Annotated in this window: 54 protein-coding genes (2 of these 54 running past the window's edge); 31 read left to right on the top strand and 23 right to left on the bottom strand. The window is 55.7% G+C overall.

Going from position 1 to position 57,671, the window contains the following annotated elements:
- From QHG98_00505 to QHG98_00530, 6 genes are all read right to left on the bottom strand, one after another.
- Positions 1-579, bottom strand: partial view of a CDP-alcohol phosphatidyltransferase family protein gene (locus QHG98_00505; GenBank protein ID MDH7596214.1) — the 5' portion only. 45 nt of this gene lie to the left of the window's left edge; 579 of the gene's 624 nt are visible here — the first part of the coding sequence; it begins with the start codon at positions 577-579; the stop codon falls past the left edge of the window.
- A gap of 11 nt (positions 580-590) precedes the next feature.
- On the bottom strand, positions 591-1,781 hold the full coding sequence (locus QHG98_00510; GenBank protein MDH7596215.1) for an aminotransferase class I/II-fold pyridoxal phosphate-dependent enzyme: 1,191 nt from the start codon (positions 1,779-1,781) through the stop codon (positions 591-593).
- A complete protein-coding gene (locus tag QHG98_00515; GenBank protein MDH7596216.1) occupies positions 1,778-2,257 on the bottom strand; it encodes an Lrp/AsnC family transcriptional regulator in 480 nt (159 codons plus the stop codon). The genes QHG98_00510 and QHG98_00515 overlap by 4 nt, the downstream gene beginning before the upstream one ends.
- 187 nt (positions 2,258-2,444) lie before the next feature.
- Positions 2,445-3,110: a segregation/condensation protein A gene (locus tag QHG98_00520; protein ID MDH7596217.1), complete on the bottom strand. Its 666-nt coding sequence runs from the start codon at positions 3,108-3,110 to the stop codon at positions 2,445-2,447.
- Entirely contained in the window at positions 3,098-6,613 is a 3,516-nt protein-coding gene (gene smc, locus QHG98_00525) for a chromosome segregation protein SMC (GenBank protein MDH7596218.1), read from the bottom strand. The genes QHG98_00520 and smc overlap by 13 nt, the downstream gene beginning before the upstream one ends.
- A 112-nt stretch (positions 6,614-6,725) precedes the next feature.
- Positions 6,726-7,199 carry a hypothetical protein gene (locus tag QHG98_00530; GenBank protein MDH7596219.1) on the bottom strand — a complete coding sequence of 158 codons (474 nt, stop codon included), beginning with the start codon at positions 7,197-7,199 and terminating at the stop codon, positions 6,726-6,728.
- A 379-nt stretch (positions 7,200-7,578) separates the two neighbouring features.
- Between QHG98_00530 and thsB the strand changes: the two genes are divergently transcribed.
- The 5 genes from thsB (at position 7,579) to QHG98_00555 (ending at position 16,191) form a co-directional block, all read left to right on the top strand.
- A complete protein-coding gene (thsB, locus tag QHG98_00535; protein MDH7596220.1) occupies positions 7,579-9,273 on the top strand; it encodes a thermosome subunit beta in 1,695 nt (564 codons plus the stop codon).
- Between the two features lie 239 nt (positions 9,274-9,512).
- Positions 9,513-12,278, top strand: coding sequence for a formate dehydrogenase subunit alpha (fdhF, locus tag QHG98_00540; protein MDH7596221.1), 2,766 nt, complete (start codon positions 9,513-9,515; stop codon positions 12,276-12,278).
- Positions 12,262-13,146 (top strand): sulfide/dihydroorotate dehydrogenase-like FAD/NAD-binding protein, encoded by an 885-nt coding sequence (locus QHG98_00545; GenBank protein MDH7596222.1) that lies wholly within the window; start codon positions 12,262-12,264, stop codon positions 13,144-13,146. Before fdhF (QHG98_00540) ends, QHG98_00545 begins: the two co-directional genes overlap by 17 nt.
- Before the next feature lie 55 nt (positions 13,147-13,201).
- Positions 13,202-15,214 carry a formate dehydrogenase subunit alpha gene (fdhF, locus tag QHG98_00550; protein MDH7596223.1) on the top strand — a complete coding sequence of 671 codons (2,013 nt, stop codon included), beginning with the start codon at positions 13,202-13,204 and terminating at the stop codon, positions 15,212-15,214.
- On the top strand, positions 15,214-16,191 hold the full coding sequence (locus QHG98_00555) for a 4Fe-4S dicluster domain-containing protein (protein ID MDH7596224.1): 978 nt from the start codon (positions 15,214-15,216) through the stop codon (positions 16,189-16,191). Before fdhF (QHG98_00550) ends, QHG98_00555 begins: the two co-directional genes overlap by 1 nt.
- 695 nt (positions 16,192-16,886) lie before the next feature.
- On the opposite strand, the gene QHG98_00560 is transcribed toward QHG98_00555, so the two are convergent.
- From QHG98_00560 to QHG98_00570, 3 genes are all read right to left on the bottom strand, one after another.
- Positions 16,887-17,090 (bottom strand): hypothetical protein, encoded by a 204-nt coding sequence (locus QHG98_00560; protein MDH7596225.1) that lies wholly within the window; start codon positions 17,088-17,090, stop codon positions 16,887-16,889.
- 356 nt (positions 17,091-17,446) lie between these two features.
- Positions 17,447-18,616 carry a tRNA uracil 4-sulfurtransferase ThiI gene (thiI, locus tag QHG98_00565; protein MDH7596226.1) on the bottom strand — a complete coding sequence of 390 codons (1,170 nt, stop codon included), beginning with the start codon at positions 18,614-18,616 and terminating at the stop codon, positions 17,447-17,449.
- Positions 18,600-18,794: a DUF5350 domain-containing protein gene (locus QHG98_00570; protein MDH7596227.1), complete on the bottom strand. Its 195-nt coding sequence runs from the start codon at positions 18,792-18,794 to the stop codon at positions 18,600-18,602. Before QHG98_00570 ends, thiI begins: the two co-directional genes overlap by 17 nt.
- 126 nt (positions 18,795-18,920) lie before the next feature.
- On the opposite strand from QHG98_00570, the gene QHG98_00575 reads away from it, so the two are divergent.
- Positions 18,921-19,355: a DUF1232 domain-containing protein gene (locus QHG98_00575; protein ID MDH7596228.1), complete on the top strand. Its 435-nt coding sequence runs from the start codon at positions 18,921-18,923 to the stop codon at positions 19,353-19,355.
- Positions 19,356-19,979: 624 nt separating this feature from the next.
- Here the strand turns inward: QHG98_00575 and QHG98_00580 are convergent.
- The gene (locus QHG98_00580; GenBank protein MDH7596229.1) at positions 19,980-20,528 is read right to left on the bottom strand and encodes a DJ-1/PfpI family protein; all 549 of its coding nucleotides are present in this window, start codon (positions 20,526-20,528) and stop codon (positions 19,980-19,982) included.
- A 587-nt stretch (positions 20,529-21,115) separates the two neighbouring features.
- Here QHG98_00580 and QHG98_00585 point away from each other — a divergent pair.
- The gene (locus tag QHG98_00585) at positions 21,116-21,703 is read left to right on the top strand and encodes an Hsp20/alpha crystallin family protein (protein MDH7596230.1); all 588 of its coding nucleotides are present in this window, start codon (positions 21,116-21,118) and stop codon (positions 21,701-21,703) included.
- Between the two features lie 334 nt (positions 21,704-22,037).
- Here QHG98_00585 and QHG98_00590 read toward each other — a convergent pair whose 3' ends face one another.
- Entirely contained in the window at positions 22,038-22,526 is a 489-nt protein-coding gene (locus QHG98_00590; protein MDH7596231.1) for a DUF367 family protein, read from the bottom strand.
- 88 nt (positions 22,527-22,614) lie between these two features.
- Between QHG98_00590 and QHG98_00595 the strand changes: the two genes are divergently transcribed.
- The 4 genes from QHG98_00595 to QHG98_00610 all read left to right on the top strand — a co-directional run bounded on the left by QHG98_00595 (position 22,615) and on the right by QHG98_00610 (position 27,523).
- Complete coding sequence (locus QHG98_00595; GenBank protein MDH7596232.1) at positions 22,615-25,182, top strand: valine--tRNA ligase; 2,568 nt, start codon at positions 22,615-22,617, stop codon at positions 25,180-25,182.
- A complete protein-coding gene (cyaB, locus tag QHG98_00600) occupies positions 25,179-25,751 on the top strand; it encodes a class IV adenylate cyclase (GenBank protein ID MDH7596233.1) in 573 nt (190 codons plus the stop codon). The genes QHG98_00595 and cyaB overlap by 4 nt, the downstream gene beginning before the upstream one ends.
- 152 nt (positions 25,752-25,903) lie before the next feature.
- A complete protein-coding gene (locus tag QHG98_00605; GenBank protein MDH7596234.1) occupies positions 25,904-26,731 on the top strand; it encodes a F420-dependent methylenetetrahydromethanopterin dehydrogenase in 828 nt (275 codons plus the stop codon).
- A gap of 144 nt (positions 26,732-26,875) precedes the next feature.
- A complete protein-coding gene (locus QHG98_00610; protein MDH7596235.1) occupies positions 26,876-27,523 on the top strand; it encodes a YkgJ family cysteine cluster protein in 648 nt (215 codons plus the stop codon).
- An 87-nt stretch (positions 27,524-27,610) separates the two neighbouring features.
- On the opposite strand, the gene QHG98_00615 is transcribed toward QHG98_00610, so the two are convergent.
- The 5 genes from QHG98_00615 to metG are packed head-to-tail and all read right to left on the bottom strand — an operon-like array spanning position 27,611 to position 34,152.
- Complete coding sequence (locus QHG98_00615) at positions 27,611-28,279, bottom strand: phosphoglycolate phosphatase (protein MDH7596236.1); 669 nt, start codon at positions 28,277-28,279, stop codon at positions 27,611-27,613.
- Positions 28,276-29,244 carry a DNA repair and recombination protein RadA gene (radA, locus tag QHG98_00620; protein ID MDH7596237.1) on the bottom strand — a complete coding sequence of 323 codons (969 nt, stop codon included), beginning with the start codon at positions 29,242-29,244 and terminating at the stop codon, positions 28,276-28,278. Before radA ends, QHG98_00615 begins: the two co-directional genes overlap by 4 nt.
- A gap of 33 nt (positions 29,245-29,277) precedes the next feature.
- On the bottom strand, positions 29,278-30,393 hold the full coding sequence (locus QHG98_00625; protein ID MDH7596238.1) for an OB-fold nucleic acid binding domain-containing protein: 1,116 nt from the start codon (positions 30,391-30,393) through the stop codon (positions 29,278-29,280).
- Positions 30,394-30,418: 25 nt separating this feature from the next.
- Positions 30,419-32,122 (bottom strand): ATP-binding cassette domain-containing protein, encoded by a 1,704-nt coding sequence (locus QHG98_00630; GenBank protein ID MDH7596239.1) that lies wholly within the window; start codon positions 32,120-32,122, stop codon positions 30,419-30,421.
- Between the two features lie 20 nt (positions 32,123-32,142).
- Positions 32,143-34,152, bottom strand: a complete 2,010-nt coding sequence (gene metG, locus QHG98_00635; GenBank protein ID MDH7596240.1) for a methionine--tRNA ligase — start codon at positions 34,150-34,152, stop codon at positions 32,143-32,145.
- A gap of 151 nt (positions 34,153-34,303) precedes the next feature.
- Between metG and QHG98_00640 the strand changes: the two genes are divergently transcribed.
- From QHG98_00640 to QHG98_00650, 3 genes are all read left to right on the top strand, one after another.
- The gene (locus QHG98_00640; GenBank protein MDH7596241.1) at positions 34,304-34,696 is read left to right on the top strand and encodes an ArsR family transcriptional regulator; all 393 of its coding nucleotides are present in this window, start codon (positions 34,304-34,306) and stop codon (positions 34,694-34,696) included.
- A gap of 256 nt (positions 34,697-34,952) precedes the next feature.
- On the top strand, positions 34,953-36,059 hold the full coding sequence (ftsZ, locus tag QHG98_00645; protein ID MDH7596242.1) for a cell division protein FtsZ: 1,107 nt from the start codon (positions 34,953-34,955) through the stop codon (positions 36,057-36,059).
- 20 nt (positions 36,060-36,079) lie between these two features.
- A complete protein-coding gene (locus tag QHG98_00650) occupies positions 36,080-36,394 on the top strand; it encodes a winged helix-turn-helix transcriptional regulator (protein MDH7596243.1) in 315 nt (104 codons plus the stop codon).
- A gap of 54 nt (positions 36,395-36,448) precedes the next feature.
- On the opposite strand, the gene QHG98_00655 is transcribed toward QHG98_00650, so the two are convergent.
- The gene (locus QHG98_00655) at positions 36,449-36,586 is read right to left on the bottom strand and encodes a hypothetical protein (GenBank protein ID MDH7596244.1); all 138 of its coding nucleotides are present in this window, start codon (positions 36,584-36,586) and stop codon (positions 36,449-36,451) included.
- 165 nt (positions 36,587-36,751) lie between these two features.
- Positions 36,752-37,537 carry a hypothetical protein gene (locus QHG98_00660; protein ID MDH7596245.1) on the bottom strand — a complete coding sequence of 262 codons (786 nt, stop codon included), beginning with the start codon at positions 37,535-37,537 and terminating at the stop codon, positions 36,752-36,754.
- A 494-nt stretch (positions 37,538-38,031) separates the two neighbouring features.
- Between QHG98_00660 and QHG98_00665 the strand changes: the two genes are divergently transcribed.
- From QHG98_00665 to QHG98_00730, 14 genes are all read left to right on the top strand, one after another.
- On the top strand, positions 38,032-38,907 hold the full coding sequence (locus tag QHG98_00665) for a sulfurtransferase (protein MDH7596246.1): 876 nt from the start codon (positions 38,032-38,034) through the stop codon (positions 38,905-38,907).
- A 4-nt stretch (positions 38,908-38,911) separates the two neighbouring features.
- Complete coding sequence (locus QHG98_00670; GenBank protein MDH7596247.1) at positions 38,912-40,264, top strand: rhodanese-like domain-containing protein; 1,353 nt, start codon at positions 38,912-38,914, stop codon at positions 40,262-40,264.
- A gap of 3 nt (positions 40,265-40,267) precedes the next feature.
- Positions 40,268-40,684, top strand: a complete 417-nt coding sequence (locus QHG98_00675) for a CoA-binding protein (GenBank protein ID MDH7596248.1) — start codon at positions 40,268-40,270, stop codon at positions 40,682-40,684.
- 553 nt (positions 40,685-41,237) lie between these two features.
- On the top strand, positions 41,238-41,990 hold the full coding sequence (locus tag QHG98_00680; protein MDH7596249.1) for an anaerobic ribonucleoside-triphosphate reductase activating protein: 753 nt from the start codon (positions 41,238-41,240) through the stop codon (positions 41,988-41,990).
- Positions 41,987-42,535: an AAA family ATPase gene (locus tag QHG98_00685; GenBank protein ID MDH7596250.1), complete on the top strand. Its 549-nt coding sequence runs from the start codon at positions 41,987-41,989 to the stop codon at positions 42,533-42,535. Before QHG98_00680 ends, QHG98_00685 begins: the two co-directional genes overlap by 4 nt.
- Before the next feature lie 160 nt (positions 42,536-42,695).
- Positions 42,696-42,854 (top strand): hypothetical protein, encoded by a 159-nt coding sequence (locus tag QHG98_00690; protein MDH7596251.1) that lies wholly within the window; start codon positions 42,696-42,698, stop codon positions 42,852-42,854.
- Positions 42,851-43,303 carry a hypothetical protein gene (locus tag QHG98_00695; protein ID MDH7596252.1) on the top strand — a complete coding sequence of 151 codons (453 nt, stop codon included), beginning with the start codon at positions 42,851-42,853 and terminating at the stop codon, positions 43,301-43,303. Before QHG98_00690 ends, QHG98_00695 begins: the two co-directional genes overlap by 4 nt.
- Positions 43,300-43,821, top strand: coding sequence for an imidazoleglycerol-phosphate dehydratase (locus QHG98_00700; protein ID MDH7596253.1), 522 nt, complete (start codon positions 43,300-43,302; stop codon positions 43,819-43,821). The genes QHG98_00695 and QHG98_00700 overlap by 4 nt, the downstream gene beginning before the upstream one ends.
- A 270-nt stretch (positions 43,822-44,091) precedes the next feature.
- Complete coding sequence (gene cobZ, locus QHG98_00705; GenBank protein ID MDH7596254.1) at positions 44,092-44,625, top strand: alpha-ribazole phosphatase CobZ; 534 nt, start codon at positions 44,092-44,094, stop codon at positions 44,623-44,625.
- 5 nt (positions 44,626-44,630) lie between these two features.
- Positions 44,631-45,383 (top strand): adenosylcobinamide-GDP ribazoletransferase, encoded by a 753-nt coding sequence (gene cobS, locus QHG98_00710; protein MDH7596255.1) that lies wholly within the window; start codon positions 44,631-44,633, stop codon positions 45,381-45,383.
- Positions 45,383-45,985 (top strand): NTP transferase domain-containing protein, encoded by a 603-nt coding sequence (locus QHG98_00715; GenBank protein MDH7596256.1) that lies wholly within the window; start codon positions 45,383-45,385, stop codon positions 45,983-45,985. Before cobS ends, QHG98_00715 begins: the two co-directional genes overlap by 1 nt.
- Positions 45,982-46,347, top strand: a complete 366-nt coding sequence (locus QHG98_00720; GenBank protein MDH7596257.1) for a hypothetical protein — start codon at positions 45,982-45,984, stop codon at positions 46,345-46,347. The genes QHG98_00715 and QHG98_00720 overlap by 4 nt, the downstream gene beginning before the upstream one ends.
- Before the next feature lie 435 nt (positions 46,348-46,782).
- Positions 46,783-47,544 (top strand): hypothetical protein, encoded by a 762-nt coding sequence (locus QHG98_00725; GenBank protein ID MDH7596258.1) that lies wholly within the window; start codon positions 46,783-46,785, stop codon positions 47,542-47,544.
- A gap of 53 nt (positions 47,545-47,597) precedes the next feature.
- The gene (locus QHG98_00730; protein MDH7596259.1) at positions 47,598-48,329 is read left to right on the top strand and encodes a metallophosphoesterase; all 732 of its coding nucleotides are present in this window, start codon (positions 47,598-47,600) and stop codon (positions 48,327-48,329) included.
- A gap of 20 nt (positions 48,330-48,349) precedes the next feature.
- Here the strand turns inward: QHG98_00730 and QHG98_00735 are convergent, their stop codons facing one another.
- From QHG98_00735 to QHG98_00745, 3 genes are all read right to left on the bottom strand, one after another.
- Entirely contained in the window at positions 48,350-49,678 is a 1,329-nt protein-coding gene (locus QHG98_00735) for a NosD domain-containing protein (protein MDH7596260.1), read from the bottom strand.
- A 4-nt stretch (positions 49,679-49,682) separates the two neighbouring features.
- Positions 49,683-50,759, bottom strand: coding sequence for a pentapeptide repeat-containing protein (locus QHG98_00740; protein ID MDH7596261.1), 1,077 nt, complete (start codon positions 50,757-50,759; stop codon positions 49,683-49,685).
- A 101-nt stretch (positions 50,760-50,860) separates the two neighbouring features.
- Positions 50,861-51,541 carry a hypothetical protein gene (locus QHG98_00745; GenBank protein MDH7596262.1) on the bottom strand — a complete coding sequence of 227 codons (681 nt, stop codon included), beginning with the start codon at positions 51,539-51,541 and terminating at the stop codon, positions 50,861-50,863.
- A gap of 431 nt (positions 51,542-51,972) precedes the next feature.
- Between QHG98_00745 and QHG98_00750 the strand changes: the two genes are divergently transcribed.
- The 3 genes from QHG98_00750 (at position 51,973) to priL (ending at position 54,423) form a co-directional block, all read left to right on the top strand.
- The gene (locus tag QHG98_00750; GenBank protein ID MDH7596263.1) at positions 51,973-52,281 is read left to right on the top strand and encodes a transcription factor S; all 309 of its coding nucleotides are present in this window, start codon (positions 51,973-51,975) and stop codon (positions 52,279-52,281) included.
- Positions 52,282-52,687: 406 nt separating this feature from the next.
- A complete protein-coding gene (locus QHG98_00755) occupies positions 52,688-53,419 on the top strand; it encodes a DNA polymerase sliding clamp (GenBank protein ID MDH7596264.1) in 732 nt (243 codons plus the stop codon).
- Positions 53,416-54,423, top strand: coding sequence for a DNA primase regulatory subunit PriL (priL, locus tag QHG98_00760; protein MDH7596265.1), 1,008 nt, complete (start codon positions 53,416-53,418; stop codon positions 54,421-54,423). The genes QHG98_00755 and priL overlap by 4 nt, the downstream gene beginning before the upstream one ends.
- Positions 54,424-54,900: 477 nt before the next feature.
- Here priL and aroA read toward each other — a convergent pair whose 3' ends face one another.
- Together aroA and QHG98_00770 are read right to left on the bottom strand one after the other, a co-directional pair.
- The gene (aroA, locus tag QHG98_00765) at positions 54,901-56,184 is read right to left on the bottom strand and encodes a 3-phosphoshikimate 1-carboxyvinyltransferase (GenBank protein MDH7596266.1); all 1,284 of its coding nucleotides are present in this window, start codon (positions 56,182-56,184) and stop codon (positions 54,901-54,903) included.
- A gap of 437 nt (positions 56,185-56,621) precedes the next feature.
- A protein-coding gene (locus QHG98_00770) for a hypothetical protein (protein MDH7596267.1) crosses the window boundary here: on the bottom strand, positions 56,622-57,671 show its 3' portion. 432 nt of this gene lie beyond the right edge of the window; 1,050 of the gene's 1,482 nt are visible here — the last part of the coding sequence; its start codon lies off the right edge, out of view — the gene reads right to left on this strand; the stop codon is at positions 56,622-56,624.

Below are 57,671 nucleotides of genomic sequence, written 5' to 3' on the forward strand. Positions count from 1 at the left end.
GACCCTCTGGATCACGGTCAGGTTTGCGAGCAGTGCTGTGATAGTTAACATGAGCACCACAAGATCCATGCTGTACAGCCCTGCGATTATGCATGCGTAGAGCAGCATCAGACGCTCCGCCCTCTCCAGAAGCCCGCCCATCCTCCTGAGCGCCTCCTGATCTCTGACCAGACCTCTGTGATCTGCATAGGCCCTGACGAAGCTTGTCATGAGGGATCCGAAGATGAGGAGAGAAAAAAGCAAAGAGAGTCTCAGGTCGATGCGACCGCCGAGGTAGAGCATTAGCCCGACGATGAGCATTATCTCCACATACCTGTCTATCACCCCATCTATGTATGCGCCGAGAAACGTGACCGTGCCGGTCGCCCTCGCAACAGCTCCATCGATGACATCCATGGCACCGGCTGCCAGAAACATCAGCAGTCCTGCGATCGGATCACCTCTCCCCAGGAGCAGCATGCCAGCGAATGCAAACGGCAGGGAGAACACAGACCACGCTATGGGGTGGAGGCCAAGCCTTGCGAAGGGCCTGAGCAATCCATCCGTTCTCTCCCTCCTGAGAAACCGGGATCTGAGCATCAGCCCACCTGCTACAGCCCGCTCAGAAATGTCTCGATCCTGTCCAGCGCCTCTATCAGCTCCTCCCTGGATGTGGCATAGGAGCACCTCAAAAATCCCTCGCCGCTCTGTCCAAAGACATTCCCGGGAACGACCGCGACCTTCTGCTCCCTGAGCAGGCGCTCTGCAAAGGCTTCTGAGGACAACCCTGTATCCATGATTGAGGGGAACGCGTAGAAGGCACCCTGCGGCTCTATGCACGGCATCCCTATCCTGTTCAGTCCGGAGACGAATAGCCGCCTTCGGAGGTTGTACTCGTGCTTCATCTTGAGCATCTCCTCCTCTCCATGCAGGAGGGCCTCGATGGCTGCCATCTGCGACATTATCGGGGCACAGAGCATCGTGTACTGGTGGATCTTTGTCATGGCGCCTATGATCCTCGGATCGCCGAGCGCATAGCCTATCCGCCAGCCGGTCATGGCATGCGACTTCGACAGGCCGTTGAGTATGATCGTCCTCTCGCCCATCCCATCGAGCTGTGCGAAGCTTGCATGCGTCCCTGAGTATGTGAGGATGCTGTAGACCTCATCAGATATGACGAGAAGGTCGTGCTCAATAACCAGATCTGCTATATCCTCAAGATTGCTGCGTGTCATTATCGCGCCCGTCGGGTTGTTCGGATAGCTCAGTACCAGAGCTTTGGTTTTCTCGGTGATCGCCGGCAGGATCGATTCTGGAGTGACCCTGAACCCATCATCTATCCTTGTGGATACCTGCCGGGGCACGCCGCCTGCCAGTATTATGTCCGGAACGTATGCGACATAACAGGGCTCAGGCACTATCACCTCATCCCCGGGATTGAGCGTCGCCCTGAACGCAAGATCCACAGCCTCGCTTACACCCGTGGTCACGAGTATCTGGTCGCCGGGATCGTAATCGAGGCCCAGATGCTCCTTCGTGAAATCTGCGATGGCCTCACGCAGCTCGGGCATCCCCTTGTTGGACGTGTATGATGTGTAGCCTGACTCGAGAGAGTATATGCAGGCTTCCCTGACGTGCCATGGCGTGACGAAGTCCGGCTCGCCGACCCCTAGGCTTATCGCCTCGTCCATCTCATTCACAAGATCGAAGAATCTCCGGATCCCGGACGGCGGCAGATCTCTAACAGTCCGGGAGAGATGGGCCTCGGCATTCCATGCTGGAACCTCTCTGAGAATTGTCATGCTGTTATCACCAGTCTCTTGGGCTTGGGTTTATCGGTGAGGATGACCCCGTGCTCCTTATAGCTCTTCAGTATGAAGTGAGTGCATGTCGACTGGATGCCCTCCAGGGGAGCGATCTTCTCTGCCACAAAGAATGCCACATCCCTCATCGATTTTCCGCGGACTGTGACCGAGAGGTCGTGATCCCCTGATATGAGCCGCACAGACTGAACCTCGGAGAATCTTGCAATCCTCTCTGCCACGGAATCGTAGCCTGTTGACCGCTGCAGGGCCACCTTCAGCTCTATAACCGCGTAAACATAGCCCTCAGATGCCTTCTCCCAGTCTATGATCGTGATGTACTTTCTTATAACCCCCGAGTCCTCCAGCTCCTTTATCTCGCGTGCCACATCCTCCTCGGTTCTGCCGAGAAGAGCCGCGATCTCCGCTGGTGTTGCCCTTGCGTTCTCAGAGAGTATCTGCAAAATCTCGTTCATAAAATCCTGTATAACGATGCACGATCTGATTATAGCCTTTACGCTTGTGGAGGTCCAGTTTAGTTTTATTCAGATGCATTGGATGAGCACGTCATATGGGGCATGGATCATGCGGACGGATCAAATGCGATCCGGATCAGCATGACTCACCGTGAGATGCAGATCTGCAGATAATACTGCAGCGCGCTCACATGCCTCCTCCGGGGCGTGTGATGAAGAGATCCCCGAAGAGCTGCTCCTGCTCGAGCCATATCTGCTTTCTCTGAGCCATGAAGAGCAGCGCAAGGTAATTCATTATCCTGTCACCCTCGATATCCTTAAGCTCAACCCTCTCTTTCATGCTCAGCATATCCTCTATCACAGGGGAGAGCATCTTTATCCTGTCCTCTACGCCCTCCTCGTGGGAGAGGTCCACTATCTCCTCCTCAGGCTCCTCGAGGCGCTGGCGTATCGCCCTCTTCCTGCCGATCATCTCTGCCTTTTTGAGCTCCGCTATCAGCTCGTCAAGCGTGACCGGTCGTCTTGTGCGACGGCGAACTGGCGGCTGAGGCAGGGTGTACGCCATCTCCTCCGGGGTCTCCACAGAAGCCTCCGGGCTCTCCTCCTCTTCCTCCTGATCCTCCATCGCGTCGGATTTCATTCTGAGGAGGATCGCAGCGTAAAGAAGAGTCCTGGCGGGTATCCGCAGATCCCTCTGCGCCAGCGACTCAACGTACTCCAGGAACCTCTCGGTGGTCCTGACTATATCCACATCCCATGGGTCGAGCTCTCCCCTCCTGGCAAGCTCGACCAGCACCTCAGCCGGGTCGCTCATCTCCAGACCCGTGTACGAATCAGGGTTCAGCTCAGACATATGCCGGTCACGCTGCTGATGTTCTTATCCTGCATCGAGACTCCGATCGTGTAGCTGGCCTGCTGTATCATGGGGCGCCTCAGCGAGACCACTATGAACTGCGCATCCCTGGAGATTCTCCTGATGAGCTTCGCCACGCGCTCGACATTCGCCCCGTCAAGGAACATGTCGATCTCGTCCATGGCATAGAAGGGGGCGGGCCTGAACCGCTGTATTGCGAATATCAGTGAGAGCGCGGTGAGGCTCTTCTCCCCACCAGACATCGCCTCAAGCCTGTGGAAGACCTTGCCCGCGGGCCTCGCTCTTATAGTCATGCCTCCGCTAAGCGGATCGTCGGGGCATTCGAGCACAAGCTCTCCGTCTCCGCCTGACAGCTCGTGAAATATCTCCCTGAAGTTCTGGTTCACGGCCGCAAAGCAGCTCATGAAGGCATCCTTCTTGAGCTGATCGTAGCGCTCCAGCTTCTCTATGACCCCCTCCCTCTCCCTGTGGAGGACCTCCCTGCGATCGCTAAGGTTGCGGAACCTTTTCTCAACGCGCTCGTACTCATCGATGGCGAGCATGTTGACAGGCTCGAGCGCTGCCATCTCCTCCTCCAGAGCCCTGATCTTCGCAGCTATCGTCTCGCTCTTCGGAGGAGTCTCGGAGGGATCGATGCCTGCTCCCTCAATTTCGGATCTGAGCGTTTCCATCCTGCCGGATATCTCCTCTCTGGCTTTGGATACGGCCATGAGCCTCGCATCGAGACGCTCAATGCTCCTCTCAGTACCGCCAATCTCACGCTCCTTGCCGATTATGCTCTCTAGAAGGGACCCCCTCTCCCCCTTCAGGCCGCTGAGCTCGATGTCAAGGTCCTTTTCTCTCTTTATCATCTCCTCCAGTGAAGCTCTGAGTTCATCTATGCTCGAGAGCGCTGAGCTGCGTCTCTGGATCGCATCATTTTTCTTGAACTCCAGGAGTTCCTTAGTCCTCGCAAGCTCATCCAGCCTGCTCCTCAGACTCTCCTCTTTCAGCCTGCAGCGCATCATCTCAGAGTCCAGATCCATTATCCTCGACTCAAGCCTCCTGATCTCGCCCTCGATCTGCTCAACCAGCGCCATCATCTCAGGGATCTTTGAGCCCTGCATCTCCCGCTCCAGCCTCTCCCTGATATCCCCCTTCTCCGAGAGGAGTGACTCAAGCTCCTGCATCTCCTGCTCCAGCGCTGTGAGCCTGCTCCTCCACTCCTCGCTGCTCCTCTCGATCTCTGACAGCCTGGACTTGCGTTCCTCGATGTGCCGCTCCATTTTGCCCCTCAGCGATCGCTTCTCCTCCAGCAGGAACGTCCTCCTGGAGATCTCCTTGTCCAGGGACTCGAGCTTTCTGCTGATGGATGATATCTCCTCCTCGATGGAATCGAGATTCTCGAGCAGCTCGCTCCTGCTGCTTTCAGTGGATGATATGCGCTCTGATATCCCCACAAGCCTCCTGCTCTCCTCTGCTGCAAACTTCAGGCGTGATGTGTAGTGGCCGCCTGTCATCGCCCCGCTCCGCTCGATCAGATCCCCATCGAGGGTCACCATTCTGTACCTGCCAATCATCCTCCTGGCGGTATCAAGATCCTCAACGACAAGTGTATCCCGGAAGACGTACCAGAAGGCAGGATAGAGGCGATCATCGAACCTTATCAGGTTCAGGGCGAAGTCGACGACTCCCGGGGCTCTTGGAACTTCGGGCAGCGATCCGACCTCCATTTTGTTGAGCGGCAGAAAGGTCGCCCTGCCTATCTGGGATCTCTTGAGGTAATCTATCGCGGCCGCTGCGTCCTCATCGCTCTCCGTGACCACGCTCTGGAGCCTTGAACCGGCTGCGACCTCAAGAGCTGCAGCATACCGCCTGTCCACCTCCCCAAGCTCCGCGATCGTCCCGCAGAGGCCCTGGAGTATGCCCCGCTTCATCGCAGACCTCACTGCCTCCACTGCTCTGCTGTAGCCTGACCTCTCCTCGGCTGCCCTGACCTGGGCCTCGACCCTGGCGTACTCACTCTGCAGCCTCTGAAGGCTCCTGTCGAGCTCGGCCAGCTCCCTCCGGAGACTGAGCCTCCTCGCCTCCAGCTCGTCCTTCCTCTTATCGAGACCCATCGCCTCTGAGGCGAGCGACTCGATCTCTGCCTCGAGCCTCTCAGACTCTGTGGATGCAGCGGAGATACTGCTCAGCGCCTCGGTGATCTCTGTGGCAATCTCCTCCTTCTCCATCGAAGCCCTGCGGATCGCATCGAGAAGTCGATCCCTCTCTCTGACCCTCTCTCCGATCTGCGAACGAACCTCCTCAATCTCTTTAAGTAGATTGGTCAGATCTTCCCTGTATTTTGCGAACCTGCTATCGGCATCGGAGATGGTTGATCGGAGCGATGAACGCTGGGATATCTGCTCGTCCAGCTCCCCCTGGAGGCCAGCTCTTCTCACAGCCATATCACTGAGCTGCTCTGAGATGGATGCTATCTCCGTTCGCACCCTGTCCATCTCGATAAAGCACTGGCTCAGGGATCTCTCCGCCTCCTGTATATCAGCATCCGCAGTCTCGATCTTCGTCTCCTCTCTCGCGATCCTGCCCCTGATCTCCTCAATCTCGCGCCTCACCCTGAGCTGCTCGTCCTCTCCCCTGTGGCTGATCTCGCCCTCCACAGCCTTCAGCCGCTCCTCCAGGGCCCTAAGCTCCTCTCTTCCTATCTCAAGCCTCTCCAGAAGCTGGGCCTTCTCGGATGTGATGGATGCAATCTCGCTGTCCAGCGCGCTGAGCTCCACCTCGGACTCCTTAAATTTGGCAAGCAGAAGGTAGGCCTCCTGCCGCTTCCTCTCCTCGCGGCATGCCCTGTACCTCAGAGCCCTGTCGCGCTCGGCCTGGAGCCGCCTGAGCTGCTGGCCAACCTCCTCGAGTATGACATCCACGCGGGCGATCCTCTCCCTGACGACATCGAGCTCAGCCATTGCGCGCTGTTTCTTCTCCTCGAACTCGGAGACTCCGGCGATCTCATCGATTATCCTTCTCCTCTCCGTGGGGCCCATCTCGATTATTCTCGTGACGTCCCCCTGCATCACCACATTGTATCCCTCAGGAGTTATGCCAGCTCTCGCCAGATGCTCCTGGAGCTCGGCCTGGGTGCATGCCCTTCCATTCAGGTAGTGCTGCGCGTGGTATCTGTCTCCGTTGACCTTTATGCGTCTCGTGATGACAACCTCATCGCTCTCCACAGGCATGGTCCTGGTGCTGTTGTCGAGCCTCACCGTCACCTCTGCGAAGTCCGGCGCTCTCCCATCGTCACCGCGGTATATGAGATCGGGCAGCCTCTCGGCGCGCATCGCCCTGGAGCTTGTGAGGCAGAGCGAGAAGAGAAGAGCGTCTATGATGTTCGATTTTCCGCTTCCGTTGGGCCCGGTGATGACTATGAAGTCCTTTTTAAGCTGTACGAGAGCCCTTCTGCCGAACGATTTGAAGTTCCTGAGCTCGATCTCCTTGATATGCAATGCTGCCTCCAGGGTGCAATCAGAGATGCCACGAGACGGCTCGCTCTTCCAGAGCGTGCCACTGGCGATCAATCATGGTATCAGGCGTATCGATTCCGCTAGATGGGCTGCATCAGATCAGCGGGTAGTAGTAATCCGTTGGTGTCCTTACTATCGCACCAAGCTGCTGCGCCCTCACCCACGGATCATCTGATAGATACAGCGGCGAGAGTGGGAGACCTTCTTTCAGGGTGGCATACCTGCTCCCATTAAGGTTCACGATCGTTCCGAGCGGCATCTCACCTAGCCAGTCTGAGGTCAGGTTTGTGTGGTTCACAGTCATATCCGGAACGAGCCTGCCCCCGACTATCTTCTTCCCCTTTGGAGCCCCGCCCCAGCTCCAGAGGTCGTTCACCTGATCCGCCTCCACAGGAGGCTCATTGTACCTGAGGAAGTTCTGGAGCCATGCCCTTCCGAACTCTCCGCCAACCTGCTGGCCGGATACCGGAACGAATGTCCCCTCGGCCCCGGTCTGTGCCGCAACAACCCCAGCAACCAGAGCAATCATTAGCAGAGGAACAAGCATTCTGATGAACGCCCTGATCATGCAAAACCCCCATGAGATGATACCACAGATTCAGCCAGATAAAGACATCCTCTGATCGAAAGTGCAGATGTGATTGATGACGTATAGATTTATCGGTTAAGCCAGAATGTGCACCGTGATCGATGTCCTGAGGCCTGATTGATCCCGGGTCGTATACACGTATCAGTGAAATCCGCATGGCTCAACCTGTCCGCACTATGGAATATCCCGCCCGAGGCTGCCGATTCCAGCAGATTCACCCAGCAATTCAAGACCGTGCACCAACCACACACGCGGGAAGCATCTATGCTCCCCTCTCCCATCGCCTGAAGCAGGCATGCTTGGAAATTCTTTTATAGAAGATCAAATACTGTGATCCTGCGATAGTGGAGGCGAGCTTATGGCTGCGTTAGGAGGAGTACCGGTAATCATACTCAAGGAGGGCACCCAGAGGGAGTCTGGCAGAGAGGCCATCGAGAACAACATAATGGCTGCACGTGCGGTCGCAAACGCCGTGAAGACAACCCTGGGGCCGAAGGGCATGGACAAGCTTCTTGTTGATGCGCTTGGGGATGTCACGATAACCAATGATGGAGTCACCATACTCAGAGAGATGGAGGTGCAGCACCCAGCTGCCAAGATGGTCGTGGAGGCAGCGAAGACCCAGGACAAGGAGGTAGGAGATGGCACCACGACAGTGGCCATACTGATAGGCGAGCTGCTGAAGCATGCGAGAGAGCTCATGGAGAAGGGCGTGCATCCAACAGTGATCGCAAGAGGCTACGCACTGGCTGCAGGAAAAGCCGTGGAGTTCCTGAACAGCATAGCGAGAGACGTCTCGGAGAAGGACAGGGAGCTTCTTGAGAAGGTTGCCATAACCGCGATGACCGGAAAGCTCGCTGAGACCCCGAGCCACAAGGTCGCAAGATACGCTGTCGATCTTGTGCTCTCCACAGTTGACAAGTTCAACGGAAAGACCGTCGTCGATCTGGACAACGTGATGGTTGAGAAGAGGGTGGGCGGCGGGATCGAGGACTCGGAGCTCGTCAGGGGAGTGATCATAGACAAGGAAAGAGTCCACCAGAACATGCCGACGAGGGTTGAGAATGCGAGGATCGCGCTGCTGAATGTCCCGATCGAGAGGAGGGACACCGAGACTAAGGCAGAGATATCGATCACATCCGGCGACCAGTTCCAGCTCTTCATGGACCATGAGAAGGAGGAGATCAGGAAGGTGGTTGACAAAGTCATAAGAAGCGGCGCCAATGTTGTCTTCTGCCAGAAGGGCATCGATGATCTCGCACAGCACTTCCTGGCCAAGGCGGGGATCATGGCGTACCGCAGGATGAGGAAGAGCGATCTTGAGAAGCTCTCTCGCGCCACGGGTGGCAGGCTCATAACAAACCTGGATGAGATGAGGCCTGAGGATCTCGGCGAGGCGGCTCTCGTCGAGGAGAGGATTGTGGGCGCAGGACCCATGACCTTCGTCACAGGATGCAGGAATCCCGGATACCTGTCACTGATACTCCGCGGTGGCACACAGCAGGTCGTCGACAGCCTTGAGAGGGCGCTGGATGATGCCCTTCACGCCGTTGCCACAGCGATTGAGAGCGGCAAGCTGCTGGCCGGAGGCGGCGCACCCGAGACTGCCGTGAGCATAAGGCTGAGACAGTACGCAGCATCTCTGAAGGGCCGGGAGCAGCTCGCGGTCGAGAAGTTCGCCGAGGCGATGGAGGTTGTGCCAAAGACGCTCGCCGAGAACGCCGGCTTCAATCCGATCGACAAGATGGTAGCTCTGAGAAGCAAACACGAAAAGTCTGGCAGCACATACGGACTCAACGCATACACCGGGGAGATCGTGGACATGTGGGATATCGGCGTCGTCGAGCCTCTCAGGGTGAAGGTCCAGGCGATCTACTCCGCAACAGATGCAGCAAACCTTATACTCAGAATAGACGATGTGATCGCCGCCAAGAAGAAGGAGGAGGAAGAGGAGAGGGAGGGCCAGATGCAGGGCGGAATGCCCGGAATGGGTGGAATGGCTGGGATGGGTGGAATGGGCGGAATGGGTGGATTCCCGCCTGGCATGATGTGAGTTCTCTCCACCCGCATCATCTCCTTTTCCAGTTCTTCAGCCATCGATATCTGCAGCATTCATTTCTGTCTGAATGCAATAAATGCCGGTTTTGCTGTACCTTATTCGAGCAGCAGACCGTCCAGCCTCAAATCACGGGTTTTACTTGAGAGACTGCAAACATGCGCAGCAGTTCACCGGCAATATTCTAATACAATCAGCCCAAACCCGCGGCGAGTGATCTCGCGAGCGGTATTGACATGGACGAGATATGCCTTACGATCGACGGTGTTGAGGTGAGGGTCCCCAGTAGGACGACGATCCTGAATGCAGCACGAAAGGCCGGAATCTACATCCCGGCGCTCTGCGATCACCCGGATCTGAAGCCGATAGGCATCTGCAAGCTCTGCATAGTCGAGATCGCAGGCTGGGAGACGTATCCGACGGCCTGCACCACGTATGCGGAGAGCGGTATGGTCGTTCGCACCAGCACCCCTGAGATACAGGATATCCGGAGGAACACGCTGGAGCTCCTGCTTGCGATCACCAGCCACCCCGTGAGCTGCCTGATCTGCGAGCGCAAACGCGACTGCTCTGAGCTAAAGGAGTGCATGCGCAAGTTTCCCGCCACAGTGGGATGCAAGTACTGCCCGAAGGATGGGGAGTGCGAGATTCAGATGGCTGCAGATCACCTCGGACTTGAGAGGATCAGATATCCTGTCTCATACAAGGGAATGCCGGTGCTCAGGGAGCCGTTCTTCGACCGGGACTACAATCTCTGCATAATGTGCGGAAGATGCGCCAGGATATGCTCTGAGCTCAGGGGCGAGGGTGTTCTCCAGATGATCGCAGACTATCACAGAGGCAGCCGGATCGGACCAGAGTCGCTCATCGATAGCAACTGCAAGTTCTGCGGGGCATGCGTCGATGCCTGCCCGACTGGTGCTCTCTACGCGAGGATCGAGAAGTGGGAGCGGGCCGACAGGAGTGTGGTTACTACATGCCCGTTCTGCGGGGTCGGCTGCCAGATGGAGGTTGGCGCCAGGAACAACCACATCGTGAGGGTCAGAGGTCACAGGGACGGAGCAAATGAGGGGCAGCTCTGCGTGAAGGGCAGGTTCGGGCTGGAGTTCGCAGAGAGCCCTGATCGTCTCAGGACCCCGATGATAAGAAGAGACGGAGAGCTCGTCAGTGCCACCTGGGACGAGGCGCTGGATCTGATCGCAGAGCGTCTCAGCTCCTTCAGAGGCGATGAGTTCGGCATGGTGGCATCTGCCAAGTGCACCAACGAGGAGGTGTATCTGGCCCAGAAATTCGCCAGGGTTGTTATGGGCACGAACAACATAGATAACTGCGCAAGGCTCTGCCACGCATCAACGATATCGGGTCTGTCAATTGCGATAGGCAGCGGCGCGATGACCAACTCCATAGATGATATCAGGAGCGCTGAATGCATACTGGTCATAGGATCGAACACCACAGAGCAGCATCCGGTTATAGGCCTTCGCATAAAGGAGGCGAGGCGGAGGGGCGCCAGGATCATCGTGATAAACCCGCGCCGGATCGAGCTGTGCGATATCGCAGACATCTGGCTCAGGAACCGTCCTGGGACAGATCTGCCCCTCATTCTGGGGATGTGCAGATCGATAAAGGATGCAGGGCTCGAGGATGTGGAGTTCATCAGGGACCGCACCGAGGGCTTCGAGGATTTTGCGAGATCCCTCGATGATATTCAGATGGATGCCATCTCCAAAATCACAGGCGTCGAGGAGTCGCTCATCAGAGAGGCCGCGCTGCTCTACGCAAACGGCAAGCCATCCTCCATAGTCTACTCGATGGGCATTACGCAGCATGCCTCAGGAACCGATAACGTGCTTGCGCTCGCGAATCTGGCGATGATGACAGGCAACATAGGCGTGCCCGGCGGTGGGATAAACCCGCTCCGGGGTCAGAACAACGTCCAGGGGGCGTGTGATATGGGAGCGCTCCCGAACATGCTGCCCGGATACCAGAGCGTCCTGAGCGCCGAGGCCAGGGCCATGATCGAGGGGATCTGGGGGATGAGCATACCTGAGCGCCCCGGTCTGACGCTGGTCGAGATGTTCGATGCAGCGAGAAGCGGCAGAATAAAGGCGATGTACATCATGGGAGAGAACCCCGTGCTGAGCGAGCCCGATGCAGGGCATGTCGTCGAGGCGCTGAGGAACCTGGATTTTCTTGTCGTGCAGGACATATTCCTGACGGAGACAGCGCAGCTCGCGGATGTCGTGCTACCGGCCGCATGCTCACTGGAGAAGGACGGGACCTTCACATCCACAGAGCGAAGGGTCCAGATGGTTCGCAGGATCCTGGATCCGCCTGGGGATGCGAGGCCTGACTGGTGGATCCTCCAGGAGCTGGCGCTCAGAATGGGCTACAGAAAGGGATTCTCGTTCAGCTCCACCGCGGAGATAATGCGCGAGATCTCCAGGGTCGCGAGGATATACGGCGGGATATCCCATGAGCGTCTTGAGGGCGGAGGTATACAGTGGCCGTGTCCTGATCCCAGCCACCCCGGTACACCGTACCTGCACAGGGATGGGTTCGCAAATGGAAGAGGCAGATTCAGAGTCCTGAGATACAGGCCCCCTGAGGAGATTCCGGACAGCGAGTATCCAATGGTGCTCCTGACAGGGAGGATTCTCTATCACTACCACACAGGCACGATGACAAGAAGGGTCCACGATCTGGAGTACCTGCGAGGAGAGGAGGTGGTTGAGATAAACCCGGAGGACGGAACGGCCCTCGGGATAAATGATGGTGATACTGTGGAGGTCTCATCTAGGCGTGGATCTGTCAGGGCGAGGGCCAGGCTCACAGACAGGTCTCCGAGAGGGACTTTGTTCATGACCTTCCACTTCTCTGAGACCCCAACAAATGTATTAACATCCAGGTTCCTAGATCCTGTGGCAAAGATACCCGAGCTCAAGTTCTGCGCGGTTCGCATAAAAAAGATCCAGGAGTCGCAGCATGTACAGGATATGTGAGAAAGAGGTTCTTGCTCCCAACATAATACACATGCGCTTCGAGGCGCCGCGGATCGCCGGGGCTGCACGTCCGGGGCAGTTTCTCATACTCAGAGTGGATGAGAGGGGCGAGAGGCTGCCCCTGAGCCTGGCAGGATGGGACCCGGAAAGGGGCACCGTTGACGTCGTCTTTTACGTTCTCGGCACGAGCACGATGAAGCTCGCATCCCTGAAGGAGGGGGACCACGTGCTCAATCTGGCAGGCCCGCTGGGTGAGCCGACGGAGATATCCCGTTTTGGTGATGTGATATGCGCCTGTGGATGCTTCGGGATCGGGCCGACCATCCCTCTAATAAAAGCTCTGAGGGATGCAGGCAACCGTGTTGTGACCGTGGTGGAGGGGCGCGGCAGGAGCTTCATATTCTGGGAGGACAGGCTCAGGGATCTCAGCGACGAGCTGCATGTTGTTCTGGGAGATGGGAGCTGCAGCGAGCCTGGCTGGGCGAACGAGTTCATCTCCAGATACCTGGCAGAGGGCAAAAGGGCTGACAGGATCTTCGTTCACGGCTGCCCCTTCATGATGATGGTCGTCTCAGAGGCGTCGAGGCCATTTGAGGTGAGGACCGTGGTCAGCCTCACACCCCTAATGGTCGATGGAACAGGGATGTGCGGAGCATGCAGGGTTGAGGTAGGGGGAGAGACCAGGTTCGCCTGCGTGGATGGGCCTGACTTCGATGGTCACCTGGTGAACTGGAGGACGCTCACAAACAGGATGCGCCAGCTTGTTGATGAGGAGGATCTCTCCCAGCGGCTGTGGGAGAGGAGGAACTGGCACAGGCTTGTGCAAATTCAAACGAACGGCAATACGAACGGTCGGTGTTACAGGTGATGGGGATCTTCTGCACATCTCAAAGAGCGATGAAAATGCCCATGCATGCAGGGTGATGGCATTGGATGCGATTGAGACGACCTGTGTCTACTGCGGCTGCGGCTGTGGCCTTTATCTGCACGTGGAGGACAACAGAATAATCGCTGTCACCCCATCCATGAAACCACCCGCCAGTGGAAGGCTCTGCGCAAAGGGCTGGCTCCTTCACGGCTTCGTGAACCACCCGGAGAGGCTCAGAGAGCCGCTGATACGCAGGGGAGATCGTCATGTTCCGACATCCTGGAGCGAGGCGCTCTCATTCATAGCGAGATCTTTTGATGAGATAAAGAGGGATTCAGGACCTGATGCACTCGCGGTTCTCACATCTGCGAAGGCAACGAACGAGGAGAACTATCTTCTCATGAAGCTCTGCCGCGCAGCACTCGGATCCAACAACATCGACAACGTCGCGCGGCTCTGCCATGCGCCCACGCTCTTCGCTCTCGGCTCATCTCTTGGGAGTGGATCGATGACGAACCCGATAGAGAGCCTTCTCCACTCTGATGTTATAATGATCATCGGATCGAACACGACCGAGCAGCATCCTGCGGTCGCCCTTCATGTAATGGAGGCCAGGAGAAAGGGCGCCAGGATCATAGTGGTGGATCCGAGGATAACGCAGATGGCGGAGATCGCAGATCTGCACCTCCAGTTGAGGCCCGGCACTGATATAGCCCTTTTAAATGCGATCCTGAACATCGTCATCCAGGAGGGGATGATCGATGAGGAGTTCATACGCTCGCGGACGGAGGGGTTCGATGATATTCGCGATCATCTCGCCGAATACTCGCCTGAGGTTGCGGAGCGAATATGCGGTGTGCCAGCAGAACTCATACACGATGCCGCTGTGATGTATGGCGGCGCAGAGGCTGCTGCTATTGTGTACGCTATGGGCATAACTCAGCACGCATACGGCACGGACAACGTTCAGGCGATCGTAAACCTTGCGCTCGCAACTGGAAATCTCGGGAGGGACGGCTCCGGCATATATCCACTTCGGGGTCATCAGAACGTGCAGGGAGCGTGCGATATGGGCGCGCTTCCAGATTACTACACCGGATATCAGAGGGTATCTGAGTTCAGAGAAAAGTTCGAGGATGCGTGGAAGGTGGAGCTTCCCGCATCCCGGGGCAGGACTGCAATCGAGATCATGAGCTCCGCGGGATCTGAGATCAGGGGGCTGTACATCTCTGGAGAGAACCCGGCCCTGAGCTACCCGGACAGCTCAAGGATCAGAGGTGCGCTGGAGTCTCTCGATCTCCTGGTGGTCTCGGATATATTCCCGACAGAGACGACCAGGATGGCGGATGTTATTCTTCCAGTCGCATCATTTGCAGAGAAGTACGGGACCGTGACCTCAACAGAGAGAAGGGTCCAGCTCATCAGAAAGGCGATCGATCCTCCGGGGAGTGCACTGCCCGAGTGGGTCGTGGCAGCGAGGCTTCTCGAGATCTTCGGCGTCTCATCGGATTATAATTCCCCGGCTGATGTGATGAAGGAGATAGCGGCGCTGACACCGAGCTATGGCGGCATCTCCCATGAGCGGCTGGAGCGCGGCGGCATCCACTGGCCGTGCCCGACGCAGGAGCACCGTGGAACGCCTGTACTTTACAGAGACGGTTTTCCGCGCGGGCGTGCTGTGTTCAGGCATGTTGACCAACGCAGTCTGGATGATGAGAGGTTCACGCTGATCATAGGCAGGAGCCAGTACCACTTCCACACAGGGAGCATGACCAGAAGGGTCTGCATACTGGAGCGCGAGGTGCCTGAGGCGTTTGTTGATATGAATCCAAAAGATGCAGCAGCCCTTGGAATAAGAAACGGGACCGGATTGATCCTGGAGTCGGAGAGCGGAACCATAAGGGCGAGGGCCAGGCTGAGCGATAACGTGAGGGAGGGCGTACTCTTCATGCCGTTCCACTTCAGGGAATCTCCTGTGAATCTCCTCACAAAATGGCAGCTCGATCAATTCTCGAAGATTCCGGCTCTTAAGATTGTATCCGTCAGAGTCAGAAGGGAGGACGCATGATGTTCTTCCTCGAAAAGAAGGATCTACCCGAGCTGCTCAGAAGGGCGGGCGCGTTCTTCGAGATCATCGCTCCTGTTCTCGTAAACGGAGAACCGCAGCTCGTCTCATGGAAAGGAGAGGATCTCGCGCTCAGCGCTCCGAATCAGCTCATCCCTCCCACACGGATGTTTCTCCCGCCGCGTGAAACTCTCTTCGCATACCTCCAGGAGAGCGGCCTTTACACCTTTAAAGTCCCGGAGGTCAGGAACAGACTGATCGTCGGCGTGAGGCCATGCGATCTCCGGGCACTCTCCCTTCTGGACAGGATAATGCTCTCCGAGCCTGCTGATGAGCTGTACTTAAAACGCAGAAGATCAACTGCGATCATCGCTCTGAACTGCACCGAGCCGTCTGAGAGCTGCTTCTGTGCCCAGATGGGGGCCGGACCAGAGGCGCACGAGGGCTTCGATCTCCTTCTCACAGATCTGGGAGAGGGCTATCTCCTGGAGACTGGATCGCCAGCTGGCATCGTTCTCGCCAGGCTCTCAGAGGAGCTTCTTGAGAGAGGCGATGATGCGGAAAAGAGGAATCTGATGAGAGAGAGCCGCGAAAGGATCATGAACGCCAGGCCCTGGCTCTCTCAGGACCGCATGAGAACCAGGCTCAGGGAGATCGACTGGAGATCCCTGGCAAAGGATTGCATCTCCTGCGGCGGATGCAGCTTTGTATGCCCCACGTGCCACTGCTTCACAATCGCAGATCTCGGTTTGCCTGATGGGGAGAGAATCAGGTGCGCTGACTCCTGCATCCTCTCAGGATTTCACAGAATGGCATCGGGAGCAAACCCGAAGGCCAGACCTGAGGAGAGGCTCCTCTCATGGTACATGGAGAAGCTGGAGCACATGCTGATACGTGCGGGAATGCCCGGCTGCGTTGGATGCGGAAGATGTGACAGGGTCTGCTTCTCAGGTCTGCACAGGACAGATATCTTCAGGTAAGCCCTGGAAAGGATTCGAAGCGCTGTTTCTAAGGCTGCCCTCCTTCCGACCGCATTTCCCTTCCGGTTCATGTGCTCGAACGTTGAGATCCAAAACTTGCAGCCATGTAGGAGTCTCCGGTATTTGCTCAATACTGTGAGCGTGATCGAGTTACTGATCAAGTGAAGCCGCTATGGCGCAGCCGTTCATCCAGAAATCTGCATTGGTCATCGGTTAAGGATTTTATGTAAATATATTAAATTTGACAAATTGAGATCTCCCCATAGTGAAGAGTTTGATTCAAATCGACCGCCTGTGGACTTGAGTCCTGATAGCAGTACTGAGGCGAGATAAGACTATTAAGTCCAAAGCTCTTATCCATCTGATAACTTGACCCAAAGAGGCACCAGTCACGCTATGCGTTCCTTCCGAGGGTATGAGTGCATTCAGCAACCGGCCCGCATGTCCTTCAAGTTGCTGAATACATAAGAGCGAAGTCCAATTCTACACATGTCGATCTTAACCGATGACGCATGCAGAAATCTGCGAAGAGGGCAGCTTACCTCAACGTATCGAGCATGTTCATTTTCCACGCGCCAGGATAAAACGAGGGTAAAAACGCAAGCTGCAGAGCAACGCACGCAATTATAGGAAAGCAGGCAGAAGATCCCTCCCATTCAGGGGAAGGGACGAAGTCACACGGAATTGAGAACAGATCAGCTGCTGGAGGAGAGCGTATCCAGCTCTCTGGAGACCCTCTCAATCCTCTCCCGCAGCTTCTCCCTGACCGCCTCTATCGCAAGATCCGCAAACCCTGTATCCTTGACAGCGGTTTCGAAGTCGCTTATGGCCTCCTCATAGGACTTTATGTAAACATACATCATGGCGAGGTAAACGCTGCTGGTTTTGTTTATATCCATACCACCACTGGCTCCTGTATGCCTTTAGGCTCTTATTCAGAGAGCCGTCCCGCAGGTTGCAGATCCATGTACATATAGACGATTCATCTAAATGCTATTGTACAGATAAGCACCGGAACGTGGCGACGCCGGAAAATCAACATAAATGGATGCTTTACAGTGGCATGTCATCTGGATGATCAGCCAGAATGAAATGTCTGAGGAACCAACGCAATCGACTCCATCCCGATGCCATAAGGCCACGGGCTTGAATGAGTGCTCGAATCACTGAATACAGAAACCAGCGATCGCCATCGACACTTAGCGACTCTGCGAGGTCACATGCATACGTCCACACAAGCTTTCATCGGGCCGCCTCATAAAGGAGACTGCCTCTCCTTCCTCACCTTCACGATCTCCATTTCATCAGCGAGTTCCACTGCGATCTCCCTAAGACCCAGCTCCCTCTCGATTCCCAGGATCTCATCGAGCTTTGCCTTCGTCACAGGCTTCCTCGGAGCTGCACGGCACTGCTTAGATCCTGTGGAGACATCGTACGTGCCGATCCTGCGCGCCAGATCCATGATCTCAGTCTTGTCCATCGCGATCAGCGGATGGTACAGCGGCGCCTCGATCCCGACCTGCTCTGCCATGATGTTCTCAGGGGTCTGGGATGCCACCTGTCCAAGAGAATATCCGGTCACGATGCCGTTTGCTCTCAGCCGCTTCATCACGACAGAGGAGACGTGGTACATCAGCCTTCTGCACAGAACGCAGGTCTCCCGGGGATATCTGGATGAGATGAGCTCGATCGCACGTGCGTTGCGCACGATCATCAGATCCAGATGCCTTCCGGACATCCAGCTCTGAAGTATCTCAGCCTGCCTGATCACCTGCTCCCTGGAGTCAGCGTATGGCGAAGCATCAAAGTGGAGAAGCGAGACTGGAGATCCGCGACGCATGATCAGCCATGCCGCCACTGGAGAGTCGATGCCGCCGGAGATCAGCGCGAGCATCCTGGACTGCGACCCGAGGGGAAGACCCCCCACGCCACGCATGATCTCGGTGAAGACCAGCACCCTGTCCTGGCGGGCCTCGACGAATATCTCCAGATCGGGGTTCTTGAGATCAACATCTGCCCCTGTGGCACGCTGAACCGCAGCTCCGACCTCCACCGCTATCCTCTCGCTGGATATGTCACCTCCGGCCCGCCTCGCCCGTATGGCGAAGCTCTTCGGCGAGCGCATCATGGCGATGCTCACCGCAAGCTCGGAGATCTCAGCTATCCCTGGCCTGACACTGTAGGCAGGGCTTACCGAGACAACACCAAAAACTCTGGAGATCGTGGAGGGGGCTCTCTCATCTGAGGTGTGGACGTATATCCTCCCGCCCTCTCCTGTCATCCTGAAATCTATACCGGCCGCGCGAAGATCGTGGGATATGTTCGCTCTCAGAAGCCTCTCCCAGCTCGACCTGGTCCAGCTGTCCTTGAGAGCGACCTCTCCATACCGAACCAGAACAAGTTGAGGTTTATCTGGTGGATGCAGCCTTCTCAGACCTCTTCATCCATCTGCGCCTGGAACCGCTGGATGTGTACTTGTGAAGGGGTCCCGGCTTCTTGTAGGATACTTCTGAGCTCGGTACCATGCGGACCTGTCCCTTTCGGCCCTTTATCTTCTGCCAGACTACACTTCCTGTTTTTCCCATGGTCACCGAGGTAGCCATGGCCTGAATTAAAAACCTTTCGTGATTGCATGCGAGCATCACCACAAACCGCCCTGAGACGTGCGACGGAAAGGTTAATTATCACCGGTAATAATTCCCATCAAGGGCCTTCAAGGAGGTCACTCCTTGGATAGATTTGACAAGATACTCGAGAAGGACATAGAGGGCTATGAGGGAAAGCACAGCGATCTCGTGAGATACGCCCCTGCGTTTTACAGGCTCATGAGCCGCATGCTCGGGGATCCGGAGCTGCCCAGGCGCATGTGGAAGCTGGTCATAGCTGCGATAGCATATTTCATACTGCCATCCGATATCATCCCTGAGGAATCGCAGGGGGCAGTTGGATACGTGGACGACATATTCCTGTGCGCCATGGTCGCTGATCAGGTGCGCACCACCACAGGATCTGATGAGATACTCCTGAGGAACTGGGACGGCGATGAATCTGTAATCCCGCTCATTCGCGATATACTTGGCAGGGAGAAGGAGCTGATAGGCGACAAGAAGGATGCCCTCATGAGCTACATCGGCTATGAGGAGCTGATAAACGCCAGTCAATGAGCTTTCTCTGAACTTGGGCGCAGTCCTTCCTTTCGCTCTCATTTGCTCAGCAACTTGGAGTTCGGGGAGCAGTTGCTGGTAGCACTCATCTGCTCATCAGGAGTGCGTTGCAGGGTCAATGCACCTGCGAAGTTGCCGATAGGAGCGCTCCTATACAGCTTTGCATCGTGAGGTTGGTGATTTGGGAAGCAAATCGGCAACATGCAGCCGATAAAGTATAAATTTTAAATAAAAATTATTGGTCATCGGTTAAAGATTTTATGTAGATATATTGATCATGAAATTTGACAAATTGAGCTCGCGCCAGATTGGAGAGTTTGATTCAAATCGACCGCCTGTGGACTTGAGTCCTGATAGCAGTACTGAGGCGAGATAAGACCATTAAGTCCAATTCTACACATGTCGATCTTAACCGATGTGTTTGCTCGATATCGTGAGCTTGCTTGAGTTACTGCTCAAGTGAAGCCGCTCTGGCGCAGCCGTTTATCCAGAAATCCGCCAAGAGGGCAATTTACCTCAACGTATTGAGCATATTCTAACCGATGACGCATGGAATACTTCTGCATGAAGACCGGATATCCCCATGCGAGGCAGGCGGTCCTATGAATATCTGAGCGTATCGACCTACTTCAGGGCCAGCGTCTCTCTCCCAACTTTAAGCATTGCCTCCCTTCCGGCGAGGAGCTCGACGAGCTTCAGGGCGAAGTCCATGGCTGTGCCCGGTCCCTGGCTTGTGACAATCTTATCATCAACGACCACGCGTTCGTCCATGTACCGCGCACACGCAGCCACCTCTTCTTTTCCAGCTGGATGGACTGTGGCCATCCGGCCGTCCAGAACCCCCGCCTTCACGAGGACAGACGGTGCGCCGCATATCGCAGCCACGTACTTGCCGGCTGCAGACATTTTCCGGACAGCGTCGAGAACACGTTCATCTTTGCCCAGGTTGATGAACCCAGGATTCCCTCCAGGGAGCACTATCGCATCCGCACTCTTCAGGTCCACCCGGTCGAAGGTGGTGTCCGGAATAACCCTCACACCATGTGAGCCCTGGATTGTACCCTCCCTGAGGCCGGCGATCTCCACATCGATTCCAGCGCGCCTGAGGATGTCAACCACTGTCACAAACTCGATCTCCTCAAAGCCCTCCGCAAGCGGCACCACAACCTTCATGACAGAACCTCCAGACAGAATCTCCAGATCGAATATGACGGCAGAGCAAATATATTTGATGATGCCCGTTGCTCTCCGGATTGCTGTGCTGGATAAGTCCCTCGAATCGTCATGCAACATGCCACTGAAATTTGTAGCGGAAAAGCCCAGAATCGATACGCTCTTATCCATCTGATAACTTGCCCAAAGAGGCACCGGTCCTGCTATGCGCTGTTGGCGAGGGAATGGGCACATTCAGCAACCGGCCTGCATGTGCTTCAGGTTGCTGAATACATAGGAGCGTCCTCAAGTATATGTGATATCGAAGAGTTTGTGTGGTGCTGTGTGGATAGCTATCGATTTCTGACAGGCCGCAGCGATCCGATCCCGCGGCCAGAATCTGGCGTGCGTCGGAGCAAATCTGCAGCGGCTCTTAGATCTCTCTGATCCAGGTGCATGCCCAGCAGCATCTTCGCGAATTTCCTCTGTGAACATGCATGCTGCCCGCCTGAAACAAAGCAAAATTATTTTCCATGAATCAGCGTATGCCTGTTTCATAGAAAACTATTTATAGTACTTCAAAACTAGTACATACCGAGGTGAAAAGAATGTGGAGGAGAAGGTATCCGTCGATCTTTGATATCTTCGAGAGCTTCATGAGAGGATTCCCGTTCGAGCGAAAGGAGCGCTTTGAGGAGGACTGGTTCCTGTCCCCCTTCGAGGAGATGATAAAGAGGTTCGAGACCGAGATGCCGAAAGAGTTCAGGGAGCTCGTCAGAGAGGAGGAGACTCCTGAGGGCAAGGTGAGAAGGTACGGGCCGTTTGTGTACGGCTTCAGCTACGTGGTCGAGCCAGGGAAGGAGCCGATCTTCAGGGAGTTCGGCAACATCAGGCCCTCATATCGCGGCATCGAGGCCAGCATAGGTCGCGAGCCTCTTGTCGATATAATGGAGGAGAAGGACAGCTACAAGATCTTCGTGGAGCTGCCGGGTGTGGACAAGTCCAATGTCAAGCTCGATGTCGCCGAGGACAGCGTCGAGATCAGGACGGATGACGAGAAGAGGTTCTACAAGATGATCCAGCTGGAGCGCCCTGTCGATCCGGACAGCGCAAAGGCCACCTACAACAACGGCGTGCTCACCCTGACGCTCGAGAAGAAGGAGAAGCGGAAGGGCAAGGAGGTCAAGATCGAGTAGATATTAAAATTATATTTTTTATCATATCTTACGAGTTAGATTCCTCTTAGGACGTCGCTGCATCAGGCTCATCTCCATGAATTATCGAGATCTGGCCTGAACCGGTTTCTCTCGACCGTTGGAGGTCTATTTTCCGTCAGTCTCTACCCATCCGATAATTCAAATGGATGCGCCGGTTTTTATATGCTTGGCGAGCTGGGGGATGTTGCTGAACGCATCATCGCCGGATCACGTGGCCAGATCAGTACCCACTGGAGCGAGCCATCAGCTGGATAAGAGCGGGCTGTTTTGTGCGTGAATCAATAAATTCAGCGCCACTTGTAAGCCTCCCCCTTCACATGTACTCGCTCTGTATCCTCACGACCTCAGCGCTGTCCCTTGCAGCTGCGTACTCCTCGAGAGGCTCCCTGTTGAGCTCGAGGAATGTGTGCCCCCAGGAGAACTTCGAGAGCACAAGCTCTGCCTGCTCCCTCTCTCCCAGAATGAAAAGTGCAGCCGCAAGTGCCTCCGCAGTTGATAACCTGAAGGGCCTGCCGAAGTTCACAGGGTTTGCAGCAAGGAGAAACGGCAGGGCTCTTGTGTTTGCACGAATCCTCTCGAAGACGCTCTCGGCCTCCGCCCAGCTGCAGTCAAGGGCTGCAAGTCCTTTTCCTGCAGATCTGTCTTCCGGAGACAGCGCTCGCTCAGAAAACGGGCTTAGAACCAGGTACCCTCTGAGATCGGTGATCCTGTGTGTCAGTCTTGCAATCCCGAAGCGCGCCAGCTTTCTTCCCGTGCATTTCTTCGGATCGCACTGGTTTGCGTGGTATACCAGGAGATGCATCTCATCAGAGTGTAACCGATAATCCTATTAACGTTGTGTTCAACCCTCCGTACATCCCTGCAAGGGAGAAGTATCAGGAGCTATCCCGATGAGCGAGATCTCCAAGGAGTACAACTTCAAAGAGGTAGAGGAGAAGTGGATTGAGAGGTGGGATCCCTCCGTCTATTACTTCGACTGGGGATCGGAGAAGCCGCAGTACATAATCGATACACCCCCACCCTATCCCACTGGGAACTTCCATATTGGGAACGCCCTCAACTGGTGCTACATCGACTTCGTGGCCAGGTACAAGCGCATGCGCGGCTACAATGTCATGTTTCCCCAGGGATGGGACTGTCACGGTCTCCCAACAGAGGTGAAGGTGGAGGAGACGTATCACATAACCAAGAATCAGGTCCCAAGGGAGGAGTTCCGCAGGCTCTGCGAGGAGATGACCGCTCAGGCGATAGAGAGGATGCGACGCACGATAACACGTCTCGGCATCTCAACCGACTGGTCGAACGAGTACATCACGATGAAGCCTGAGTACTATGTGAAGACGCAGCGATCATTTGTGCAGATGTATGAGAAGGGGATGATATACAGAGAGGATCACCCTGTCAACTGGTGCCCGAGGTGTGCCACAGCCATAGCATTTGCAGAGGTTGAGTACGATACCAGAATGACAACGCTGAACTACATGCGCTTCGAATCTGATTATGGATCTCTGGAGATCGCCACAACGAGACCTGAGCTTCTGCCTGCATGTGTCGCTGTCGCGGTCAATCCAAATGATGAGAGGCATATCAGATTCGTCGGAAAGAGCGTTAGGGTCCCTCTATTCGATTACGAGGTCCCTGTCCTCTCGGATCCTGCAGTCGATCCTTCATTCGGCACCGGCGTGGTCATGATCTGCACATTCGGCGACAAGCAGGATGTTCGCTGGTGGGTCGAGCACAAACTCCCGCTCAGGCAGGCCATAGATAGAGATGGGAGGCTGACCGAGATCGCCGGGAAGTTCAGGGGCATGGGCATCACCGATGCGAAGAAGGCGATAGTGGAGGAGATGCTCTCCAGGGGTATAATCTACAGGCAGGAGCCTCTGGAGCAGAACGTGGGCCTCTGCTGGAGATGCAAGACGCCGATAGAGATTCTCTCTGAAAGACAGTGGTTCGTGCGCATATATCCAGATGTGATAATCAGAACTGCTGACGAGATCAAGTGGGTGCCGGAGCACATGAAGCTCAGGCTGAAGAACTGGACTGGAACCATGGAGTGGGACTGGTGCATCTCAAGGCAGAGGGTCTTCGCAACGCCGATACCTGCCTGGTACTGCAGGAGATGCGGGGAGGTCATGGTCGCGAAGGAGGAGTGGCTGCCGCTTGATCCCACAAAGACGCAGCCTCCGGTGAGCTGCAGCTGCGGATCGAACGAGTTCGAGCCTGAGGAGGACGTTCTGGACACCTGGATGGACAGCTCCATATCAGCTCTCCACGTCACGGGCTGGCTGAACCGCGAGGATCCGAGGTATCCAGCACAGCTCCGGCCGCAGGGTCATGATATAATCAGGACGTGGGCATTCTACACAATACTCCGCTCGATGGCGCTCGTCGGTGTGAAGCCCTGGGAGACGATACTGATCAACGGCATGGTCCTCGGCGAGGACGGCAGGAAGATGTCAAAGTCGCTGAACAACTTCGTCATCCCTGAGGAGGTCTTCGAGAAGAATGGAGCCGATGCCTTGAGGCAGTGGGCAGCCCTCGGAGGCTCACCTGGCTCAGACGTGATGTTCCAGTGGAAGGAGATCGTTGCCGCTGGCAGGTTCCAGCAGAAGCTATGGTCGATCTACAGGTTTGCGGCCCCGTTCGCTTCTGATACAGATGCGCCTCTCTCCCAGATCGACCGCTGGCTTCTCGGCGAGCTCGGTGCGCTCGTCTCAAGGGTGACAGATGCGATGGAGGCCTTCCAGTTCGACGAGGCGTTCAGGGCGATACGCGCCTTCACGTGGGAGGTGCTGGCCGACGATTACATAGAGATTGTGAAGTCCAGGTTGTACGGTCCTGACTCCGTGGAGCGGAGGGCTGCACAGGCGACGCTCTACAGAGTGCTGGATGTCCTCTGCAGGCTCATGGCGCCCTTCATACCATTCATCACAGAGGAGATCTACAGCTCGCTCACAGGAAAGAGCGTCCACACCCAGAGCTGGCCTGCCATCGAGAGATACTCATCTCCTGAGGGGGCTCTGATACGGGAGATCGCAGCCGCAATAAGGCGATACAAGGCAGAGAGGGGTCTGGCGCTGAATGCGCCGCTGCCGGGCATAGAGATCTACACAGAGATGGATCTGGAGACGTTTGATCTGAGCGGAGTGGCGAACGCTCCGGTACAGCTCGGGAAAGGGCAGCCTGAGATCGAGAGCAGGGCGGTCGCTGTGAAGCCTGTGATGCGCCTGATAGGTCCGAGGTACAGGGATCACGCGGGGAAGATCATAAAGAAGCTCACGTCCATGGATCCGGCGGATCTTGAGAGGATGCTGGCATCAGGGCCTCTTGAGATCGAGGGGGCAGAGATCACGCCAGAGATGGTCGAGATCGTGAGGGAGACGCTGTCCAGGGGAGAGGCGGTCGATGTTCTCAGGCTCGATAGAGCGACGGTGGTGATAAGGAGGAGCTCTTGATAGAGGTTGAGGCCAAGGCCAGGGCGCCGGAGGATGCAGAGGAGAGGATCCTGCAGATGGGCGGTGTGCTGGAGGGGTTGGAGAACCACACCGACATATACTTCCGCTCCCCAGTTCGCGATTTCGCATCCAGCGACGAGGCGCTGCGAATAAGGATCAAGGATGATGGAGCGTACCTCACATACAAAGGTCCGAAGATGGATCTGAAAACAAAGACGCGGCTGGAGCTGAGCGTCAGGGTGGATGATGCAGCCACCGCCGAGAAACTGCTCGAGTCTCTGGGATTTTCCAGATTCGCTGTTCTCAGAAAGAGAAGAGCGAAGTACAGGCTGGGCGATGCGATCGTGGCTATTGACGATGTCGATGGGCTTGGAAGATTTGTGGAGGCGGAGATAGCGGTGGACCATGACAACCCCACAGACAGGGCGCGTGTGCTCGAGATAATCTCCAGCGTTGGCATGGGCAGGCCGATCAGACTATCGTACCTGGAGCTTATCGAGATCGCGCGGTCGAGTGCTGCAGCTTCTGGCAACCTTGGAGAAAGCCCTCCTGCAGAGTCGGAACCATAGCAGCTAATGCCGTATCATTGAGTTCGGATGCATTCTGTGAATGACGCCATGTCAGAGCATACTGGTTCCTGACATGGGCCACTGATTCGACCCTGCGATCCTTTCCTGAGCGATCGCAAATTTAATACTCATCCTCTTACCTCCAGACCAGCATGTTCAAGATCGGTTTTATAAAGCTCGGAAATATCGCGTCTTCTCTTGTTGTTGATCTCGCGCTGGACGAGATCGCGGAGCGGACGGAGATCGAGTCCAAGGTTGTATCACATGGACCGAAGATGTCCAGGAGCGAGGGCGAGCGGCTGGCAGAGGAGATGCGCGCCTGGTGTCCCCAGCTCGCTGTCGTCGTCAGCCCGAACGCTGCGACGCCCGGGCCCACTGCTGCAAGGAACATGCTGAAGGGAATTCCGCTCATAGTCGTATCTGACGGACCCACCAAGAAGGAGTCAAGGGATGCGATGGAGGCAGAGGGCTTCGGCTACATCATCCTCCCGATGGATCCGCTCATAGGGGCGAAGCGCGAGTTTCTGGATCCGGCTGAGATGGCGATATTCAATGCAGACGCGCTCAAGGTGCTCAGCATATGCGGCGCTGTCAGGCTTGTGCAGGAGGAGATCGACAGGGCGATCGCATCTGTGGCCGCTGGATCTCCGCAGCTTCCACACATACTCGCCACACCGGAGCTCTGCGCAGAGCGCATGGACTTCGCAAATCCATATGCCAGAGCGAAGGCGATCGCTGCGCTCTACATGGCCCAGACGGCTGCGTCCATCGATGCGCAGGCCTGCTTCAGGCTCAAGGAGCTCGAGGCGATCGCCCTCGCTGCAGCCGCAGGGCATGAGGTCATTCGAGCAGCTGCAAGGCTCGCGGACGAGGCGAGAGAGCTGGAGAAGTCCGGGGACACTGTATCTAGAAAGCCCCACGCCCGGTCGGGAGATCTGCTGGTGAAGAGAGGGCTTCTGGAGAAGCCGGCGAAGATCTGATGCGATCCTCTCTAAGGATCGTGCATTTTTTGAGCGGAGACGATAAAGACGATGGCCCATGCGGTCAGACCGCCATTGAGAAGAGATCTGGTGGTCCCACTCCGGCGATCGGCTTTATCTCTTTCCTGAGGTTCTGTAATGCATATGGCGATGAAGCTCCCTCCAGTGAAGGTGCGCAGCGCGTTTGATGTCAGGTGGCTCTGCCACAGGTTTTTCGCTCCCATCTGCCTCGAGGAGAAGAGGCGCGGCGAGCATCTATCTCTCCTCAGAGATCACTGGTCCGGCCGGGAGGAGGAGCAGAGGAAGATCGATCTCGGGGAGAGGGTATCATTCGATATAGCCCTGCCAATACCCGCGCGGGACAGGGGTTTCGCTGAGACGTGTGAGGGGGTGGAGTTCTTCTGGGAGATCTTCAAGTGCAGGAGATGCGGACGGTGCTGCTACACCCCCGGTGCAGGCCTGGTTCTGGAGGAGGGCGATATCCGGAGGATCTCGGGGTTTCTGGGCTCGAAGAAACGTCTCAGATCGATGTGCAGAAAGGGCGAGGATGGGACATGGATACTGAAGCAGCCCTGCCCCTTCTATGACAGGAGTGATGGCTGCAGGATCTACGAGGTCAGGCCGCTGACCTGCAGGCTGTACCCCCTTCATCCACCGCTCAGGGATATGCCGTTCAACCTCGCCGTCGACTCCTTCTGCCCTGCAGCCAGGGAGGTGGCGAAGAAGACACTGGGCTGGTGGGCGATCTGCGAGAAGCACTGGGCTGAGATAGTAAAAGCATCTCAGAAATGATGATGCGGAGCTGCGATCTTTGGAACCATTCCCTGCTGCGGACCACAGCGCTTTGCTTGCGCTCACTGTGCTGATGGGAGCTCCGCATCAGATCATGCCTGTGGCGCGCATGTGATCGATTATCTCAGCGAACCCCTCACCGAAGGGGCGCTCTGCAACGTACATTGCTGCTGATTTGACAGATGGATGCGCATTCCCGACAGCGGCCGGAAAACCTGAGATCTCCATCATCGGTATGTCGCTCGGGCTGTCGCCGATGGCTGCGATGCTTTCAGCTGGAATCCCCAGCCTCTCAGATATTCTTCTGAGTCCCGTGCCCTTTGTTATTCCCCTGTTCTTTATGTGAATGGCAAAACCTGTATCGACAAGATCCACAGGAATGTTCAGGGACTCCAGGTACCTGGAGGCTGCATCCACATCAAAGCCGCGGATGAGCACGAGATCTGTGAGACGGTACCTGGAATCGAACTTTTTTATGCCGAACCTCTCTTTGAGGTGCTCATACGCCTCGTCGCACATTTTCCTGTCGCCGACGATCTCTATTCTGTCGTCCGATGATATCACCCCGCCGTTCTCTGCGACGAAGTGTCTCACCCCGAAGAGCACCGCTGCAGCTCTGGTGAAACAGTGTGTGTTGCCTGTCACGAGTATCACAGGCACCTCAAGCTCCCTGATCACGCTGACAGAGACCGGGCTCAGAACCCGCCTCTCATCTGTGAGTGTGCCGTCGATGTCAACGGCCACCGCCTCAATCAATCCCTGAGACCCTCCATCGTCACGGAGAAGACCGCCTCGCCGTCCGGGAGGTTCGGGGAGTCGACGAGCCTGGCTATGCGCTTGTCACCCTTCGACTTTCTGAGGTAAACCCTGAACGTCGCGGTATGGCCCAGGACGTGACCTCCAACAGGCTTCGTGGGGTCACCGAAAAACGTGTCAGGCTTCGCCATCACCTGGTTCGTGACGAGTATCAGCGCGTTGTTCAGATCCGCGAATCTCATGAGATCGTGGAGATGCTTGTTGAGCTTCTGCTGCCTGTCGGCCAGGGTTCCGCGGCCGACGTACTCGGCCCTGAAATGCGCAGTCACAGAATCGACTATCAGGAGCCTCACAGGGTGTTCGGTCTCCCTGAGGCTTTCTGCAAGCTCCATGGCGCTCTCAGCCAGCAGGATCTGGTGGTTCGAGTTGTAGGCCCTGGCGACATGTATGTTCTTCAGGAAATCCTCAGGCCGCCACTCCCGGTCATCTATCGCCCTGAGCCCCATGACCATCTGCGATATCCTCTCGGGCCTGAATGTGTTCTCTGTGTCTATGATGATCGCCGAACCGTTCAGGCCGCCGAGCTCCGGCGGAAGCTGGACGTTCACCGCGAGCTGATGGGCCACCTGGGTCTTGCCCGAGCCGAACTCGCCGTACAGCTCCACTATCGCCTGAGTCTCCATGCCGCCGCCGAGCAGCTCGTCGAAGTTCCTGCTGCCTGTGGTTATCTTGCCGACGAGCTTCCTGCGCTCCAGAACCTGATCTCCGGTCTCGAACCCTCCGATATCTGCGGCCTCCCTCGCTGCAGCGATTATCTTCGCAGCTGTGGCCTCGCCAACCTCGGCTGCTGCCACAAGCTCCCCGGGTGAGGCGACTGCTACAGCCTCTATTGTTGTAAACCCCGCCTCCCTCAGCTTCTCCGCGGTGGCAGGCCCAACACCAGGTAGATCCTCCAATAGCTTCATCCGATCTCAGTACTCCTTACGGATATAACACGTTTATCCAGGCGGCGCGAAAGTGATCCTGCTCCTCCGGCCGCAGCTGATCTCCAGCTCGCCATTCCAGCCGTTCTTGACCTGTCCGCCCATTATCTCGACCCTGTAACCGAGATCCGCGTTCTCCAGCAAACGGTGGAGATCACCCCAGAGAGAGACCCTCACACGCCCGGTCTCATCTGTGACGTTTATGCTTGTGACATATCCCTTTGTGCCATCCTCCCTCTGAAACTCCCTGAGCTCGCCGATCCCTGTCAGGTATCCGGCTATGTTGCACACCTCCCCCACCCTGAGGTCTGCGATAGGCGTGAAGCGCTCATGGTACTGAACCTCAGAGGAGCTCTTTCTTATCACAGTGTACCTGCTGGTCTGGAGCTCTACGAACCCGTATCTCTCCCGGGAGCTGCAGTTGATAACCTCCAGAACATCCCCCTCCGAAACATCGATGAGAGCATGATCGTTCCAGAGCGTGATGCCGATGCTCCCTGTCTCATCTCCTAGGAGCATGCTCCTGACGAACCCCCTCGAGCCGTCCTTTCTTGTGAACTCCCTCGCCTCACCAGGATCGATGATCTTTGCTATTATGCTGATCTCGCCCATATCAGGCTGTATCTCCGCGATCTTCAGAGGCTCGACCCTGACCTTTATGTCTCTGTCAGCCTCCTGGATGCTGCAACCCCTCCCGATGCTTATCTCGGTTCCAGATCTTCCGAGCCGTGGGAAGCCTCTGACCTTGAGGCACTGGTCGACCCTGATATCCCCCGAGCTTATCAGATCCGTCGCATCATCCCAGAGTGTCACCTTTATCATCCCGGTCTCGTCGCCCATGGTGAGAGATGCGACCTTTCCAGTTGATCCATCCGACCGGCTGAACTCCCTCACCTCAGAGATCTGGATCACCCTGCCGATGAACGTGACCGCTCCGGACTCTGGCCTGATATCCTTTATCCTGGTCAGAATCTCGCCAGCGCCGAGCTCATGTGCGACGAGCATGGCAGCTGTTAGAGGATCGCATAATCCGCCCATGAGGGAGACCTTCTCGTTAACTCTGGCCTCGAAGTCCTCGATGCTTATTCGATCTGAGACCTGCCTGAAGATCTCCTCGAGCTGCTCGTCCATCCGACACCCTCTGCTGAATGCTTCCTCAATGCTCCTTCAGGTACTCTGCGCCGCATCTCTCGACGAAGATCTCGCAAACCTCTGCAGGATCCCCATCCGCGATTATCTCCCCGTTCTCGAAGAGTATCGCGCGGTGGGCGACCTCCTTCACGAGATCCACATGATGGCTGACGATGATTATGGTTGTGCCGTATCTCGCCTGGATCCGCTTCATGGCGTTCGCCACGTCTCTGAGGGTTATAGGATCTATGTCCCCGAAGGGCTCATCCAGTATCAGTATGCTCGGATTTGCAGCCAGCAGTATCGCCAGCGACGCCCTGACGCTCTCTCCACCGCTTAGCTGCTCCGGGTACTTGTCGAGGACAGAGGTGTCCAGGTCCATGATCCTGAAAACCGGCTCTGCAAACCTCCTCGCCTCTGTATCGGGGAACTTCGGGAAGAGCTCCGAGAGGACCTCCCTGTCCACACCCAGCCTCTCAAGAACCGCCTTCGCCTCATCCTCACGCATATCTGTGAGCGTGTAGAGCATATCCAGGACGCGATCGCTTATACCTATCTCCGCAGCGACCTCCCTCGCATACTCTATCACATGCTGCCCCTTGACTCCAAGCTTGTACGCTATCTGCTCCAGGATCGTCTCGTGGGGCATCAGGGCGAACTCCTGGTACATTATGCCCAGCCTTCTCCTGATCTCCATTCTTGTGGGCGAGTATGTTGTTATGTCGACCCAGCCATCCTCATGTCTGTAATAGATATGGCCATCATCCGGCATCCTGAGGCCCTCGATCATCGTGAGCAGTGTGGTCTTGCCCGCGCCGCTCGATCCAATTATGGCAGTCGTCTCCCCCCGGTTTATGTTCAGCCTCAGGTTTGAGATCCTGAGAACCTCGCCCGTTCCAACGAGATAGTTCCTCTTGAAGAGACGTCTCACCAGTATCTCCGGCTCGGGCGGCTCAGGCCTCGGTGGAAGAGGCACTGCCGGGCCGATCTTGGAGAGGAACATCTTCAGTACCTCGGAGGGCTTGCCGATCGTCCTGATGGAGCCGCCATCCAGCCAGATCAGGCGATCTGCGAGGTACCTGTGTATCTCGGGGAGATGCGAGACAACAAGTGTTGTGAGTCCGAGCTCCTCGTTGACCTTCTTTATTGTATCCAGGACCTCCTGCTTCGTTTTCGGGCAGGCCATTGTGGCAGGCTCATCGAGCAGAAGCAGCCTCGGCTTTTTGGCGAGCTGTCTCGCTATCAGCAGTCTCTGCTTCTCCCCGCCGCTCAGGATCGTTGCGAGATGGTTCGCCTTGTGCCCAAGGCCGACGAGCTCCAGAAACCCCTTCGCCTCCTCGTAATACTCGTCGTATCTCGCATCCTCCGGTATGGGAAGAGCCTCGTAGCCTGTCTCTCTGGAGTACACGCGCCTGACGACGTTCTTTATCGCGGATTCTGTCCAGAGACCGAACTCACGCTGGAGATGTATCGCTGTTATCCTTCGCTGCTGCATCCTGACGTCCTCACCGGACTCAGGGGTGATCTCGAGGCCGTCTATGACGATCCTGCCAGCATCGAAATCCTCTATGCCTCTGAGTATCCTCATGAGGGTGCTCTTCCCACCTCCACTCTTTCCGACGATACCGAGGATCTCACCCTCATTTGCGCTGAAGCTGACATCCTTCAGAGCGAGAATCTTCCGCCCCTTCACATCGTATGTCTTGCAGACTCCCTCGACCTCAAGCATCCTTCAACACCTCAGCGAAATCATCTGATCCCGGATCCGGGTGGAACTTCCCTATCAGGCCTGAGAAGTACAGCATTCCCATTTATGTCTGCTGCAAGAAGCATCCCCCTCGACTCCACGCCGAATATCTTCACAGGCTCGAGGTTTGCAACAACAACCACCTGCCTGCCAACGAGCTCCTCGGGGCTGTACATCTTCGCGATTCCAGCCACAATCTGGCGCCTTTCGCCTATGTCGACAATGAGCCTGAGAAGCTTATCCGAGCCCTTTATCCGCTCTGCCTCAAGAACTGTGCCAGCCCTCAGGTCAAGCGCCTTGAACTGTTCAAACGATATCATCGGTTTCTCCTCCACTCCCTCCTCAGCACCCTCCGCCCTGCGGATCCGCTCCCTGAAGATCTCCTCCAGCTTCTTCACTGTTGAGTCTTCCATCCTGCTGAACAGTATCTTCGGGGTGCCCAGAGCCTGACCCTCTGGTATGGGCTGAACCGCATCCATGAACCTCACCTTATCAAGAGAATCCATACCGAGCTGGCTCCAGGCGACCGCCATCTTGGATGGCATGAACGGCTCCATGAGTATGACCATCGCCTTCGCCATCTGGAGACAGTTCCTGAGCACCGAGCCAGCTGCCCTTCGATCCGAGCGTATCAGCTTCCACGGCTCATGCGACTGGAAGTAGGTGTTCGCGTAATCAGCGAGTGAGAGCACCGCATCCGAGGCCCTCTTGAACTCATATTCCATAAGTGACGAGGATACATCCCCGACACTCATCTCTATTCTCTTCATGACCTCAGGGTCCAGCTCACCCTCCGGTACCTTTCCGTCGAAGTTCTTCACAGCAAATGTCACAGCTCTGTTCAGGAAATTGCCGAAGGCGCCCACAAGCTCTGTGTTGACCTTCTCCTGCAGGATCTTCCAGGAGAAGTTCACCTCCTTTGTGTGAGATGTGTAGCTTGCCAGGTAGTACCTGAGATAATCAGGCTCAAGGCCCTGATCTAGATAGTCGTCCTTCACCCAAACGACATATCCGCGGCTCTTCGAGAACTTCTTGTCGTCGATCTTGAGCATGCCGCTCGCAACGACATCGCTCGGAAGCGTGTAGCCAGCGCCCTCGAGCATGGCGGGCCAGAAGATGCAGTGATGATAGATGATATCCCCGCCTATGAAGTGGATTATGCGGCTCTTCCCGCGCCAGTACCTCTCCCAGGGCACACCGTGCGCTTTACACCACTCCTCTGTGAATGAGATGTATCCGATGGGCGCATCGACCCAGACGTAAACGACGAGATCCTCGCTCCCAGGAAATTTGACGCCCCAGCTCATGTTTCTTGTTATGCACCAGTCCTTGAGCTCCTGCCGGACCCACTCGAGCGCGTAGTTCCTTGCACTGGCAGTACCGCCCAGCCTCTGGAGGTAATCAAGAAGGAATTCCCTGAACGCGGAGAGCCTGAAGAAGTAGTGAGTCTGCTTCCTGTACTCCGCCCTGGAGCCGCAGACCTTGCATACCGCATCCTTTATCTCTCCAGGCTCCAGGTGCCTCCCGCAGCCCTGATCGCACTCGTCCCCTCTCGCCGGCACACCGCAGTACGGGCATATCCCCTCAACGTATCTATCGGGAAGGAACCGCTCGCATCTCGGGCAGTACGCCAGCTCGATCTCTCTGGGATAGACGTGTCCCCTCTCCATCAGAGCCCTCACGATCTCCTGAGTCCTGTGATGATTCGAGGGATCATCTGTGCATCCGAAGTAGTCGAACCTGACGTTGATGCTCCTGAAGACCTCCTCGAAGTGCTTGTGGTAGAACTCCACAAGCTCCCTGGGGCTCATGCCCTTCGATTCGGCATTGACCACTATGGGAGTGCCATGGGCGTCTGATCCGCAGATGAAGAGGACATCGCGGCCCATCCTCCTCAGAGCTCTCACGAATATATCCGCAGGAACATACGTTCTTAGATGTCCTATGTGGGCCGGGCCGTTCGCATATGGCAGACCACATGTAACCAGAATGGGATCGTTATCTGTGGGCAACTATGAACACCTGGCTCCAGTATTGAGCTAAAGGAGATATAGGTTTTCCTTCAGCAGTGGATGAATCACAATCCCCTGCAGCGCGCATTACAATTAATTTCCACGAAACATATATATATTGAACAATCTTGTATCTGATGTGGTGATGGGGTTGAAAAAGGTACCACTGCCCGATCCCAGCGATGAGCAGGAGGAGTTTTCTTCCATACTGATGGAGATTGGACTGAGGAGAAATGTTGCCAAGGTTCTCACATATCTCGCAGGGGTTGTCGAGGCGACATCGAGGGACATAGAGACGAACTCAGATCTGAGGCAGCCGGAGGTGAGCATCGCCATGCGAGAGCTCCGAGAGCTGGGATGGATCTCCGAGAGGGACGAGAAGAATCCGGGGAAGGGCAGGCCCTACAGGATATACAGGCTCGAGAAGAGCATCGATGAGATCATAAATTATCTGGAGGATCAGAAGCTGCAGGACATCGAGAGGACCATGCACCAGATAGAGCGCCTCAAGGAGCTCCGGAGTGTGGAGGCGCGAGGGGCTTAGCTGCAGCCTGCATCAATCCACAGGACTGATCACATGCTGATAGAGAGGTTGATCAAGACCAAGACAGGCATTCACGCGGCACACATTTTGATTACAGATTAAAATTATAATCTAATATATGGTAGTTAAACCATGCATCATCTGAATACTGTTAAATGCCATAAAGATATATTACCCGTGTAATCTCAGCCTCACTATCAAAAAATCTATATACTAATTGCACAGTAAAACCAAACAAGCATGTAGAGGGGATGGCATGAAGTCCATAATCGACGAGGCCCTGAGCAGGGCTGAGCGGGAGGGAAGGGCTGAGCCCACAAGCGCCACAGACGAGGATCTGGTCTCGGTCCTCGAGGGACTCACAACAGTCATAAGGGTGATAGGCTGCGGTGGGGGGGGATCCAACACCATAGACAGGTTATCGGAGGCTGGCATCCAGGGAGCTGAGCTGTATGCGATAAACACAGATGCCCAGCACCTTCTCCACATCAATGCCGACCGCAGGTTCCTGATCGGCAGGAGGACGACCAGAGGGCTGGGTGCCGGAAGCCTGCCGGCCATCGGGGAGGAGGCCGCCCAGGAGGATATCGAGCAGATAAAGGCAGCTGTCCAGGGGGCTGACATGGTATTCATCACATGCGGCCTGGGGGGTGGAACCGGCACAGGTGCATCGCCTGTGGTCGCCGAGGCTGCAAGGGAGGCTGGCGCCCTCACCATAGCGATAGTGACGCTCCCGTTCAGCGCGGAGGGCTCGATAAGGATGGCGAACGCTGAGGCCGGCCTGAAGAGGCTGAGGGAATCTGCTGACACTGTAATCGTCGTTCCAAACGACAAGCTCCTTGAGGTCGCGCCAAACCTGCCGTTGCAGGCCGCATTCAAGGTGGCGGACGAGGTCCTGATGAGATCCGTGAAGGGGATAACAGAGCTGATCACCAGGCCCGGGCTGATCAACCTCGACTTCGCGGATGTCAAGACTGTCATGTCTCACGGTGGTGTGGCGATGATAGGCCTCGGGGAGGCGGACGGCGAGGAGAGGGCAAGAGACTCCGTGATGAGGGCTCTGCGCAGCCCTCTGCTTGACGTGGATGTCTCCGGTGCGACCTCAGCGCTTGTCAATGTCGTTGGCGGGCCTGACATGACCATCGCGGATGCGGAGATGGTGGTGGAGGAGGTCTACAGCAGGATCAACCCCGATGCGAGGATCATATGGGGCGCTCAGATAGATCCTGAGCTCAAGGGCACGATAAGAACAATGCTTGTGGTGACCGGCGTCTCCTCCCCGCAGATACTCGGCAGGGACGAGGGGAGGCGCGTGGTATCGAAGCACGGGATCGACTTCCTGAGCAGGCGCGCACGGTACTGAGGCAAAGGGCGTGAAGATTGATGTTGGCAGAGAGGGTGACCAGTGAGCTTGAGATGCTCAAGAGGCATCTGACGATCCTGAAGTGCGTGGTGGAGAACGAGCCCATAGGCATACTCAAGCTGGCAGAGGAGACGAAGATACCCAGCCACAAGGTGCGCTACTCTCTCAGGGTCCTCGAGCAGGAGGGGCTCATAGCAGCCTCCGCTCCGGGGGCGATCACCACTTCCGCGACCGGTCCCTTCCTGGAGGGGCTGGATGCGATGATCGAGGAGATCGTGAAGGCGACGCTGGAGCTCAAGCGCATCGAGATACCACGCAGGCGCAGGGAGGTGTGACTCAACAGCAGCGCAATCTCTTTGACGGCACTCAAGCAATGCAGCGCAAATAGGTCAGCGCCTTGGCTGGAACATCCTCATCGGGCACCTGTCAGAGTCTCTGCCCGCCTGGGTCTCGTTTCCCAGAGTGGCGCACATCCCCTTACTTTTATCTATGGGCTGGTAGAATCTGCAGTCTTCACATGTTGGCATATTGATCAGACCACATTACCAGTCATCGATATAAAAGTCCATCCCCGGCGCGCTCTGATGCGCACCGGTACAGCTGCATGTCATCTCAGATCCAGGCTGAGGCAGGATTGCTGCTGCATGCCTTCGTCATGCTTTTCCTGCGAACATCACAGGGAGGAACCCCGATTATATTCTCAGCATGTACGACCTCCCTGCGGCGAAGTATCTTGTCTGGACGTAGCGGTATCCGCCCCTGGAGACCGCGATCTTGTGGTTCATGTTGCCCAGAACTGTGAAGCTGATGGTGCCATCGATCAACCCATCATCTACGTCTCTGTATCGATATGTATCATCGACAACGACATCAAATCCCCTGAGAGTGCCTGAGGTCACGGTGATCATGGCAAGCCCGGCGTAATCCGGAGGGATGTACCTGCCGCCTGTTACATCAATGATCACAGCACTGCTCGGGAGGTTGTCCTTAACAAAGAGCAGTATGTGCCGGCCCGGGGTATCAGCATAGAAGCTAAGATAGCTGTATGTGCCGAACCAGTACCTCCTGGTGTTCGTGCTCCCGCTCGGGTATATCTCGATGAGGTCTCCAGGTCCCGCATACGGCGCTGTCGCAACCAGTGAGACCGTGCCGCCCAGCGGGCAGGTCGTGTACTGCCTCCACGCGCGACCGTCTGCGATCCAGAGCATGTTCGCGCCTGATAGCATTGATCTGTACGATGAGAAGCTCACCTCCCTGCTGCCGAAGTAGACAGCCTGAGGCTGATTCTGCTCCAGATCAAAGCTCATGAGCGCCTCCGGGGCGGAGTCGCTGGCAGACTGTCCCGCGCTTACATCCTGCGCATACGATACCTCCCCTGAAACCGGGGTCTCTCCCTCGCCTTCGATCCACTCCTCAGCCAGCCCGCCTGAGAGCAAAAGCGAGAGAACGACAGGAACAAGAATTTTCCACGATGGCATGATATGCGATTATAATTTTATGTTATAAAAATTTTTGTGACTTTTTCATGGTGTTCTGTTCTAGAGTCCTAACTTCACATAACAACCATCCTGCGTGAGATAACGTATTTGTCAATATCGTGAGCTTATAGTATTCCGTATAAGTTGATATAATATTGCACGCCACATAAAATCATCTATAAAGTATGACACATCCATTAGATTTTAAATGGATTTACATGAAGTGACGCAAAGGACTATAATTGAGTTACTGCTCAAGTGAAGCCGGCTATCATCGGGCATGGTCGTTTATCCAGAAATCCGCCAAGAGGGCAATTTACCTCAACGGTTCGAGATACCGTAACAGAGCAGTAAAACCAACAATCTCAATATTTGCAATATGATTGTCAAAGATTTCTGGACTGAACATTCGCAGATCAGCTCTCGATACATTGAAATAGAATCCTGTAAGAACAGTATGCTGCAGTTCTGTTGCTGAGTGGGGTTTGAGTTCCATGAGAGAGTATCCGTATCCCTCAAAAGGTGAGGTCAGGTGGGTATCTCCGGACTGGCTGGATGAAAACATGGATAATGTTCGAACAATTGATGTCCAGCCGAATGTGCATGACTACATAATGGGCCACATCCCCGGGGCTGTTTACATGAACGAGGGGCTTCTGAGGGTTGCACGCAGGAGGCAGCCGGCCAGCTTCGTGCCGGCAGAGTCGATAGAGGCTGTGTTCAGAAGCATGGGGATATCCGGAGATGTGCCGGTGGTTGTCTACAGCGGCCCTGGAGTTTACAGCAGATGTGCCGCGGGGATTGGCGATGGTCTGGAGCAGACCATGGTCGCGTACGCGCTCGTGCGCTTCGGCCACCGCATGGTGCACATACTGGATGGTGGCATCGAGAGCTGGATGGAGTCCGGACGGAAGCTGACGAAGGAATTTCCTGATGTCCAGGAGGGTGGCTTCAGATCTGAGATAAGACGCGAGCACTTTGTGGAGATGGATGAGCTGAGGAGCATTATGGGAAGAGATGATGTCATTATATTCGATGCAAGGCCTGTCTCATCGTATGAGGGACAGGCCATGTGGATCAAGCCAGGGCACATCCCCGGCGCACACAGCCTTCCATGGAGGCGGTTGATGACGGAGAAGAACAGCCGTCTTCTCCGGGATGATGAGGAGCTGAGATCCCTGATTGGCGGCTTCGACCTGAAGGGCAGGAGGATAATCGTATACTGCGGCACGGGCAGGGAGGCAACAAACGAGTATCTGTTCTTCAAATACTATCTCGGACATCCGGATGTCAGGATCTACGAGGGGTCCTTCACGGAGTGGTCCTCCTATCCGGAGAACCCGACGGTCACAGGCCCGAATCCATGGTGAGAGCATGCTCTTTGAGAGGATATCATCCGAGGGTCTGGCGCATCACTCGTACATCGTGGGCGACCGCGGGAGCGCTGTTGTCATAGATCCGAGGCTGGATTGCGATGTTTATGTGGATATAGCCTCGAGAAACGGTATGCGCATAACAGACATCCTTGAGACGCACAGGAATGAGGACTACGTCATAGGTTCCGTTGAGCTCTCCGCCCTTACGGGAGCATCTGTCTGGCACGCGGATCCTGAGCTCGATTACCTGTACGGCGCGCCCGCCAGAGATGGGCAGGTATGGCAGATCGGCTCCTGGCAGATCGAGGCGATATCAGCGCCCGGCCACACGCTCGGCTCTATGGCCTACCTTCTGAAGGATCGCGCCGGGGTTCCACATGCGGTCTTCACCGGAGATGCGATCTTCGCGGGCGATGTCGGGCGCGTTGATCTCCTCGGCATGGACCGCGCTGAGGAGCTTGCGGGCATGCTCTACGAGAGCATCTTTCAGAGAATACTCCCGCTGGGCGATGGTGTCCTCCTCTGCCCGGCGCATGGGGCTGGCTCTGTCTGCGGGTCTGCGATAACTGACCGCCCCTGGACGACGGTGGGGATGGAGCGGCTCCACAACCCGAAGCTGAGGGCGGGAAGCAGGGCTGAGTTCGTCAGAACTGTTGCTGTTGAGCTCGAGAGGCCCCCGTACTTCAGGCGGATGGAGGAGCTGAACATAAAGGGTCACAGGCTCAATAGGAGTGCCATCCCTCCCCTCTCCCCGGAGGTGGTCAGAGAAGCTCTCGATGAGTGTGTTATTCTTGATACAAGATCTGAGGTGGCATACGGCGGGGCCCACATACCGGCATCGCAGTTCATATGGATGGATGGGCTGTCCGCACTCGCAGGATGGTTTTTATCTTATGATATGCCGTTAATCCTGGTGGGCGATGAGATCGAGAGGGCGGCCAGAGTTCTGATGAGAATGGGCTATGATGATATCTCAGGATACCTCAGTGGGGGAATGCTGGCCTGGCACATGGCCGGTCTCGAGAGCAGCTCTGTGAGAACCGTGACCGTCCAGGAGCTATGCAGGCATCTGGACCAGGGCGGCAAGGCATGGATACTCGATGTGCGATCAGATGAGGAGGTCTCTGAGGAGAGCATAACCGGAGCGCATCACATCCATGTCACACAGCTGCCCCGCAGGATGGACGAGGTGCCCAGAGAGAGAGCGGTCTACATATTCTGCGGCAGCGGCATGCGCTCCATGGTGGCAGCATCGTTCCTCAAGAGGCATGGCTGGAAGAGCATAGCGGTTGTTCTCGGAGGTCTGGCGGGCTGGAAGAGCGTGACATGCCCTGTTGTGAGGCGGGTGTGATCCGTGCCCATTCTGAGGGGTGAGGAAGAACTGAAAAAGGTGTTAAAAGGGTCCAGGACTGTGGCGGTGCTGGGCGCCTCCACCGATCCCCACAAGCCCAGCTTCTTCGTATCGCTGGTGGTAAGGACGTACGGCTTCAGGATGTTCTTCGTCAATCCGAACCATGCGGGGGAGGAGATCCTGGGGGAGCGTGTCTATGCATCACTAAGAGACATACCGGTTGATATAGACATCGTGGACGTGTTCAGAAGGCCATCCGCAGCCAGGGAGGTGGCGGAGGAGATCAGAGCAAAGGGATGCAGGACCGTCTGGTTCCAGCCGGGCACTGAGGACATGACCGTGGTAAGGGAGCTCGCAGACGAGGGCTTCAACGTTGTGGTGGGCTGCTGCATGAAGGTCGAGTGCAGAAAGCTTCTGTGAGACTGCCGGGATGGATCACATGGAATCTTTGGGACGACTGCGAACTGCGGGCCAAGAACGCTGAATGGCATTTCAGGAACCGACGTCCACTGGCATAAACGCCGCTCTTATCCATCTGATGGCTCTACAGAGGAGACGGTGGTTCTGCTATGCGTTCGTTTCGACTTATCTTCGAATGCGTCGAAGCGTTTCGACGAAGTCGAAACTGTCGAAACCCTTCGACTATGCCGAATGCGTGGTGATTGAATGAGCGCTTTCATCGACCACATTACACAACCTCCAGGTTGTCAAGCAAATAGAGAGCTGATCGCGAATTTTGCAGTGCCACATACTGTTGATCTCAGTGATACGAGCAAACGACATGAATCTCAGTGAAGTAACTTTATAGGCTTTGATCTTATTCGACAGCTACGATCAGCATCACAGGAGCCTGCATGATTAAAGAAGTATCCTGCCAGCGAGCACCGATCCCTGACAGTACGTTCGGTGAGCAGGGCCTGCGACCTCCGATTAAGTTGGACCGGCAGGTCTCGAAAAACTGGAAGGAGGGCAGATGATGATGGTGAACCTCGGTGGAATCGTGCCACTCTCCACTGTTGACTGGCCGGGGAGGGTCTCTGCAGTGATCTTTCTGAGAGGGTGTCCATTCAGATGTCCGTTCTGCCAGAACGCGGAGCTTCAGAGCGGATGGACACCTGTGGACATCTCAGAGCTGATGGATCGCCTCTTTCCCAGAAGGGGCGCGGGCCAGAGCATACTCCACGAGTTCAGCGGATCTCTGCGCATCGACTCCGTCGTTCTCTCAGGAGGTGAGCCGCTCGCGCAGAGAGAGGCTGCCCTTGCTATAGCGCGAGAGGTAAACGCACGCGGCCTCGATCTGGGGGTCGAGACGAACGGTTACCATCCGGAGACCCTTGAGGCTCTGATATCCGAGGGATATCTGCGCATGGTCTTTCTCGACATCAAGGCAGCCCCCAGGGAGGATGCGTACCTCAGGGCAACGGGGTATCAGCGCAGAGACACACTCCAGCGGGTTCTCAGGAGCCTGGATGTGATTGTGGAGAATCATGTACCGTTCGAGATAAGGATCACCGTCTTCCCCGGGATGCCCTCGGAGGATGAGCTGAAGGAGATCTCCGATCTTCTGCAGCATGTGGCACCCCGCTCCCTCGAGTCGGTCGTCCTGCAGCAGGGCATCCCTCCACGCGGCGAGTTCGAGCCCGTCTCTGAGGAGGATCTCAGGAGGTTTGCGCGATCGTTAAAGTTTAACGTCAGGATCAGATCCATGAGGAGGAGCGTTCCTTGAGGATCATCGGGTTCGTGGGGATGCCCGGCTCCGGAAAGAGCGTGGCATCTGATGTGGCGAGGGAGATGGGCATCAGGGTCGTGGTTATGGGTGACGTGATCAGGGCAGAGGCAAGGAGAAGAGGTCTGGAGCCGACAGATGCAAACCACGGGATGGTGGGGGATGAGCTCAGGCGAGCCGATGGGGAGGACGCGATCGCTAGAAGGTGTTTAGAAGGTGTGGGCAGGGATGAAACGATCGTGGTTGATGGAATAAGGAGCGGTGCAGAGGTGGAGTACTTCAAATCGGTGGCAGATCGATTCCATCTCATCGAGATATTCACCCCTCCTGAACAGAGACAGAGGAGGATCGCATCCAGAGGCAGACCTGACGATAAGAATTGCGAAGACCTCTCTGAGGCACTGAAGAGGCGCGATGCCCGGGAGCTCGGCTGGGGGATGGGCGAGGCGATAGCTGCAGCCGAGATGAGAATATGCAACGACCGTACCCTCGATGAGTTCAGGGAGAGTATCAGGGCGGTGCTGGAAGAGCTCTGCAGGTCCTGACCGGAAAAGCGCGGCTTCCCCATAGTCAGCATCACTGACGCCTGCAGCTGCAGTGCTCCTGCGTCTGGGCTGTCCTGAGGCGATGAGACCATCTGATTGCCGGCCCACTCCCGCAAGTTAAATATGTTTGCAACAAACAGACTCCTGGAGGTGAGATTGAATGTGCACAGTTGGAGGTGGCCCGGATCTCGGCGCGATTGAGGAGGGCCTGTCTGCCAAGGATTACATATGCCTGGACTGCGGAAACAAGTTCAAGGGGATGGGCAAAAGGCCGATGTGCCCCTCATGCAAATCCAGGAACGTAAAGCTCGAGAGATGAAGATCAGGATCGCAGACGACGAGATAGCGTACCTTCGTGGCAGCACGGGAACACTGGCATTAGCCAGGACGCTTGGCAGGCATTTCTTTCTTGAGACCGACCGGGAGGAGATCGTTTTATTCACAGATCCAGATGATCTCATAGTCGCATCCTCATTCGGCACCGGCGAGGCCATTGAGCGGGGGCTGAGATGCACGATATTCCACATCCGCGAGCTCGGCTCTCCGCTCATAGTGCTCCCGAAGGGGCATCCAGCCTCCCCAAGGCTCAGGGTGGTAGTATCTGTGGGAAAGAGGACGCGCTTGAGCTGCAGAATACAGCCCGGAACCCATCCGGAGCAGGATGTGCTCTGCGGGGCCGAGGAGATGGACGGGGTGGAGATTCACGGAACAGACGATGGCGCAGAGCTCGTCGGGTTTGAGGGAGAGGTACACATAGAGAAGCTATGACACCATCAGCACGCCGCACCACATACGAGACTGATGTGGATGTTCACATGGATCTCCACGGCACAGGGGAGGCCGAGGTCTCCACAGGCGTCGAGCTTCTGGACGACATGCTGAGAATGCTCGCAGCATCAGGGCGTTTCGATATCAGAATCAGAGCCAGAGGCGATGCGACCGGAGATCACCACCTCGTTGAAGACGTCGGGATAACACTTGGAAGCTGTCTTTCAGCAGTGAAGAGCGGCACCGGCAGCGCGATAGTGCCGTATGGGGACTGCACCGCTCTGGCTGCAGTGAGCTTTGGGGCTCCGGGGTTCAAAGCGATTCTGAAGCTCTCCTCTGAGAGCATCGGCGGAATGGCGCTGGAGAACCTGGAGCACTTCATGAGGTCCATGGCATACAACGGATCTTTCACGCTCCACGTTATCGCAGACGGCGGCGATGACAGGGAGAAGATCATTTCGGCGATGAAGGCCCTCGGAGCTGCGCTAAGGAATGCGATAAGGGATGGCGGAGTCTAGGAGAGATACCACTATCTTTGATGTTCCAGTTGTGACACAGCGGTCTCGCCCCGCATTCACGCTGATCCTCTCCAGAGATTCTCTGTTTGATATTCCAGCTGGAACTACCTCCACGCCATGAGCGTTTTCTCCGCCATCATCACTTCCGCTGGCTGAGAGCATCTTGCATCTGTGACCGGCCGAAAGATGGAAATCCTGGATTTTCGTGTCAGTGACAGCAGAAGGAATGAAAACAGAGATGCATGAGTCCGCAGATCTGAGGGGTGTGTGGTGAACGATGCTGCCTGGCGTCAGCTGCTCCTGAGGGACGGCTGGAGTTCCCGCCATCCCGCACCGGGAGGTGTTGTGATGGATATCGTTGAGGTTCTCAGGGAGGAGGGTATTACAGTTGATGAGATAGTCGCGACCGCTCTGGAGCTGTACGTCCCGCATCCAGGCGTCGAGACCCGCGAGAAGGCGGATGCTGTGTTCAGGAGGGAGCTGAAGATTGCGCTGTCTGACCCGAACCTAGCGCTTCTCATATACGCAGGGGTTCTTCTGGAGGAGAGGGGAAGGATGAGAATGCTCCCCAATCTGAGTGGGGAGGATTACGAGAGGGATCTCACGTATCTCATAGCCGATGAGGTGCTGGGCATGAGCATAGCGAAGTACATCGGCGGATACAAGGGAACATTCGAGTATGTCAGATATGATAAGGCAAAGCCCGGGATCCTCGCCAGGCTCGGCCCGTTCATGGACGATGTGATCGGCGGTCTCATCGGTGGCGTCTCCTCGAACATGTACACCAGGGCGGGATTCAGCTGAGAGATCTGCTCTTCGCAGTTAGGTCCGGCTTCGGCTTCCTCTCCACGATACCAGTTGGCATATCAATGGAGGGGATCGAGGCCCTGATGAGGCATGTCTACATCTTTCCAATCATCGGGCTCTCCCTGGGCCTGATCTTCGCAGCAGTGGCGTATCTCCTCGGCCTATTCCTGCCCCCGGATATCAACGCGATCTGCATAATGATCGCGATATACTGGGTCTGTGGAATAAATCACATAGACGGCCTCGCAGACTTCGGCGATGGTGTGACCGCGCACGGGAGCCCTGAGAAGAAGATAAAGGCCATGAAGGACGTGAACCTCGGATCTGGAGGGGCTGTGTTCGTGATACTGGTTCTCCTCGCGCTCTTCTCAGCGATCAGATCCATGGATCATGTGCTTCTTCCAGCTGCTCTTGTCGTCTCAGAGATTTCAGCAAAGCAGTCCATGCTGGCGTTTGCAGCGTTCACAGAGCCGTTTAAGGCAGGCCTGGGCCAGATCATGATAGAGAGGACCGGGAAGAGGGAGTTCCTCACAGGGCTTATCATCTCCTCAACCGCATCAGCTCTCCTCCTGAAGACAGCAGGAGTGATCATGCTGATGCTCTCCATACTATCCGCACTCCATCTGGCGCGCGTCTCAAGGAGAAACTTCGGCGGTGGATCGGGCGATGGCATAGGCGCATCGAATGAGATTGGAAGGGCAACAGCGCTCTGCGCAGCCCTCGTGCTGGGGGTGACGGGCTGGACTGTGTGGTGATGGCCGGAGGCAGGGGCACCCGGCTCGGAATGGGCGAGAAGCCGATGGTCCGTCTCTTCGGAAAACCGCTGATCGATTACGTCGTCTCCGCCATAAAACCACTGATCAGGAGGATGATCGTGGCCACGACCAGCGCCACACCGGAGACGAGAATATGGTCTCTGGGGAAGGATTTGGAGGTCACAGAGACCTCTGGCTCAGGCTACATCCCCGATATGATCGAGGCTGTTGAAAGATCGGGGATATATGGACCTGTGATGGTGATAATGGCGGATCTTCCCCTCATCACAGAGGAGATCATAAGAGAGGTAATTGATGTATACAGATCCAGACCGGAGCCTGCGCTCTCCGTCCATACCCCTCTGAGCCTCCACAGATCCCTCGGCAGACGGCCTGACGTGATCTTCAACTACTGGGGAGAGCTCATAGTGCCGGCAGGCGTGAACATCCTCAGGGGATCGAATATCTCAGAGGAGCAGGAGGATTTCCACCTCATCATGAACAGGATCGAGCTCGCGATCAACATAAATACACCTGAGGATCTCAGGATCTGCGAGAGCATCATCAGAAGACGCATGGTATCGCAGGGTGATATGGATTGAACGGGGACATTATCAGCATAGAGGGAGAGGTCTACAGGATCTCAGAGCTTGAGCTTCTAACAGGCGAGAGAAACCCGGCGAACGCCAGGGATTACATACTCCTGCTCGCGAAGGTGCTTCAGAACCCGATGAGGCTTCCGGAGCTGCTCAGGGAGTTCTGCACGCTGAGAAACACGCTCAGTGAGCCTGAGAAGGAGGAGCTGCGCATGGCACTCCTCAGGGTGCAGATAGACAGCGAGCTCAGGATGCATGAGGACATCCTGCGCTTCCAGCAGAGACGGTATGTGGCCCAGGTGATAGAGATACTCATCTTCAAGGAGCTTCTGCTAGCTCCCAGGGAGATCGAGGGCGATTTTGAGTGACTGCGAGACTCCATGTGGAACATGCCGCGGTTCGCTGAAACCAGTCCGTGCCTGAGGATCGCTTTCAGTGCGGCTTGGAGTGCTGTGTTGAATAATGTTTGAACGCTCTTATCCATCTGATGACTTGCCCAAAGAGACACCGCTCCTGCTCTGCCCTCCTTCCGGGGGAATGATCGCGTTCAGCAACCTCCAAGCATGACCCACAAGTTGTTGAATGCATAAGAGCGATGTTTGAAATCTGATAGCAGAGACCCAGTTCATACAAATTGCAATTATAGTAAAACCGATGGCCATCGACCTTTTAGGTATCAATTATTCAACACAGCAGCTTGGATAGCCCTGGAGAGCAGATGCGCAGCTCCGCTCTGATGCGCGCTGGCGCAATGCACATCCTCCCTGAGAGAACGTTTTTCATCCAGATGTTTATCTGAAATCATGAGCCAGTTTGTTTTAACGCCAGCGGCTGGAAAGCGTCTGATCGCAAGGGCTGTGGCCGCGCATCCTGCGGTCCGTGAGGCGATGCGATCTGGCACAGTGGTTATCATCGCAGGCACCACCAACGGTTACGTGGCTGAGGAGCTGCTGGAGCTGATCGGACAGAGGGAGGGTTTCTCGAGGCACAGATTCTTCAGGGGCATCACGCTTCCTCCATGGATGAAGACCAGCGAGACGGGCAGGCTTCCGGATGAACGCGACTTCCCCGGGGATGTGATAATAAGAGAAGGAGAATGGAGGAGAGGTCTGACGCTCTTCGATGTGGTCGATGATCTCTCCGAGGGGGATCTGATAATAAAAGGCGCAAATGCGCTCGATCTCCAGCGCAGGCAGGCCGCAGTCCTCGTCGGGCATCCACAGGGCGGGACGATCGTTGCCGCGCTCCAGGCCGCAGTCGGTCGCAGGGTCGGTCTGATTGTACCTGTGGGCCTCGAGAAGCGTGTCAGCGCAGACCTCATGGATCTCTCGCGCAGGCTGAACGCACCGGGAGCGAGGGGCCTGCGTCTTCTTCCAGTACCGGGCGAGATAATAACGGAGATCGATGCGATACGCATGCTCACAGGCGCAGAGGCAGAGATCATGGCAGCGGGTGGCGTCTGCGGCGCGGAGGGCAGCGTGTGGATACATCTACAGGGAGATCAGGCTGCCTCAGAGCTCATCAGATCGATATCCTCCGAGCCGGCCTTCGACCTCTGCCCGTAAAAGTGCGATGCATAAATTACCTGCAGGGGATCAGGTGCAATGGGTGGGTTCAGGTGAGGTTTCTACCGGTCGCAGGAGATGCTGTCCTCATCGCAGAGGGCAAACACAGGGCCATGGTGGTTGCGGATGTGCACCTCGGCATCGAGTACGAGCTGTGGCTCGGAGGCGCGAACGTTCCAAGCCAGACCGGAAAACTGCTCGATCGGCTTCGGGGGATGATCGATGAACACAGACCGGAGAGGCTGGTCGTGCTCGGCGACCTGAAGCACAACGTGCCCAGAACGAGCTGGCAGGAGAGGATCGAGGTGCCAGATTTCATCAGGAACCTCTCTGAGCTCGTGGAGGTCACCCTGGTCCCGGGAAATCACGATACCGGTCTCAGGGATCTTGCGCCCGGGGCTGAGGTGTGCGAGCCTGATGGTGTGGTGATCGATGGCATCGGGTACTTCCACGGCCACACCTGGCCTGACCCGGAGGTGCTCTCATCCAGAGCCCTAATCACAGCGCACCTCCATCCATCGGTGAGGCTCGTGGATCCGCTGGGAGCATCGAGGAGCGAGCGGGTCTGGGTGAGGGCATTCTCTGAGGAATACAAGAAAGAGGTTGTGGTCATGCCTGCCTTCAACCCGCTCTGCGGCAGCCTGCCCCTGAATGAGATGGGCGATGAGAGGGGCCCGCTCATGAAGCTCATCGATCTGAGCCGCTCCAGAATATATCTTCTGGACGGCACTTATCTGGGGAGGCTTGGAGAGATTATAGCAGCTCAGAGATATAAAAGGAGATGAGAAGAGCGAAAGAGTGGCTCTTATATGGCCAGGCCCTTCGCGTACGCAGGCACGCATCCAGAGACCGGCCATACAAACTCGACATCCATGAGCCGTTCATCCCAGGAGCTCAGCGGGAATCTGTCGATGTTTTTTCTATCCTCGCCGCTCGGTATTTCATATGCACCGCATACCTCCTGGCAGATGTGATCGCTGTAGTAGTTGCCCTCGCTGCCGCTGTCCCACATGTTCTTCCCGTAGTACACTGAGCTGTCCAGAGCACTCTGCCTGTTGTCGATCATCGCGTTGTGATAAAGCGTGTTGTCCGTGCTGTACATGTCCAGGTGTATGCCCACCCCATTCATCACCACACAGTTTCCAAGGATGGTGTTGTTTTCAGAGCTGGATATGTCTATACCCACTGCGTTGCCGCGCACACTGTTCCCGATAACCACGTTATCCTTTGATCCCTTGATCCTCACGCCGGCGACGTGGTTGCTGCTCACGTTATTCTTGTGAACCGTGTTGCACCTGCTCTCGTCTGAGATGATGATGCCATCCTCCGCGCTGTTGTGGACTGTGTTGCCTGAGATCAGATTGTTTGTCGCGCGCTCCGTTTTTATCCCGAAACCGTTTCCCCTGAGGATGTTTCCTGTGATATTGTTCTCGTAGGACTCGATGACCTCTATGCCGCACTCTCCGCTCCCATGGATGGTATTGCCCTCCACAACATTACCGCTGGACATGTTCAGAATCTCTATTCCAGCACCACGGCTCATGGACACGTTGTTCCCGGCGATCAGGTTGCTGGAGCCCTCGATCTCCACCCCGTCATGGAGGTTCTCCAGAATCGCATTGCCCTCCAGTACGTTATCAGCACCATGTACTATGATGCCACAATCATCATTTGCATCGATTCTGTTCCACCGTACCGTGTTGTTGCTTCCCCATATCTCGATACCCACTAGGCCGTTTCTGGTGATGCTGCTGTTGACGATGCTGCTGCCGGAGCCAGTTATCACGATCCCAGATCCTGTACACCCGCTCACATTGCAGCCATCTATCCGGCTGCCGTTTGAGCTGAGGATTATTCCGGAACCGCGGATTGTGATGCCGCTCAGGAGCACGCCATCCGCAAGTATCCTGATCCCGCCTTCGATTACCGCGCCCTCTTGACCTGTGATGCACACGGTTTTATTGACTGCCAGGCTCTCGCTGTATATTCCTGGCTGGAGATAAATGGTGTCTCCATCAGATGCGGAATCGAGCGCATCTCCCAGAGACCCGGTGGGCTGAACCTCGATATCTGCAGCACTGGCGGGGAGAGCAGGCTGCAGAGCGAGCATCATGATGAGCATGAGGAACCTCATGATCTCACCCGCTCAGGTCTGACTTCAGGCGATCGTCCAGAGAAGCACCATCGAGGTTGGCCTTTTTGAGCGACCTCAGCGTGAACTCGTCGTACTCAATGTTGCGCAGGCTCGCCCCACTCAGATCCACGTTCGTCATCTCGACCATGTGCATTGTCACATCATTCAGCGCCGCCCCTGCCAGGTTTGAGTTTGTGAGAAAGACCGTGTCCATCTTTGCCTTCCTCATCTTCACTCCATGCATATCGATGCCTCTGAGATCCAGGTTGAAGAGCGATGTTTTGTACAGGTTCGCGCCGCTCAGGTTCACTCCCGTCGTCTTCACAGAATCCAGCACCACCTCTGAGACGTCCGCACCTGCCAGGTTGGCCCCGCTGAGATCTGCGTAGCGCATCTTGCAGCTGCTCAGGTCCGCACCTCTCAGATCCGCCTCTGTGAGGTCCGCATAATCCAGGCTGGCGCTCCTCAGGTTTGCGCCGGTCATTCTCGCCCTCATCATGTATGATCGGGTCAGGTCAGAGCCGCTGAGATCCGTGCCCGTCAGATTCGCTCCGTATAGCTCAGCCCTGGAGAACTGGCTGTTACTGAATCTGCCACTGCTCATGTCAGCCCAGCTCAGATGAGCACCGACAAAGTTCGCATGGCTCAGCGATGCACCGGAGAAGGCCGCGCCTGTCAGATCCGTGCGGAAGAACCTCGTGCTCGTCATCTCAGCATCCTTCAGAGATGCATCATCCATCATGGCCTCTGTGCAGTCTGCCATCGTCAGATTTGCGCTGATGAGACTCGCACCGCTCAGCCGCGCGTTCCTCAGCTTCGCCCTCGATAGATCTGTGCCGTTGAGGTTCGCGCCGCTGAGATCCGCCATGCTCAGATCCGCGCCCGCCAGCGACGCGCCCTCAAGGTTTGCATTCACAAGCCATGCGGACCTCAGATATGCTCCACTCAGGTTTGCACCCCTGAGATCCGCGCCCGTCAGGTCCGACTGATTGAGATGTGCTCCGCTGAGATCCCAACCGCGCATCTCTGAGAAGCGAAGATCGGATCTATCACAGATATCCAGTGGATATGCGGTGCTCACCAAAATTGTAAAAATTATTATTTTATAACATGGATTCATGGTACCTCCTGGGCGCAGGTATGATATCCGGCCGCTTAAGGCAGGTTTGTGACACCATCAAATCAGGCATACCTCCACTTTGGGTTCAGAGAATCGAGGTACTTTATGTCGGAGAAGCTGTACGGCGCTTTATAGTAGCTGCTGTCTGTAACAACTCCGTAGTAGCTGTCGACTGCAAGCCATCTGTCGATGTTATCAGGATCTTCAACGATTATCCACAGATGTCCCTGGTTCTCAAACCCGCTCGGGTCGTACATGTATCTTATGTTATACCCGAACTCTGTATAAAGATTTGCCAGCTTCTGGGACCCGTCGTAGCACATTCCCAGAGGGGTCACAGGAAACATCGTAAGCCTGCTCACAGATTTGACGAACTCCTGATTGGTTGTCATGTTGTAAGATCTGTCCTTCTGGATCTCTGCTATGGGTATCACCTGCATGATTCCTGTGCTCTTCGGCTGCTCCATCCAGAGATCCGCCAGTCTGGGAGCCCCTCCGTTGGGCGTGAGGTAAACGACCTTACCGCTGGGAAGTCTGACAGTCACATATGACCTCTCAGGGGTCGCATCGTATCCATGTGAGACGAGAAAGAACGCGAGGTCCTGCACTGTTATGCCGATATCCTCATAGCTGGAGATCAGCAGCCAAAGATCGTTGACATCATCGGCGGACGAATGGCCGATGCTCAGCACGATCAGCAAAAAGATACATATAGCCCGGCTGCTGAGCGGCATCTCGGCCATCCCATAATAGCGTCGATGGCCTGTATACATATCTTTCGTCCCGACGCTGCTTCACCCATTTGAATTGCAGGTCATCCTGCTCCTCGCTGTTATTGAGGTCGTGTACCTGTATCATTGAAATCGGCACGCTCAACCCATCCAGATTTGTGGAATCCCCTCTATGCAGTCGTAGATTTCAGCAGAATCCATCAAGTGGTTCGAGCTGGTCATGTACCTGTATCATTGAGATCATCCGCATCGTCTCGGACCCACGCAGCATTCCGCCAGTACACGCTGAATTCTGACAGCCTGTTCGCTATTCGAGCAGATGACCCTCGAGCTCACGACCGCTCTTGGCCGCCTGGCTGTGCTCTGCGCCTCCATTTTGGCACGATGTTACCACAACCTCAACAATCGCAACCTTTAATATAGCACGGGTCGACCAGCTGGCGATGGAGTTCTGTCCAGCGTGTAAGAGCATGATGATCCCCAGAGATGGGATGATGGTATGCAGAAAGTGCGGGATGAAGATACCGAAGAGCTCGAACAACCCGATAGTCTCAGTGACAAACAAGCTCGAGAGGTCTGTGCCCGTGCTTGAGCAGGAATCTGCAGGCCTGCCGACAACAAAAGCGAAGTGCCCGGAGTGCGGGAACGATACCGCCTACTGGTGGCTCAGGCAGCTGAGAGCCGCTGATGAGTCTGAGGTCCGCTTCTTCAGATGCACAAAGTGTGGAAATACGTGGAGAGAGTATGACTGACTCAGCTGCTCCGGCCTAAAGACCAGATAAAGATCAGAGCATGCACTGATGAGAATGCACCGCTGCAACAGGCCGGATGACATCGGTCTGCAAGACCCAGCCTCGGGGGCTGCAACCCAAATGCAACACCCAAACTCAAATGCAATTTCAGCTTACGCATGCATCGGATTCAGCGCTGTATCCACCATACGTAGATACAGCCATTACTTTGCCGCTGCCTGTCGTCGTTTCCATGGAAACCGTCTCTCAGGAGCGGAGCCTTTTACAGGTCGGATGGCATATCAAAAGAGAATGCAGATCCTGTGGGCGGAGGTTTCCGCTACCACTGCACGCCAGGAGGTCCCGTGATGGATCACATGGAAAACTATATTAAATACTAGATACTTTCTTTTCTGGAGGCGCTAGGATGCTGAAGGCAGTTATTGATGCAGAAACCCTGCGGGATGCGATCGAGGCAGTATCTTCCTTGGTCGATGAGGTCAAGTTTACGATATCTGAGAAGGGTATCGAGCTCAAAGCGGTCGATCCGGCGAACGTCGCAATGGTCTCACTCAGGATCGATGCATCCGCGTTCGAGTTCTATCAGGCGACCCCTGGAGAGATCGGGGTCGATCTGGTGCGTCTGAGTGATTTGCTGAGCATGGCCGATCGAGGTGAGCGCGTGCGGCTCGAGCTGCTCGAGGATGAGCGAAAGCTGAAGATAGGTGTCGGCTCTCTCTCATACACGCTGAGCCTGATAGATCCGAGCGCGATACGCAAGGAGCCCAGGATTCCGGAGCTCGATCTGCCGGCGCATGTGACAATCCCGGGGTCGGAGTTCAGACGAGCGATCAAAGCCGCGGAAAAGGTAAGCGATCATGTGGTGCTGGGCGTGAAGGATGATGTGTTCTACATGGAGGCGAAGGGCGATATAGACGCCCTCAGGCTCACGATGCCCAGCTCCGAGCTTCTTGACATGAAGCCAGGCGAGGCGAGATCACTGTTCTCCCTGGATTACCTCTCTGACATGAGCAAATCCATAGGAAAGGCCCCGGAGGTGAAGCTCGAGATAGGTATCGATTATCCGCTGCGGATCAGCTTCAGGCTGAATGAGGTCCACGTCAGCTACCTCCTGGCGCCCAGAATAGAGCAGGAATGAGGAATTTCTGGTATCCGTTCACGCATGCAGCAGCAGAGGATATCAGGCGGATAGATGCCCCCCTTGAGGATGTGCTCAGGAGCAGGGCGTTCCAGCCTGTCAGGCGCAGGGCAGTTGAGCGTGTCCGCGGGGCGCTCCATGGAGAGATACCGGATGCGGACATGTCTGACAGCGTGAGGCAGAACGTCGAGCTCCTGTCGTATCCTCTCGCCAGGCTGATCGTCTCGTGCATTGACGATGACTATCTTCTGAGACGCTATGTCCTGGCGGAGGCGAAGCTCGCCCACAGGAGGCTGAGGATCTCGGATACAGAAGAGGTGCTGGAGCTTGCCAGAGATCTGGGTATGCGACCCCTATCAGAGGGGGAGAGATTCAGAATACACTTTGTCGATTTTGTGGTGTCAGCGGCAAGGTTCAGAAGCCAGAAGTGGAAGCTCATCAACAGAAACCTGGATCGTGGCTATCTCACAGTCACCCGCGAAGAGATGCTCCGCCTGATGGAGGAGAGGATCAAGGACAGGATACAGGAGGGGCTCCCGCTCGATGCCGGAAGCATATGCGAGGGCCTGTCGGATCAGCTGAAATCCATAAGAGATGAGCTCGAATCATCGAAGCGGAACGCCATGGTGGATCTCGGAGAGTTCAATAGAGATGCTCTGCCGCCGTGCATGAGAGAGCTGCTGGAGCAGCTCGCTGCCGGCAGAAACCTGGCACACACAGCAAGATTCGCGCTCACCAGCTTCCTTCTGAACATAAATCTGGGTGTCGAGGAGATAATTGGCATTTTCAACAACAGCCCCGATTTCGATGAGGAGATGACAAGATACCAGATCGAGCACATCGCCGGATCTACAGGGACGAGATACACGCCGCCATCGTGCTCCACAATGCTCACATACGGCAACTGCCCTGGTGGCGATGAGCTCTGCAGGCGCATAAGGCATCCGATAAGCTACTACAGGCGTCGCGTGAAGAGGACGCTGAAATCCGGTACTCCTTCCTGATGGAGTTCCTGCGACCCAGCAGGTTCTATGAGGAAGGTGCGATCCGGACGGTATGTTGCGCGTGTGCGTCTCTCGCTTGCTGCGAATTTTTGGTGCGGGAATTCATCTCAGATAGCGTAGAATGCGGCTTTTGAAACATGCTCAATGCGTTGACATGCGTCATCGGTTAAGATCGACATGTGTAGAATTGGACTTAATAGTCTTATCCTCAGTACTGCTATCAGGACTCAAGTCCACAGGCGGTCGATTTGAACCAAACTCTCCACTATGGGGGAGATCTCAATTTGTCAAATTTCGTGGTCAATATATTTACATAAAATCCTTAACCGATGACCACTGGAACATGCTCAATACGTTGAGGTAAATTGCCCTATGGGAGGATTTCTGGATGAACGGCTGCGCCAGAGCGGCTTCACTTGATCAGTAACTCAAGTACGCTCACGATATTGAGCAAATACGGCTTTGTATCACTCCATGTTAACCTGCTCCGGCCAGAGGATCGTTGATATGCAAATTCGCTCCAAGCCTTCTCATATCCTCAAAGAACGCCGGATAGGATACATCGACTGATTCCGATGTATCGATCCTTGTATCGCCTGCCACGATCCCTGCCAGGGTCAGAGCCATCACGATCCTGTGGTCGTGGTACCCGTGGAGATCCGCTCCATGCAGCTCTCCTCCCACAATCTCCAGACCGTCAGGTCTCTCCTTTATCTTTGCGCCCATCTTCGTCAGCTCGACCGCCATCGCATGGATCCTGTCGGTCTCCTTGTGGCGGACATGCTCCGCGTTTTTTATAACTGTATGCCCCTCGGCCACCGCCCCCAGCACCGCAAGCGTTGGCACGAGATCCGGGGTCAGGCTCGCATCTATCTCTGTGCCCTTCAGATCTGCCCGCGACACCCTGACCTCTCCCCTCGCGGTATCCCATGAAACGTCTGCACCCATATCTTTGAGAATCGCAACTATCGCAGAATCGCCCTGCCTCGAGGGGAACAGGCCCTGCACGGTCACAGTGCCTGCGAGAGCTGCCGCTGCCAGAGGATACGAGGCGGATGAGAAATCACCCGGAACCGTGTACTCCTGAAGCCTGTACCTCTGACCCCCATGCATGAAGAAGTGATTCCCATCAGCGTGTATCTGGGCCCCGGCATCTCTCAGGATATCCAGAGTGATCTCGGCATACGGCCTGGACTTCAGCTCGCCCTTTATCGAGATCGTCGTATCGCCACTTGAGAGAGGGCATGCTATCAGGAGGGCTGAGAGGAACTGAGAGCTCACGCTGCCATCCAGAGATGTTGATCCGCCCCTGATCCTCCCTCTTATTACAAGCGGAGCGCGATCGTTCCCTCTTATGGAGAACGCCTCAGCGCCGAGGTCGTTGAGCGCTTTGAGAAGCGGGCCGTTCGGCCTGCTGCGTATCGAGCTGTCGCCTGTGAGGACTGCGCCGTCTGTGAGCGCTGCAACCGCCGACATGAACCTGAGCGTCGTCCCGGAGTTCAGAACATCTATGACATTCTCAGGTGTCCTGGGCGTGCCGGAGACCCCTTGAATCTCAAGAGATTCTCCTCTGAAAGTCACACTGGCCCCAAAGGCCTCGCATGCCGTTATCGTGGCCCGGGTGTCTGCAGATATCAGCGGTCTGTGCACGCATCCCGAATCAGAGAGCGCTGTGATCAGCACAGCTCTGTGAGTGTAGCTCTTCGACGGAGGCGCGCATACAGTTCCAGAGATGGAGGAGCGTGAGACAGATACAATCATGTGAGGTAGAATCACGGTATGATATATTAAGAATGCGTGAGCCTCTGCAGGCGCAGTAAAAGATCGCGCTCAGATCGCGCTCTTGCGGATTTACCTGGGAGCGGTGGTGGCGGGTTGCTGAACGCACACATTTTTGTCATATCGTGCTGTGTTGAATGTTGTTTGAGAATCCAATAGCATATGGCCAATGCTCTTATCCATATGATAACTTACCCATGGAGGTACTGGTTCTGCTATGCATCCCTGGTGAATGAATGATTGCGTTCAGCAACCACATTGTACGACCCACATGTTGCCAAGCACATAAGAGCGAATGAGAATTCCTAAAAACCAACTTTTTTGATATAAAATCATCTATAAAATTACTCAGCGACATGGGCAGATCGTAAAAGGGGGTTAATAGGAATACTCACGTATAAGAGCGAAACCAGCATACCTCAAAGGGATCTCACCCATACCAGAGCGGAGATCAAAAGAAGAAGCGCCAGCGCGAATCTGGATGAATATGATTCAACCTCTCCACTCCGGACGGACTCGCTGACCTCAACCTCGGTGCGCTCTGTGCTGTTTTCCCTGCCCATATTCGGCATCTCCGTGGATCTCTTCTCCAGCTTGAGAGAAGGAACATCACAGCGGAACATGTTGTTCTCAGAATCAAAGTAAATCAGGTCAAACGGTGGAAGCATGCAGGAGTCGTTCCGGCAGCGGATCGACCAGGAGAAGGTTCTTGATGAGCCAGCAGCAAGAGCAAAGCTGAGGTCGTTCTTCCCGTTCAAAATCTCGATGCCCTCCGGGAACATTCTGTAGGCGCGGATGCCTGCATAACGGTTGCCGCTATTTTTAACATCCATGCGTATCTGGAACACATCCGGAGCTGATGAATCTCCCACATAACGTCTCGCCTCGACCTGCGGCCCGAACACATCGACAACAGGGCTCTCAGAGATCACGGTGTAAGTGCTGCCTGCCATCGAGTAACTGCAGCTCGCAGGTGGTAGAACCATACCCTCGCCAGGGCGCCTGGCCTTCACAGCGTAGCTTATGATCTCAGTCTCTCCTGGGGCGAGCTCGAACCTCTGCTCAGGCGCCTTCTCGGATTGAAATGCGTCTCCTGCGCCATCAATGAAACTCAGATTCAGCTTAACATTTCCTGTGTTCCTGACCGTATCGATCACGTAGTACGTCCTGCCAAAGGTCTGTGTATCCTGCACATGCTTGTGCAGCTCCAAAGGTCCGGCCACAGTTACGGGCATGAAAGATTCAGATCTGTAAATGTTGCCGTCTGCATCCAGATATTCTGCTGTCGCCACCACCTCAATACTCACAGTCTCAGGAAGGCTGGGGGCCAGGAAGCTGATCCTCTCCCTCCACACCTCTCCCGACTTCAGAAGAGATTTGCGCATGCCTCTTCTGAGATCTCCCTGTGGTATGGTCAGTGTATCTGATGGGGGCTCGTTGAGATCGAGGTCCAGGCGGATGTTCTCCGC

This window comes from Methanothrix sp. (assembly GCA_029907715.1).
In the GTDB taxonomy this organism is placed as follows: Archaea; Halobacteriota; Methanosarcinia; order Methanotrichales; family Methanotrichaceae; genus Methanothrix_B.

Bases quoted from the DNA above. Each gene is read 5' to 3' on its own strand.
- QHG98_00510 (MDH7596215.1), bottom strand. From the start codon at position 1,781: ATGACAATTCTCAGAGAGGTTCCAGCATGGAATGCCGAGGCCCATCTC.
- QHG98_00515 (MDH7596216.1), bottom strand. From the start codon at position 2,257: ATGAACGAGATTTTGCAGATACTCTCTGAGAACGCAAGGGCAACACCA.
- QHG98_00520 (MDH7596217.1), bottom strand. From the start codon at position 3,110: ATGTCTGAGCTGAACCCTGATTCGTACACGGGTCTGGAGATGAGCGAC.
- QHG98_00530 (MDH7596219.1), bottom strand. From the start codon at position 7,199: ATGATCAGGGCGTTCATCAGAATGCTTGTTCCTCTGCTAATGATTGCT.
- thsB (MDH7596220.1), top strand. From the start codon at position 7,579: ATGGCTGCGTTAGGAGGAGTACCGGTAATCATACTCAAGGAGGGCACC.
- fdhF (MDH7596221.1), top strand. From the start codon at position 9,513: ATGGACGAGATATGCCTTACGATCGACGGTGTTGAGGTGAGGGTCCCC.
- QHG98_00545 (MDH7596222.1), top strand. From the start codon at position 12,262: ATGTACAGGATATGTGAGAAAGAGGTTCTTGCTCCCAACATAATACAC.
- fdhF (MDH7596223.1), top strand. From the start codon at position 13,202: ATGGCATTGGATGCGATTGAGACGACCTGTGTCTACTGCGGCTGCGGC.
- QHG98_00555 (MDH7596224.1), top strand. From the start codon at position 15,214: ATGTTCTTCCTCGAAAAGAAGGATCTACCCGAGCTGCTCAGAAGGGCG.
- QHG98_00560 (MDH7596225.1), bottom strand. From the start codon at position 17,090: ATGGATATAAACAAAACCAGCAGCGTTTACCTCGCCATGATGTATGTT.
- QHG98_00570 (MDH7596227.1), bottom strand. From the start codon at position 18,794: ATGGCTACCTCGGTGACCATGGGAAAAACAGGAAGTGTAGTCTGGCAG.
- QHG98_00580 (MDH7596229.1), bottom strand. From the start codon at position 20,528: ATGAAGGTTGTGGTGCCGCTTGCGGAGGGCTTTGAGGAGATCGAGTTT.
- QHG98_00585 (MDH7596230.1), top strand. From the start codon at position 21,116: ATGTGGAGGAGAAGGTATCCGTCGATCTTTGATATCTTCGAGAGCTTC.
- QHG98_00590 (MDH7596231.1), bottom strand. From the start codon at position 22,526: ATGCATCTCCTGGTATACCACGCAAACCAGTGCGATCCGAAGAAATGC.
- QHG98_00595 (MDH7596232.1), top strand. From the start codon at position 22,615: ATGAGCGAGATCTCCAAGGAGTACAACTTCAAAGAGGTAGAGGAGAAG.
- QHG98_00605 (MDH7596234.1), top strand. From the start codon at position 25,904: ATGTTCAAGATCGGTTTTATAAAGCTCGGAAATATCGCGTCTTCTCTT.
- QHG98_00610 (MDH7596235.1), top strand. From the start codon at position 26,876: ATGGCGATGAAGCTCCCTCCAGTGAAGGTGCGCAGCGCGTTTGATGTC.
- radA (MDH7596237.1), bottom strand. From the start codon at position 29,244: ATGAAGCTATTGGAGGATCTACCTGGTGTTGGGCCTGCCACCGCGGAG.
- QHG98_00625 (MDH7596238.1), bottom strand. From the start codon at position 30,393: ATGGACGAGCAGCTCGAGGAGATCTTCAGGCAGGTCTCAGATCGAATA.
- QHG98_00630 (MDH7596239.1), bottom strand. From the start codon at position 32,122: ATGCTTGAGGTCGAGGGAGTCTGCAAGACATACGATGTGAAGGGGCGG.
- ftsZ (MDH7596242.1), top strand. From the start codon at position 34,953: ATGAAGTCCATAATCGACGAGGCCCTGAGCAGGGCTGAGCGGGAGGGA.
- QHG98_00650 (MDH7596243.1), top strand. From the start codon at position 36,080: ATGTTGGCAGAGAGGGTGACCAGTGAGCTTGAGATGCTCAAGAGGCAT.
- QHG98_00655 (MDH7596244.1), bottom strand. From the start codon at position 36,586: ATGCCAACATGTGAAGACTGCAGATTCTACCAGCCCATAGATAAAAGT.
- QHG98_00660 (MDH7596245.1), bottom strand. From the start codon at position 37,537: ATGCCATCGTGGAAAATTCTTGTTCCTGTCGTTCTCTCGCTTTTGCTC.
- QHG98_00665 (MDH7596246.1), top strand. From the start codon at position 38,032: ATGAGAGAGTATCCGTATCCCTCAAAAGGTGAGGTCAGGTGGGTATCT.
- QHG98_00670 (MDH7596247.1), top strand. From the start codon at position 38,912: ATGCTCTTTGAGAGGATATCATCCGAGGGTCTGGCGCATCACTCGTAC.
- QHG98_00680 (MDH7596249.1), top strand. From the start codon at position 41,238: ATGATGATGGTGAACCTCGGTGGAATCGTGCCACTCTCCACTGTTGAC.
- QHG98_00690 (MDH7596251.1), top strand. From the start codon at position 42,696: ATGTGCACAGTTGGAGGTGGCCCGGATCTCGGCGCGATTGAGGAGGGC.
- QHG98_00695 (MDH7596252.1), top strand. From the start codon at position 42,851: ATGAAGATCAGGATCGCAGACGACGAGATAGCGTACCTTCGTGGCAGC.
- QHG98_00700 (MDH7596253.1), top strand. From the start codon at position 43,300: ATGACACCATCAGCACGCCGCACCACATACGAGACTGATGTGGATGTT.
- QHG98_00715 (MDH7596256.1), top strand. From the start codon at position 45,383: ATGGCCGGAGGCAGGGGCACCCGGCTCGGAATGGGCGAGAAGCCGATG.
- QHG98_00725 (MDH7596258.1), top strand. From the start codon at position 46,783: ATGAGCCAGTTTGTTTTAACGCCAGCGGCTGGAAAGCGTCTGATCGCA.
- QHG98_00735 (MDH7596260.1), bottom strand. From the start codon at position 49,678: ATGAGGTTCCTCATGCTCATCATGATGCTCGCTCTGCAGCCTGCTCTC.
- QHG98_00745 (MDH7596262.1), bottom strand. From the start codon at position 51,541: ATGGCCGAGATGCCGCTCAGCAGCCGGGCTATATGTATCTTTTTGCTG.
- QHG98_00750 (MDH7596263.1), top strand. From the start codon at position 51,973: ATGGAGTTCTGTCCAGCGTGTAAGAGCATGATGATCCCCAGAGATGGG.
- QHG98_00755 (MDH7596264.1), top strand. From the start codon at position 52,688: ATGCTGAAGGCAGTTATTGATGCAGAAACCCTGCGGGATGCGATCGAG.
- priL (MDH7596265.1), top strand. From the start codon at position 53,416: ATGAGGAATTTCTGGTATCCGTTCACGCATGCAGCAGCAGAGGATATC.
- aroA (MDH7596266.1), bottom strand. From the start codon at position 56,184: ATGATTGTATCTGTCTCACGCTCCTCCATCTCTGGAACTGTATGCGCG.